The sequence below is a fragment of the Sphingorhabdus sp. Alg239-R122 genome, from assembly GCF_900537065.1.
In the GTDB taxonomy this organism is placed as follows: domain Bacteria; phylum Pseudomonadota; class Alphaproteobacteria; order Sphingomonadales; family Sphingomonadaceae; genus Alg239-R122.
In genome coordinates this window covers 172,451-227,776 of the sequence record NZ_UNRC01000004.1, presented here as the reverse complement: position 1 = coordinate 227,776, position 55,326 = coordinate 172,451, and the positions used below count along the sequence as shown (strand labels likewise).

Below are 55,326 nucleotides of genomic sequence, written 5' to 3'. Positions count from 1 at the left end.
CGGCCTGACGTTCAACGTCTATAACGGCCATAAATTCATCCCGGTATCGGTCAATGAAGACATGGTCGGGCACAAGCTGGGTGAGTTCGCTCCCACCCGTTCGTTCCCGGGTCATGCGTCAGACAAAAAGGGTAAGAAATAATGGGTAAGTCATCCTCACCCCGCCGCGTTGACGAGAAAGAGGCTTTGTCGGTCGGTACCACCATCCGTGGTAGCGCGCAGAAGCTGAACCTCGTTGCCGGCCTGATCCGTGGCAAGAAAGCCGAAGACGCGATGAACATCCTGTCTTTCTCTAACAAAGCCATGGCCGTTGAAGCGCGCAAGGTGCTGGCATCTGCCATCGCCAACGCGGAAAACAACCATAATCTCGACGTTGATTCACTCATCGTCAAGGAAGCCAGCGTGGGCAAGGCGATCACGATGAAGCGTTTCACAACGCGTGCCCGTGGCCGTTCCAGCCAGATACTGAAGCCATTCAGCCGTCTGCGCATTGTTGTCCGTGAGCAGGAGGAAGCATAATGGGTCAGAAGAGTAATCCAATCGGTCTGCGTCTTCAGATCAACCGCACATGGGACAGCCGCTGGTATGCAGAAGGCAGTGACTATGCGAAGCTTCTCAAAGAAGATATCGAGATCCGCAAATACATCATGAAAACGGTGCCGCAGGCAGCGATTTCGAAAGTGGTTATCGAGCGTCCGGCAAAACTGTGCCGCGTATCTATCTACGCAGCGCGCCCAGGCGTCATTATTGGCAAGAAAGGCGCGGATATTGAGAAACTGCGCGGCGCTCTTGCGAAAATGACCGAAAGCGAAGTGAAGCTCAACATTGTCGAGATCCGCAAGCCTGAAATCGACGCCAAGCTTGTTGCGCAGGGTATTGCCGACCAGCTTATCCGCCGTGTCGCATTCCGCCGTGCCATGAAGCGCGCAGTGCAGTCTGCACTGCGCTTGGGCGCGGAAGGTATCAAGATCACATGTGGTGGCCGTCTGGGCGGCGCTGAAATCGCACGTGTTGAATGGTACCGTGAGGGCCGTGTGCCGCTGCACACGCTGCGTGCCAACGTTGACTATGCCGAAGCTGAAGCGCTGACCGCATATGGCATCATCGGCATCAAGACATGGATTTTCAAAGGCGAAATCCTTGGACATGACCCCATGGCCCAGGACCGTCTGATGATGGAAGCGCAAACATCGGGTGTTCGTCCAGCGCGTTAAGCGTGGCGGATTACTGATAGAGGAAAGCTAAGAAAATGCTGCAACCTAAGAAAATGAAATACCGCAAGGCCTTTAAAGGCAAGATCAAGGGCAACGCGCCCGGCGGTACAACACTGAATTTCGGGTCTTATGGCCTGAAAGCCATGGAACCAGAGCGGATTACCGCACGTCAGATCGAGGCGGCTCGCCGTGCGATCACGCGCCACATCCGTCGTCAGGGCCGTTTGTGGATCCGTGTATTCCCCGATGTGCCTGTATCGAAAAAACCTGCCGAAGTGCGTCAGGGTAAAGGTAAGGGTAGTGTCGAATATTGGGCTGCGCGGGTAAAACCGGGCCGTATCCTGTTTGAACTGGACGGTGTCCCTGGTCCTATCGCGGCAGTTGCTTTTGAGCGCGCGGCGATGAAACTGCCAATCAAAACGAAAGTTGTGGCCCGCCTTGGCGATACGTCACATCTGGGAGCGTAAGCGATGAGCAAGATGGAAGATTTCAACACCAAGACAGACGATGAGCTGTCCGCTGAACTCACCGAACTGAAACGTGAGGCATTTAACCTGCGTTTTCAGGCGGCGACCAACCAGCTGGAAAAACCGGCTCGCGTCAAGATCGTCCGCCGTGACATCGCGCGTATCAAAACATTGCAGGGCGAGCGTGCACGCGCCGCCGCTGCCAAAGCTTGAGGAGGCTAAGACATGCCTAAACGCGTGCTGACAGGAACAGTGGTCTCCGACAAGACCGACAAAACGGTTGTGGTAAAAGTAGAGCGCAAGGTGAAACATCCGCTTTACGGCAAGATTATCCGCCGTTCGAAAAAATACCATGCCCATGATGAAGGCAATGCGCACAAAGAAGGTGACGTTGTCAGCATTGAGGAGACAAAGCCGTATTCAAAGCTGAAAACATGGAAAGTCATGGAAGCGGATAAAGCCGCCTCCTAAAGACAAATAGTAACGGAACTACCGGGCCAAAGAAATTTAGTGTTCCGGCAAGCCTAACGAGAAGGAATTGGGTCCATGATCCAGATGCAATCAAATCTTGAGGTCGCTGACAACAGCGGTGCCAAGCGCGTCCAGTGCATCAAGGTACTGGGTGGTTCGAAACGCCGCTTTGCCGGTGTGGGTGACACGATTGTTGTTTCCGTCAAGGAAGCAGCACCGCGCGGTAAAGTCAAAAAAGGTGATGTGCACCGCGCTGTCATCGTGCGTACCCGTAAGGATATCCGCCGTGCAGACGGCACTGTGATCCGTTTTGACGGTAATGCGGCTGTTCTCATCAACAAAAGCGATGAGCCGATTGGCACACGTATCTTTGGCCCCGTGGTCCGCGAATTGCGCGCCAAGCGGCACATGAAGATCATCAGCCTGGCTCCGGAGGTGCTCTAACCATGGCGCTAGCGAAGATCAAAAAAGGCGACGAGGTCGTTGTTCTGTCCGGCAAGGACAAGGGCAAGACCGGTAATGTCACACAGGTAATGCCAAAGGACGGTAAGGTTCTTGTTTCTGGCGTTAACATGATGACTCGTCACCGCAAACCGACACAGCAGAACCCTGAAGGCGGTATCGACCGCATTGAAGCACCTCTGCACATTTCGAAAGTAGCGATTGCTGATCCAAAAGACGGCAAGGCAACTCGCGTACGTATCGAAGAAAAAGACGGCAAGAAAGTCCGTGTGGCTGTAAAGTCCGGGGAGACGATTGATGGCTGATAAGTATGTAGCGCGGATGCGCAAGAAATATGATGACGAGATCATCAAGGCGATGACCGAGAAATTCGGTTATAAAAACCACATGGAAGTTCCGAAGGTCGAGAAGATCGTTCTGAACATGGGTGTGGGTGAAGCCAGCCAGGACAAGAAAAAAGTTGCAATTGCTGCCGCTGAAATGGAGCTGATTGCGGGTCAGAAACCTGTAATTACCAAGGCGAAAACATCAATTGCGACCTTCAAGCTGCGTGAAGGCATGCCGATTGGTTGTAAAGTGACGTTGCGCCGGGAACGTATGTACGAATTCCTGGATCGCTTCGTAACGGTTGCAATGCCACGTATCCGTGACTTTCGCGGCCTGAACCCGAAAAGCTTTGACGGCCGTGGCAACTATGCCATGGGCCTGAAAGAGCAGATCGTATTCCCCGAAATCAGCTATGACCAGATCGAAAAGGTCCGGGGCATGGATGTGATCGTAACAACGTCCGCGAAGACCGACGATGAAGCACGTGAACTGCTGCGTCTGTTCGGGTTCCCGTTCCCGGTCGAAGAAACAGAGGATAAAGCGGCTGCCTAAGTGCAGCTGCCGCATCCTCTCCCAAGAAAGGAGAGCTTAAGTCATGGCGAAACTGAGTTCTATTAATAAAAACGAAAAACGCAAACGGATGGTGAAGAAATACGCCGGCCAGTATGCGAAACTGAAAGCAATTGCAGACGACAAGTCTCTTGATGAGACGGAACGCCTGATGGCGCGTCTGAAAATGGCTGAAATCCCCCGTAACGGTAACCCGACACGTGTACGCAACCGCTGTAACACAACGGGCCGCCCTCGCGGTTACTATCGCAAATTCGGACTGTGCCGCATTGAATTGCGCGATCTGGCCAATAAAGGCCTGATCCCCGGCGTCACGAAATCGAGCTGGTAAGGATAAGATAAAATGGCAATGACAGATCCATTGGGTGATATGCTCACCCGTATCCGCAACGGCCAGCGTGCCCGCATGGACAGCGTGGTCAGCCCCGCTTCCAAATTGCGTGCCCGCGTATTGGACGTGTTGCAGCGTGAAGGCTATATTCGCGGTTACAGCGAAGAAGAGCTGGGCCGCCACGCCGGCCTGCGCATCGAACTGAAATATTTTGAAGGCCAGCCGGCCATCAAGCATGTGGCGCGCGTATCGAAACCCGGTCGCCGTGTATATTCAGCTTCCAAAGAGCTGCCACATGTACGTAACGGCCTTGGCATCACTATCGTATCGACACCCCGCGGTGTTCTTTCCGACGCAGAAGCGCGCGAAGAGAATGTCGGCGGTGAGATACTGGCAGAGGTATTCTAATCATGAGCCGTATCGGAAAGAAAGCAATAGAGATTCCTTCTGGCGTCACGGCGAGCATGGAAAGCGGTGTTCTTTCGGTCAAAGGACCAAAAGGCGAGCTGACCATGCCGATGAGCGATGAAATCTCCTACGAAGTGAACGACAATGAATTGTCGGTCAAACCCGCAAATGCGACCAAGCGTGCGCGTTCCTATTGGGGCATGCAGCGTACATTGGTGCAAAACCTGATCACTGGCGTGACCGAAGGTTTCTCCAAGGTTCTGGAAATTAGCGGCGTTGGTTACCGTGCCAATGTCCAGGGCAAAACGCTGAAATTGCAGCTTGGCTTTAGCCATGATGTCGATTTTGCAATCCCTGAAGGCATCACGATCAAGACGCCTGACCAGACCACGGTTGAAATTTCGGGCAGCGACAAGCAGCAGGTTGGCCAGGTGGCCGCAGAAATCCGCCGCTGGCGTAAGCCGGAGCCTTATAAAGGCAAGGGTATTAAATATCGCGGCGAATATATTTTCCGCAAGGAAGGGAAGAAGAAGTAAGCCATGGCGAAACTCTCTTTATTCGAAAAACGGCGCCAGCGTGTTCGCTCTGCGCTTCGTAAACGCGGCTCGGGTCGCCCACGTCTGTCGATCCATCGCACAGGCCGTCACATCTATGCACAGATCATCGACGATGCTGAGGGCAAGACTGTTGCCCAGGCATCATCGTTGAAAAAAGGCGCAAAAGGCCTGGGCACGGATTGCAAGGCTGCTGCGGAAGTCGGCACTGAAATTGCAAAAGCCGCCAAAAAGGCAGGCGTTTCTTCGGTCGTGTTCGACCGTGGTGGCTTCCTGTTCCATGGACGGGTAAAAGCGCTTGCCGATGCAGCGCGTGAAGGCGGACTGGAGTTTTAATGATGGCTGATGAAGTAAAAACAGGCGAAGCCGCTGAAAACCAGGTTGCAGCAAAAGGCGCAGAAGGCGCTCCTGCGGCAACAGAAAACAAGCGCGGCGGCCGTGGTGGTCGCGGCGGCAACGATCGTGGCCGTGGCCGCGGTGGACGCGACAATCGCCGTGGTGGCCGTAATCAGGAAGATCAGGGCGAAGAACTGATTGAGAAACTGGTTCACATCAACCGCGTATCCAAAACGGTCAAGGGCGGTAAGCGCTTCGGTTTCGCCGCTCTGGTTGTTGTTGGTGATGGCTCTGGCCGTGTTGGTTTTGGCAAGGGTAAAGCCCGCGAGGTTCCTGAGGCGATTAGCAAGGCAACTGCCGCAGCGAAGAAAAACATGATCCGTGTTGCGCTGCGCGAAGGCCGCACATTGCACCATGATGGCAATGGCCGTTTTGGCGCCGGGAAAGTGACTGTGCGTTCAGCGCCGGCAGGTACTGGTATCATAGCAGGTGGTCCGATGCGTGCTGTTTTCGAAAGCCTTGGCGTTGCAGATGTTGTGACCAAATCGGTTGGTACATCCAATCCTTACAATATGATCCGGGCAACATTTCAGGCTTTGTCTGAACAAACTAGCCCCAAATCAGTGGCACAGCGCCGCGGCAAGAAAGTTGCCGACCTGCTGGGCCGCGGTGGCGCCAGCCAGGCGGAAGCCAAGGCTGATGCCGAAGCGATTGCGGAGTAATCAAGATGGCTAAAAAAATGCTCAAGATCAGGCAGACCGGTTCTCCGATCCGCCGTCCAGCTGTTCAGCGCAAAACGCTGATCGGCCTGGGCCTCAACAAGATGCACCGTGAAGTTGAACTGGAAGATACGCCCGAAATTCGCGGCATGATCCGTTCGGTTCGCCACATGGTGGAAATTGTAGATTAAATCCTTGTCCGCCAATTCCGGCGGGCAAAATATTCAGTGCGAATTAAAGCGAAAGCGAGTGCAAGATATGAAACTCAACGAAATTAAAGACAATGCAGGTGCACGCAAAGAGCGCATGCGTATCGGACGCGGTATCGGGTCCGGCAAAGGCAAAACCGGCGGGCGTGGCCAAAAAGGCCAGAAATCCCGCTCTGGTGTGTCGATCAACGGTTTCGCCGGTGGTCAGATGCCGCTCCATATGCGTCTGCCAAAACGCGGTTTCAATAACCCGTTCGGCACCGACTATGCGATTGTGAACCTGGGCATGATCCAGAAATTCATCGATGCGAAGAAACTGGATGCCAAAGGCACGATTGACCATGCCGCACTGAAAGCAGCGGGTCTGGCGCGCGGCGGCAAGGATGGCGTACGCCTTCTGGCCAAAGGTGAGCTTAAATCGAAAATCAACCTGAGCGTAGCCGGCGCATCAAAAGGTGCAGTCGAAGCTGTTGAAAAAGCGGGCGGTAAGGTTGAAATCGTAGCGAAAAAGGTGCCTGCGCCGAAAAAAGAAACGAAGAAAAAGGACTAAGCCCTATCGCTTAGCCTTGCTATCATTGCCCCGCTTTCCAATATGTGGAGGGCGGGGCAGTTTGGTTCTCGGTCTTAGGGCTCTGAACACCGCAATATTCCACAAGTGGCCTGGCGCATCTGTCGACATGTCCCACTTGGCACGTTAAAGATTGGGTTTGCGCGCCCGTAATGGTGCGGCAGATATGATAAAGGTAATTTGGTAATGGCATCAAGAGCCGACAATATCGCGAGTAATTTCAGTTTCTCGAAATTCTCGCAGGCGACTGAACTCAAGAACCGCATCTGGTTTACCATTGGTGCGCTTGTCATATTCCGTTTTCTAAGCTTTGTACCGCTGCCGGGTATTGATCCGACAGCGCTTGCGGGCCTTGCGGATCAGACACGCGGTGGTGTGCTTGATATTTTCAATACGTTTTCCGGCGGTTCGCTGGAACGGATGAGCCTGATTGCACTCGGTGTGATGCCTTATATTACCGCCTCGATCGTCGTGCAGCTGGCGGCGGCGCTGTCGCCCACATTGGGGGCACTCAAGAAAGAGGGCGAGAGCGGACGGAAGAAACTCAATCAGTACACGCGTTATGGCACCGTCGGTCTGACCGCAGTGCAGGGTTATTTCATTGCTGTCGGACTTGAATCGCTGGCTGGCCAACAAGGCATTGCTGCGGTTGTGGCACCTGGCATCATGTTCCGTGTTGGCGCTGTTATCAGCCTTGTCGGCGGTACATTGTTCCTGATGTGGCTGGGCGAACAGATTACCAGCCGCGGTATCGGCAACGGTGTTTCGCTTATCATCATGGCCGGTATTGTCGCGCAGATGCCGACTTTTGTCGCACAGATGTTTGAGGGCGGCCGCACAGGTTCGATTTCCGGCGGCCTGATCCTGGGCCTGATCGTCATGATCCTGAGTTTGATCGTCTTTATCTGTTTCATGGAGCGCGCACAGCGCCGCGTTCTTGTCCAGTATCCCAAACGCGCGACACAGCGCGGCGTGATGCAGGCGGACCGCAGCCACTTGCCGCTCAAGGTCAACACTGCCGGTGTTATCCCGCCAATTTTCGCATCGTCGCTGCTGCTGATGCCGCTGACAGTTTCACAGTTCGCGGGAAATAGCGCCAATACTGACAGCGCTTTTGGCAGCTTCATTGTGACACTGAACCAGTATCTGCAGCATGGCCAGCCGCTTTATATGACGCTCTATGCCGTTGGCATTGTCTTCTTCTGTTTCTTCTACACGGCCGTGGTGTTCAACCCTGAAGAAACGGCTGATAACCTGAAGCGCAATAACGGCTTTATTCCGGGCATCCGTCCGGGCAAGAATACGGCGACTTATCTGGATTACGTCCTGACGCGTATCACTGTTGTTGGCGCGGCCTATCTGGCATTTGTCTGTGTACTACCCGAATATGTGATTGCGCAGACGGGCATTCCGCTCTTTTTCCTGGGTGGTACCAGCTTACTGATTGTGGTCAACGTGACGGTTGATACGGTGACACAGATCCAGAGCCATCTGCTGGCACACCAATATGGTGACCTGATCAAAAAGGCGAAATTGAAAGGTCGTTTGCGTTAAGCTTTCAGCTTTGGCACAACCAGTATTTCCAATCATGACATGAGGGATTCGGGGCGTTGGATATAATTTTATTGGGGCCACCAGGCGCAGGTAAAGGAACGCAGGCGCACAGGCTGGTCGAGAAATATTCAATGGTACAACTGTCCACGGGCGATATGCTGCGTGCGGCGGTAAAGGCGGGTACGCCCGTTGGATTGCAAGCGAAGGCAGTGATGGAAGCTGGTGAATTGGTTTCCGATGACATTGTGTCGGCGCTGATCTGTGATGCGCTAGATGCGCTGGATGAAGGCACAGGCGTTATTTTTGACGGTTATCCTCGCACGGCACCCCAGGCACATTCACTTGACACCATATTGTCTGATCGCGGTCGTGTGCTGGATCATGTGATAGAGTTAGAGGTGAATGAAGAAGCGCTGATCGACCGGATCACGGGCCGCTTCACCTGCGCCAATTGCGGCGCGGGCTATCATGACCGCTATAAACTGCCAGAGATGGAGGGCACATGTGACCGCTGTGGCTCAACCGAGTTTAAGCGGCGCAAGGATGACAATGCCGAAACCGTGCGGCAACGTATGGTTGAATATCGTGCTAAGACAGCGCCGATCCTGCCGATCTATGAAGAGCGCGATGTTGTAACCCGTGTCGATGGCATGGATGATATGGATAGCGTCACAGAATCGCTGGTCAAGGTGGTTGAAGGCTAGTCCAATCCGGCTACCCACAATGTAATGAATAAAGAAAAGCCAGCCCGGCAATAATGCGGGGCTGGCTTTTTGCTGGCCAGTGCTTTCAGGCGCCCATCATGCGGCTTCGGGGAGTTCCGACAGAGTGGGAGAGGCAGATGCCTGTACTGGCACCGACACAGGGGAAAGTTCGAATATCCTGGCCGAAACTATGCGGTGTCTTGCTGGAACCGGAGCGGGGCCAGCGACCGGAACCGGGCGTGCATAAAAATGCGCGCGTACCTTGCGTCCGGGAAGCACAGCATTTCCTTGCATATCCATATCGACATATTGATCAACCAACTGAAGCACCCGTGGAGCGTATTGCAACAGGCTCGCCACAATAGTGAAAACCGCCAATATAGCTGCGCCCGTAAAAAGTAATGAAATTGCAAATGTCATCATGGTTGTCCTTTTGCCCTGATATGCATCACGCAATGTTGAAACTTCACTGGACTGACTGTGTATATCTTGTGGATAACCTGATATTCGCCCCAATGTTCCAACAGGTTACAAATCCGCGTTTCTGCATTTAATTGTTTCTGTTATGTTCCATAATGTTCATTAAATGTTCCAGTCTGTCAAGGTATAAAATAATCCGTTAAATCAGATGCTTGGCAAGTTTTTTGCTATCTCTTTGCTATTTTTGCCTTATTTGAACCAGCGACCTTTGCTCTGCACATAAAAACCCGCACTGTTTCCAGCGCGGGTCTGCTTGTGGCTTTGCGCCTGTGGGTTATGCGGCGATCACACGACGCTGAGGCCCACATCCAGATTGCCGCGTGTCGCGTTGGAATAGGGGCACACTTCATGCGCCGCCTCGACCAGACGCTGGGCATCCTCTTTCGCCACACCGGGCATGGAGACTTCCAGATCGGCGGTAACGCCAAAGCCGCCCTCACTGCGCGGACCGAAACCGACATGTGCAGTGACCGTGGTATCATCGGGTACGGCCACGCCAACCTTGGCCGACATCGCTTTCATCGCGCCGACAAAGCATGCCGAATAGCCGGCTGCGAACAGTTTTTCGGGATTTGCGCCCGTGCCGCCCGGCCCGCCCATTTCCTTTGGCACGACCAGCGCCAGGTCAACCGAACCATCGTCGGATTTAACGGAGCCATCCCGGCCCCCGGATGCAGTCGCGCTGGTTTTATAAATAACGGTTACGGGCATGAAGAAATTCCTTTCGGGAAAATGTGGGAGCGATATGTGGACGCAGCGTAACACCCCGCCCGCACACACACCAGCCCCAAGCGGTGTGCGTGTTAAGCGGGAGGATAAAGCCCTTGTGGCAAACCGATAATCTGTGCGAGACGGGGAGGGTGAAGAGGTGAAGTTAGGGCAAACATGAATATTTCCGAATATCTGGATGAGGTTCGCGGCAAGTGGGATAGCGGGCAGGCGACCGAGCATAGCTACCGCCCTGCGCTGGAAAAACTGTTCCAATCCATCTCGCCCGAATTGCAGGTTATTAACGAACCCAAAAAATCAGAAGGCGGCATACTCGATTTTCTGTTTCAACGTGATGGTGTGGACTTTGGACTTATCCGTGGGAGAGAATTGTCCCACTTCACTTCAATAGCGAATTTCTTTGGAGAAAGCTAAGGCTGTGGCGAAAACAAAAAGCAAACCGATGAATCAGGGGCTTGGTGCTGCAAAGGTGGCCAAAAAGGACGAGTTTTACACCCAGTACGTTGACATCCAGAAGGAGGTAGAGGCATATCTGGAATTTGATCTTGATGCCTTCCGTGGCAAGATTGTCTACTGCAACTGTGATGACCCGTTCGAGAGTAATTTCTTCAAATACTTTGCCGCTAATTTTAACAGGCTTGGCCTCAAAAAGCTTATCTCTACCAGCTACGACGGCTCCCCAGTAGCAGGCGTACAACTTACCCTAGATGAGTACAACAGGACCAACGGTAAGCGCCAAAAGCCCAAGGCAATCGCCATTGAGATTGAGGAAGTAAAAGACCTTAACGGCGACGGTGCAACTGACATCGAAGATGTCAGGCTTTTTTTGGAGCAAAACCCTCACCACCGTACCAATCTTGCAGAAGGTGGCGATTTTCGAAGTTCAGAATGCGTCGAGTTGCTCAAGCAGGCAGATATAGTCGTTACTAATCCGCCGTTCTCTCTCTTTCGTGAATATGTCGCTTTGTTAGTGAGACACAAAAAAAAGCTTCTGATTATCGGCAACACCAATTCGATCACCTACAAGGAAATTTTTCCCCTCATAAAGGCAAACAAGTTGTGGCTTGGGTGCACAAATTTTAATGTAGGTATGTTCTTTGAAGTGCCTGATGATTGGGAAAATTTCCATCATATTGATGAGCAAACTGGTAAGAAAATAGCACGTGTGTCGACATCGTGTTGGTATACCAACATAGACCACGGTCGCCGTCACGAACCTTTAAGTCTTATGACTATGGCGGACAACTTACGGTACAGCAAGAATTTGAAAGGAAAGTCTGCTTATGACAGGTATGACAACTACGATGCTATCGAAATTGGTTTCTACAAAGACATTCCTAGCGACTATGATGGAATAATGGGCGTTCCGATAACGTTCATAAATAAGTACAACCCGGATCAGTTTGAGATTGTAGGCACCACCGAATCTAACGATCCAGACAATCCTTTTAGGACGCGAGTGTACACGTCTAAGGAATGCCGGGATGCGTATCAAAAGCGATTTGGGAAATCTGGCGTCTATGATCTGAACGCGTCGGGTGTCGTGAACGGCGTTAAGGTATTTAAGCGAGTACTAATCCGACGCTGTTGCCGCACCGTACAGGGAAAGAAACTATGAAGACCACGTTAAGAACGAGCATCTTGGTTGCCGACATCTGCGACGGATTTATTTACAACCAATTGGAGGGCAAAGGTCTGTTCGGGTTGGGTGGAAAGCTTACTATTCAACCGGAGTACCAGCGCAATTATATATATGCCGATGACGGTGGTAAGAAAGAGCAAGCGGTCATTCAATCGTTACTCAAAGGATATCCGCTCGGACTTATTTACTTCAACAAAGTAGCGGAGGATAAATTTGAGGTGTTGGATGGGCAACAGCGCGTCACGAGTATCGGCCGCTTCGTCACAAACAAATTCGCAATAATGGACAATGGAAATCCAAAAAATTTTGACAGCCTGCCAGCTGACCAGCAGGTTCAAATCCAGGAATCGAAATTGCTCATTTACGAGTGTGAGGGCACCGAAACTGAAATCAAGCAATGGTTTGAGACAATTAATATAGCTGGTGTGCCTCTCAACGACCAAGAACTTTTGAACGCCATCTATTCTGGACCATTTGTGACGCTGGCTAAGGCTGAGTTTAGCAATAGCCAGAATGCGAACATTCAGAAATGGAGCACTTACATAAATGCTAAAGTAAATCGGCAGGAGTATCTGGAGTGTGCATTAGGCTGGGTGAGCCAAGGCGAAATTGGCGACTACATGAGCAACCATCGTACCGACGAAAACATCGATGAACTGAAAACACACTTTAATAGCGTAATCGATTGGGTTTCGAGCGTCTTCTTGGATATCGAAAAGGAGATGAAAGGGCTGGAATGGGGACGGTTTTATGAGCAATATCACTCCAAATCGTACGACCCCACTGAAGTTTCTACCGAGGTGAGGCGGCTCTATGGTGATCCTTACGTCAAGAATCGTCGCGGCGTCTTTGAGTATATTCTTGGTGGTCGTAAAGATTCAAAACTGCTGAATGTGCGTTTATTTGACGAAGCGACTACGCAGTCAGTCTATGCAACACAGACTAAAGAGGCCGAGGCAGCTAACAAATCAAATTGTCCTCTCTGCGCAGTTGGACACTCGGCCAATCAAAGTAAAATTTGGCAGTTTAGAGAAATGGACGCTGACCATGTTTCTGCGTGGAGCAAAGGTGGCGAAAGTTCGGCTAAGAACTGCCAAATGCTGTGCGTTACCCACAATCGCGCCAAAGGCAACCGGTAAGAGCGGCTGAGGGTGTGCTCGTTTCCTGTGTGAAACTGACCGGATTATGGGTGAGATTGAGCTGCCGCTGGATTAAGGGGAGGGGGGTCTGTTTGACCTCGCGGCCAGATGCTTCGCATCGGCCTCCGGTGGGGCGGGCCAATAAGGCCCGGCGACCGGTCGGCCTTGCGGTGTTGCTGGACGCAGCACCGGACAACGTGAAACGATAGCAATCATATGGTCTCGATAAAATGAGAGGTTCCAGGTGGCGCAAGCCCGAACGGCCAACTTGCCGTTCGCCAGTAAATCTAAAGAGGGCCGCGACCGCGCGCCGGGCCTTATTGGCCTGAACCCATTTGGAGGCCAATACGAAGTATTTGGCCGCGAGATCAAAAAAGTTCTTCCATTCCCCATCAAACCTCGCTAAAGGCCCGTCCATTCCACATGGAAAGCGCACATACCGGTGCCTGGAGATGACTTAATCTCCGTTGGTTACTGCTTTCCAGAGGTATAACCGGAAGGAGAACTATTATGGCGGCCCCTGTCGTCTCGATGCAGCAATTGATTGAAGCCGGTGCCCATTTCGGACACCAGACCCACCGTTGGAACCCGCGCATGAAGCCGTATATTTTCGGCCAGCGCAACGGCATCCACATCCTTGACCTCTCACAAACTGTGCCGCTTTTCGCGCGCGCACTGGAATTCGTTGCCTCGACTGTACAGTCGGGCGGCAAGGTCCTGTTCGTGGGCACGAAACGCCAGGCGCAGCAGCCGATTGCGGACGCCGCGCGCGCTTCGGGCCAGCATTTTGTGAACCACCGCTGGCTGGGCGGCATGCTCACCAACTGGAAAACCATTTCCAACTCGATTCGCCAGCTCAAAACGCTGGAAGAAAAACTGGCCGGTGACACCACGCTGCTGACCAAGAAAGAAATCCTGCAGATGACACGCCAGCGCGACAAGCTGGAGCTGTCACTGGGCGGTATCCGCGACATGGGCGGCATTCCTGATGTCATGTTCGTGATCGATGCCAATAAAGAAGAGCTCGCGATTAAAGAAGCCAACGTACTTGGCATTCCGGTGGTCGCTGTGCTCGATTCAAACGTGAACCCGAACAATATCGCATTCCCCGTACCTGCGAATGATGACGCCGCACGCGCCATCCGCATGTATTGTGAAGCCGTGGCAGAAGCGGCTTCCAAAGGCGGCGTGAAAGCGGCTGCGGATGCAGGCGTTGATATGGGTGCGATGGCGGAGCCTCCGAAAGAGGCTGTAGTCGCAGAAGCAGCACCTGCTGCTGAAGCTGCGCCTGCCGCTGAACCTGCAACCGCTGCTGCCAAAGCTGCTGCTGCTGCACCTATGCCGCAAATGACGGCGAAAGAGGAAGCCCCGGCCAAGGAAGAAGCCAAGGCGGAAGCAGCACCTGCTGCTGAAGAGGCAAAAGCCGAAGACGCTAAGCCAGAAGCTGCCAAGGAAGAGAAAAAGCCTGCGGCCAAAAAAGCGCCTGCTAAGAAAGCTGTTGCGAAAAAGCCGGCGGCGAAAAAAGCTCCTGCTAAAAAGGCCGCGCCCAAGAAAGCGGCTGCCAAGAAAGCCGATGACGCTGAAGAAAAGCCAGCGGCAAAAAAAGCGCCTGCTAAAAAAGCAGCTGCCAAAAAGGCACCAGCCAAAAAAGCGGCTCCCAAAAAGGCTGCTGCCAAAAAGGCGGACGAAAAAGCGGCTGACTAAGGCGGCGTGACGGGCCGAATTGAAGCTGCACAGGCGGCTTCTTACATGCCTGGTAAGTGCACGAAAGTGTAACAAACATGGAATATGCCGGGGCTGCCTTTCAGGGCGTGCTCCGGCTTTCATGCAAAAGATTTAACCGATATCTCAAGACATAAGGGACGAAAAACATGGCGATTACAGCTGCAACCGTAAAAGAACTCCGGACACGTACCGGCGCGGGCATGATGGACTGCAAAAAAGCGCTGAACGAAACAAATGGTGACCTGGAAGCGGCGGTGGACCTGCTGCGCTCCAAGGGCCTGGCTGCGGCACAGAAAAAATCGAGCCGTACGGCGGCAGAAGGCCTGGTTGGCGTTGCCGTTAGCGGCACCAAAGGTACAGCGCTTGAAGTCAACAGCGAAACCGATTTCGTAGCGAAAAACGAGCAATTCCAGGATTTCGTGGTCAAAGCGACAGGTGCGGCTCTGGAACTGGGCGGCGATGATATCGACGCTGTTGCATCGGCAGCGCACCCTGATGGCGGGACGATTGCCGACACGCTGACCAACAACATTGCCACGATTGGCGAGAACCAGTCGCTGCGCCGCGTAAAAACGGTGAGTGTGAATAATGGCATTGTTGTTTCTTACATGCATAACGCGGTTGCACCGAACCTCGGTAAAATCGGCGTATTGGTGGCTCTGGAAAGCGAAGCTGCCGCAGATGTGCTCGAAGCATTGGGCAAGCAGATCGCGATGCATATTGCAGCAGCTTTCCCGCTGGCCCTGAATTCTGACGGCCTGGATCAGGACGTGATTGCACGTGAGCGCAAGATTGCGGAAGAAAAAGCCGCTGAATCGGGCAAGCCTGCCAACATTATCGAGAAAATGGTCGATGGCGCGATTGCCAAGTTCGCGAAAGAGAACGCGCTGCTCAGCCAGCTGTTCGTGATGGATAACAAGACACCGATTGCACAGGTCGTCGAAGCTGCCGGCAAGGAAGCTGGCGCGAAGATTGAGCTTGTCGATTATGTCCGCTTCCAGCTGGGTGAAGGCATCGAGAAAGAAGAAGCCGACTTTGCAGCAGAAGTTGCAGCGGCGGCAGGCGTATAAGCCACCACGTTTCTGCTTAGGCAGAATGGATATTAGAGGGCCGGGAGCAGTAGTCACTGCTTCCGGCTTTTTTGATTTCACGGCTGGCGCGGAGTTTACTGATCTCACGCTATAAATGCTTCGCATTTAGCTCCGATGGGGTTCGGCGCAATAAGCGCCGACGGCCAGTCGGCCTTGCCTTGCTGCTGATCGTAGCTGCGGAACAGCGCGAAACGATAGCAGATGCTACCGCGATTTCGCTAAGCCGTTCTGTATGGCGAAATACCGAACGGTGACTAACCGTTCGTCAATAAACGTTGAGATGGCGTGACTGCGCGCCCGGGCCTACCCACCCGGAACCCATTTGGAGGCGGATGCGCAGCATCTCACCGTGAAATCAAAAAAAGACTCAGCGGAGCTGCAAAGTCAAATAGACTCCCAAAAGAATCCTTCACACCATGGCGCGGAGTGATTATGCTCCGCGCCATTGCTTTATCTGCGCCCATGCTGCATGGCCGGTGCAACGGAATATAGATCGGAACTGCCCCCTATGACACGCCCCGTATTCAAACGTATCCTGCTGAAATTGTCAGGCGAAGCGCTGATGGGTGAGGGGGAATATGGCATTGATCCGCTGACCGTGGCACGCATGGCCGAGGAAGTGAAAGCGGCCAAGGATACAGGCCTTGAAATCTGCCTGGTGATAGGCGGCGGTAACATATTCCGCGGCATGGCGGGTGCGGCCAAGGGTATGGACCGGGCACAGGCCGATTATATGGGTATGCTGGCAACTGTCATGAACGCGCTGGCGATGCAGAATGCACTTGAACAGCTGGGCGTGCATACACGCGTGCAATCAGCGATCCAGATGGATGCCGTATGCGAACCGGTAATCCGCCGCCGCGCCGAACGGCATCTGGAAAAAGGACGCATCGTCATTTTCGCAGCTGGTGTGGGTAGCCCATATTTCACCACCGATAGCGGCGCGGCACTGCGCGCGGCTGAAATGAAATGCAACGCACTGTTTAAGGGCACGAGTGTTGACGGTGTCTATAATGCGGATCCTAAAAAAGATGCGAATGCAGTGCGCTATGATACGCTCAGCTATGACCGCGTGTTGCAGGATAACCTGAAAGTCATGGATGCCAGCGCGGTGGCGCTGTGCCGTGACAATGGCATCCCGATCGTAGTCTTCTCCATTCGCGAACAGGGCAATCTTGCCCGCGTTCTGGCCGGTGACGGCACTGCGACTATTGTACAAGAGGAAAACTGAACATGGCCAAATATGATAAATCCGACCTCACACGCCGCATGAACGGGGCGGTTGATGCCCTTAAGGGTGATCTTTCCGGCCTGCGTACGGGCCGTGCCAATGTGGCATTGCTCGATCCGGTGCAGGTGGAAGTATATGGCGCGAACATGCCGCTCAACCAGGTGGCAACGGTCTCGGTTCCCGAGCCGCGCATGATTTCGGTGCAGGTATGGGACAAAGGCAATGTCAATGCGGTTGAAAAAGCCATTCGTTCGGCTGGTTTGGGACTTAACCCCATTGCAGATGGTTCGATGCTGCGTCTGCCCATTCCCGATATGACCGAAGAGCGCCGCAAGGAGCTCGCCAAGCTGGTCGGCCAATATGCGGAAAAAGCGCGCATTTCGATCCGCAACGTTCGCCGTGATGGCATGGACGCACTGAAACAGGACGAAAATAAAAAGGAAATCAGCGAAGACGAGCGTAAGACGCTTGAAAACGAAGTGCAGAAGCTCACCGACGATATGGTAAAGGCTGTTGATGATGCCGCTGCTGCTAAAGAAAGTGAAATCCTTACTCAGTAATCCTGAAGGATAGCGTAAATTTGCCGAAGGGAATGCTGTAAATTGAGCCTGGCACCTGCCAATGATGAAAATACTGACGTACAGGCAGGTGCGCCTGGCCCGGCGCATGGTGTTCGCCATGCCGCCATCATCATGGATGGCAATGGCCGCTGGGCGAAAAAACGGCACCTGCCGCGTGCCGCAGGGCATAAGCGCGGTGTGGATGCGGTGCGCAGCACGGTGCGTGCGGCCCGCGACCTGGGGCTCGAAGCACTCACTCTTTATGCTTTTTCGTCGGAAAACTGGAAACGGCCCGAAGAAGAAGTATCCGATCTTATGGGATTGCTCCGGCATTTCATCAAAAAAGAAATTGATGAATTTATTGCCAACAATGTCCGCCTGATCGTTATCGGTAATTACCAGGCGCTGGAAAGCGACATTGTGGCGATGATCGATGACCTTATTGCCCGCACCGCGCATAATGATGGTACTACGCTCGCTATTGCGCTCAATTACGGGTCACAGGACGAAATGATCCGGGCAACACGAGCGCTTGCGGCAAAAGCCGTGGCAGGTGAAATTGCGCCTGGCGATATTACAGAAGCCGATTTTGCCGCACATCTGGACACCGCATCGCTGCCGCCATTGGATCTTTTGATCCGTACGTCCGGTGAGCAGCGGCTGTCCAATTTCCTGTTGTGGCAGACAGCCTATACAGAACTTTATTTTACCGATGTACTGTGGCCCGATTTCGGTGCAGCTGAGCTAAAAGCGGCGATAGACAGCTTTGCTGGCCGTGAAAGGCGTTTTGGTGGACGATAAGGTGCAGAAAAGCGATCTGGGCCTGCGCGTGATTAGCGGCGTTGCCATGGGCGTCATTGCGCTTACTGCGCTATATCTGGGCGGCAATGCATTCTGGCTGTTGTTGGCGATAGGTGCGGTCGCCATGCAGCATGAATGGGCGGCGCTGGTGGAACGGTCCAAAAATCGCAAGCTAGCTATGTTAGCACTGTTCGTACCTATATCAATCATGTCGCCATTGGCCGCCGGACCCAGTTTTCTGGCACTGGGCCTGATCGTAGCTGCCTTCCTGTTTGTCTGCGCCGTAGAGCGCGGCGCGGCGCTGGCATCGGGTATATTCTATGCCGGACTACCGGTGCTTGGCCTGCTTTACCTGCGCGCGAGTGAAGACGGACTTATCCTCGCTTTCTGGGCAATGGCGATTGTCTGGGCAACCGATATAGGCGCCTATTTTGCAGGACGCGCGATTGGTGGGCCCAAACTGGCTCCTTCGATCAGCCCGAACAAAACCTGGGCGGGTCTGGTCGGTGGTATGGCGGCGGCGCTCGTGACAGGCCTGCTTTTTCATATCTATGCAGGGCTTCCTGCGGTCCTGGCCTTTGCCAGCCCCATATTGGCAGCGTTGGCACAATGCGGCGATCTGCTCGAAAGCGGAATGAAACGCAAAGCGGGCCTGAAAGACAGTGGTAACCTTATCCCCGGGCATGGCGGGATACTGGACCGTGTCGATGGCCTGGTGCCTGTTGCAATTGTGGCGGCGATGATTGTCGCTGCGCTGAGATTTATCTGAGGCAGATGCGTTGGCAGGCAATTCCAAAACCATTTCCATTTTCGGCGCGACGGGATCGGTGGGTTCATCAACGCTCGACCTTGTCCGGCTGGACCCCGATGCTTACCGCGTTGCAGCACTGACGGCGCACAGCAATGTGGAAGAGCTGGCCGCTCTTGCGCGCGAGTTTCATGCAGGGCGCGCCGTCATCGGTGATGAAAACCTTTACGAAGCGCTGAAATCGGCACTGGCAGGGACGGATATAGATGTCGCGGCTGGCGATGAAGCCTTGGTCGAGGCGGCGAGTATGCCGGTAGACTGGACCATGGCGGCGATTGTCGGCTGTGCCGGACTCGCCCCGGTTATGCGTTCGCTGGAACAGGGACGTACGGTGGCGCTGGCGAACAAGGAATCGCTGGTGTCATCAGGTGCACTGATGATGGCGGCTGCACAAAAGAGCGGTGCGACATTGCTACCGGTGGATTCGGAGCACAATGCGATTTTCCAATGCCTGCAGGGCGGAAAGATCGAAGAGGTACGGCGCATCACGCTGACCGCCAGTGGTGGTCCGTTCCGGGAAAAGTCGCTGCAGGAAATGCGAGCTATGACACCTGCGCAGGCAGTGGCACATCCGAACTGGGATATGGGTGCCAAGATCTCGGTCGATAGCGCGACGATGATGAACAAGGGGCTTGAGCTGATAGAAGCCTATCACCTGTTCCCTGTCGGTTTGGACAAGATTGAAATATTGGTGCATCCGCAGTCAGTGATCCATTCGATGGTGGAGTATCGCGACTGTTCTACCTTGGCCCAGCTAGGGTCGCCGGATATGAGAATTCCAATTGCCAGTGCGCTGGCCTGGCCGGCGCGTATGACAACTAATTGTACGCCACTTGATTTGGCATCTGTTGGCAAACTTAGCTTTGAAGAAATTGATAATAAAAGATTTCCTGGACCATCAATTTGCCGCGTCGCGATATCTCAAGGCGGTGCACGCCCGGCCATACTGAATGCAGCTAATGAAGTGGCCGTGGCGGGCTTCCTGAATGGGCAGTGCGGTTTTCTGGACATTACCGCAATTGTGTCGCAGACGCTGGAGCGCTATGACCCTGGGCAGCCAGTCACTATTCAGGATATATTGGCTATCGACAGTGAAGCGCGCAGCGTTGCACAAGACATTTTAAACAATTACAGATAACTGGACGTATTTCTTGCCTGAAAATCCCGGATTTTTCCTGACTATATTGGCCTTTTTTCTCGTATTGGGGCCGCTCATTTTCATTCATGAAATGGGGCATTATCTTGTCGGCCGCTGGTTTGGCGTAAAGGCTGACACATTTTCCATCGGTTTTGGCAAGGAAATTGCCGGCTGGACCGACCGGCGTGGTACGCGCTGGAAAGTCGGCATGCTGCCGCTGGGGGGCTATGTGCAGTTTGCAGGAGACATGGACCCGTCTTCCAGCAAGTCGGAAGAATGGATAAACCTGCCGCCCGAAGAGCGTAACCAGACGTTTCAGTCGAAAACGCTCTGGCAGCGTGCATTGATCGTATTTGCGGGCCCCGCCATCAACTTCCTGTTTGCCATCCTTATCCTTGCTGGGTTTGCAATGGTTTATGGCAAAGGTGTAACGCCGCCCGTGGTGACAACCGTGATGGAAAATTCCGCAGCAGCAGGGGCAGGTATAGAAGTCGGCGACAAGATTGTTTCGGTTGACGGCGAGCAGGTCGAATATTTTCCTGATATTCCGCCTATGATTTCCCCGCATCCTGGCGAAGAGATTGCGTTGGGTATCGAGCGGGATGGTGATGTGCTTGAGCTACCGCTCACGATTGGCACGAATATCCAGAAAGACAGGTTCGGCAATGAATACCGCGTTGGCATGCTCGGTATTGGCGCGGACAAGCTGATCTATGAAGATGTTCCGTTTTATGAAGCGCCGCTGATCGGTATTGAGCGCACGGGGCAGATCGTTGATCTTATGGTTACAACCATTGGTCAGGTTATCACTGGGCGCCGCTCTGTGCGGGAAATGGGCGGGCCGCTTAAAATAGCTCAGGTGTCGGGCGAGCAACTCGCGGCGGGTGCTTCCGCCTTCATATTTTTCATCGCGCTGATTTCAATTAACTTAGGGTTCATCAACCTCCTGCCAATCCCTATGCTCGATGGAGGACATCTGATGTTTTATGCAGTTGAGGCAATCAGCAGAAAACCGGTCAATCCGCGGGTTATGGAATGGGCATTTCGTTCGGGCCTAGCGTTGGTTATGGCCTTAATGCTGTTGGTAACTGTAAATGACCTGGTTTCATTTGGGCTTTTCCGCTGATAAGCATGGTATTTGGCATATGATGTCTTGATTGATTGACGGGGATGTTGCAGGGGAGGTCGCTGTAAAGCGGCCGATATAGTAAGGCCGGTTATCCGGTGTGCATAAACCGATTTGAATTTTAAGGTGAATATCTGTGAAATCTGAAAAGACCGGCTTGAAAACCTTACGTTTTGCGACCTTTTTACTGGGGTCTTCCTGTTTGACAATGATGCCCTCCGCTGTGTTGGCACAGGATGGAGTGGCCACAGAAACGCAGGCTAACCCAGCGCCCGTGGTTCCGCAGCAGGATGTTATCCGTTCAATAACCGTGAACGGAGCGCAGCGGCTTGAGCCGGACACAATCCGTTCGTATATCCGCCTGCGCATCGGGGATGTCTACACACAGCAATCTGCCGACCAAGCACTGAAAGACCTGTTTGATACGGAACTGTTTTCTGATGTCAGTATCCGTAATAATGGCGGCGCGGTTGTTATTGAAGTGGCGGAAAACCCGGTTGTCAACCGTATCATCCTTGAGGGCAATAAACGCATCAAGAGTGACAAGATATTGCCGGAAATCCGGCTCTCCCCCCGGCAGATTTTCACACGCACCAAAGTGCGCGCTGATGTAGCCCGTATTATCGAGCTGTACAAACGCCAGGGCCGTTTCGCCGCGTCTGTTGAGCCCAAAATGGTGCAGCAGGCACAAAACCGTGTTGATATCGTGTTCGAGATTTCGGAAGGGCCTAAGTCCAAGGTCCGTCAGATCAACATTATCGGCAATGAAGTGTTTTCAGATGGAAAGCTTCGCGGCGAAATGGTTACGAAGCAGTCGCGCTTCTACCGTTTTTTCAGTTCAGGTGATTCCTATGATCCAGACAAGCTGGCCTTTGACCAGCAGAAGCTGCGTCAGTTCTACCTGACTGAAGGCTATGCCGATTTCCGTGTCGTTTCAGCGGTAGCTGAACTGACGCCCGACAAACGTGATTTTATCATCACTTATGTGGTGGAAGAAGGCGAGCGCTATAAATTTGGCGATGTCACTGTTGATAGCGAAATTCGTGACTTCGACTCAGATTCCCTGTCGGCGCAGTTGCCCATGAAAGCGGGTGATTTTTACAATGCCAAACAGGTTGAGGATACGGTCGAGCAGTTGAGCGAAACGGCTGGCTTGTTTGGCTACGCTTTTGCCGACGTCCAACCGCGTTTTGATCGCGATAAGGAAAATCTGGCGATGAACATCAATTTCCAGATCGCAGAGGCGCCGCGCGTTTATGTCGAGCGGATTGATGTTAACGGCAATACATTGACCCAGGATAAGGTGATCCGGCGCGAATTCCGCCTTAATGAAGGCGATGCCTTTAACAGTTTTCTGTTGCGTCGTTCACAAAACCGGATCAATTCACTTGGTTATTTTCAGGAAAATTTTGAGGTTGAGCAAAAACAGGGCAGTGCTCCGGATCGCATCGTCCTGGAAGCGAATGTGGAAGAAAAGCCAACTGGTGAGCTTCAGCTTTCAGCTGGTTTTTCAAGTATCGAAAACTTCATTTTGCAGGGCTCGGTCCGTCAGAATAACTTCCGCGGTAAAGGCCAGACAATTGGCGCAAGTGTAAATTACTCACGCTTTTCCAGAAGTGCGCAGCTTAGCTTTACTGAACCCTACCTTTTTGATCGGAATATTTCCATTGGCGGTGATATTTTTCGGCGTGACCTGAATTCAGGCAGCTTTAACCGTGATAGACGCTCGACTTATGAGCAGGTATCTACCGGCCTGTCTTTGCGTGTTGGCGTGCCGCTTACCGAATATCTGTCGGTGCTTGGTCGCTACAGCCTTACCTTTGACGACGTCACGCTTGATGAAGGGCAGTTCTTCAATGACTTTGACGGTGACGGCATAGAGCAGTGCGAACCGCTTCTGGCCGGCCGCTTTCTTTGTGACGCCATAGGAAAACGCACAACCTCGCTGCTGGGCTATTCGCTTATCTATGACGACCGCAATAGCCGCCTCAGGCCCTCACGGGGGCAGGCAGTGACACTGTCTCAGGACTTTGCCGGACTGGGGGGGTCGGTTAAATATCTGCGGACACGGCTGAATGCATCGAAGCATTGGAGCGTATTGGGCGGCTTTATTTTCAGCCTCAGCGCTGAGGGTGGCCATATCATTCCATTTGAAGATCGTGGAGCCTCGGCAGATGGTATAGATGATGTACGCCTGACAGACCGTTTCTTCCTAGGAGAGCCACAAATTCGCGGCTTTGATATTCGCGGTGTAGGCCCACGCGTTGTTCGCACACCCTATGATGCAGATGGCAATCTGGTCACGGACGAAAATCTGATCACTGATGATGCTATCGGTGGCAGGAGTTATTATCTGGGACGCGCAGAGCTTGAAATTCCGTTGGGCAGCGGTGCCCGCGAACTGGGTCTGCGTCCGTCTGTATTTGTTGATGTCGGCGCAGTATTCAATATCACTACGCCATCTATTATCTCAAACCCGCCGCCTGGATTTTTTGTTCCAACACGTGATAATGACAATAACCCCATTTTCTTCGAAACGGATGCAAATGGCGATCTGGTCCTGAGTGATCCGGACAATGGCAACAGCTTTGTCCAGACGATAGAGATGACCAGTAATGGAACAGATAACCAAGCAATTGGCAGCAACATCCCTGCCTTTGAAGAAGAATTTTTTGGGAATTCTGCCAGTCCGCGTGTTTCCGTCGGTATAGGCGTCAACTGGAATTCCCCATTTGGTCCGTTCCGGATCGACATCGCCAAGGCCCTGCTTAAGGAGCCCGGTGATGATACCAAACTTTTCACATTTAACGTAGGAACACAATTCTAATGAATATGATTAAAACATTCGCATGTGCATCTGCCCTGGCTCTGGCCGGTGGCAGCGTAGCTCTGGTACCCGCTGCTTCGGCCCAGTCACGTCAGGCAATGGCAACTGCGCAGGTTCAAAGCGCATTGGTACAGTCAAATGCCTATCGTGCAGCCGAACAGCAGATTAACACCGCATATGCGGCAGATATCCAGCAGACCCAGACCCGCGCTACAGCTCTGGATGCGGAGATGAAGCCATTTGTGGATGCTTATAATGCGGCAGCAAGCCAGCCTGGCGCAACGCAGGAAAGCATCCGCCCCCAGGCACAGGCGCTCCAGCAAAAACGTGCCGCGGGCCAGCAGGAACTGAGCCGACTGCAGTCACGGGTTTCACTGGCGCGGACCTATGTCATTGAACAGATTGATATGAGGTTGGCTGATGCCGTTCGTGCAGCCATGAAAGCGCAAAAGGTTGATATGCTGATATCGCCTGAAGCCATTATTGCACGTGAACCCTATGTTGACATAACGCCTGCAATCGTAGCGCAGCTCAATACGTTGGTGCCTTCGGTTAATGCCATTCCGCCGGCTGGGTATCAGCCTGGGAGCATTCGTGCCGCAGCACAGCAGCAGCAACAACAGCAACAACAGCCTGCGCCATCAGGCCGGTAATTACCGATGACAGACAGCTCTCCAGCCGATCAGCCCTATGATGTAACCAAGGTGATGGCAGCTTTGCCGCACCGCTATCCGTTGCTTCTGGTTGATCGGGTGGAGCGGCTGACCAAGGACGAATCGATTCATGCCGTGAAAGCGGTGACGATGAATGAACAGTTCTTTCAGGGCCATTTCCCGGGACGCCCGATTATGCCGGGTGTGCTCATTGTTGAAGCCTTGGCTCAGGCGGCAGGCGTGCTTGCGGTCGAATCGCTGGATCTCGCTGGTAGTGATAAACTGGTCTATTTTATGGCCATCGAAAATGCGAAATTCCGCGCACCCGTAGAGCCGGGCGTCCTGCTTGATCTGCATGTGAAGTTCGAGCAGAAACGCGCACGTGTCTGCAAATTTAGCGGGGAAGCCAAAATTGGCGATAAGACCGCATGTGAAGTAAGCTTCACCGCAATGATTGCCGACGCGCCGAATTAACGCCTAATTGCTTGCATTTCGTTTTCAGCGCGGGTATCAGCCGCGCTTTACAGATTCCTTGGCTGGTCGGAAACCAGCCGCACCGGAGATAAAGACATGAAAACCGATATTCACCCCGATTACCACATGATCACTGTCAAAATGACAGACGGCACAGAGTTCCAGACGCGCTCCACCTGGGGCAGCGAAGGTGAAACACTGGCGCTCGACATTGACCCGACATCGCACCCTGCATGGACCGGCGGCAATCAGCGCCTGATGCAGGAAGGCGGTCAGGTGGCCCGCTTTAACAAGCGTTTCGGCGGTCTTTCGCTCAAAAAATAGCTGCGTGCGTCTCGCGTAGACGCTGCCATATTAATCCAGCCGGAAGTCCGGTAGATATTGCCGCCAGAAATCCATTTTCTGGCGGTAAATCTGTTGTGCCTGTAACGGTCTTTTGCGTACCAGCTTCAGGGTGTCGCCCGGCCGTATCTGACCAATTAAATGCCGGTCGGCGCGGATTATCTGTGCAATGCATGGATAGCCGCCGCTGGTCTGCCCATCCACGCCAAGCAGGAACGGCTGTCCACTAGGTGGGCATTGGATAGTGCCGGGGAATACCGCGCCGCTGGGCAGGTTTTTCTTATCTGCAAGTGAGAGAACGGGGCCATCCAAGGCAATTCCCATGCGGTTCATGCGCGGCGAAGCCCGCCATTGCTGACTGGACAGCCAGGCGGCACTGTCGGCATCAAGATAGCCATGCTCGGCTCCCTCGACATAGCGGAGCAGGAAGCCTCCGGTAAAAACAGGGCGCAACCCTGGTGGTGTAACGTTGTCCGGGACACTGAACTGTCCGGTCCGGAGAGATAGCACATCACCATTTTCGAGTGCGCGGCCATCAAGTCCGCCAAACCCTCCGCTAAAGCAGGTGGAGCCGTTTTCGAAAGGGCGCGGAACATCTATATCATGCGAGAGGGCAAGGTAGGAACGCACACCAGTGTCTGGTGCAGAAATGATGATGGTGTCTCCGCCGTGAACAGCGTGGCTGGCATGCGGCGAGACAGACCTGTCATTGATATAAAGCCGCTGCGCCGCGCCGGTTAGCGCGATATGCATGCTCATATCAGTGCGAAAGGCGCAGGCCGTTGCCGTAATTTCAATGGCAAGCGCGCCTGAAGGTTTGCCAAGCAGGCGATTGGCCAGTGCAAGTGACAGTGGATCGGCCGCGCCGCATGCGGGGATAGCGCTGCCGCGCATGGTACGGTACGGCGCCCCCTGAATGCTGGCCTGCAGACCCGCTGTGATGACCGTGAAGCTCATGGTGCATCCAGTGCGTTAAATTCTGCGCGCGATATGGCACGGAAGCTGACTTTCTGACCGGGTGAAAGCAGTGCGGGCGGAGTTTTGCCAGTATCGAAGAGGCTGGCGGCAATACGCCCGATAACGGGCCAGCCACCGGGACCTTCCACAGGGTAAAGACCACATTGCTGTCCAAGTAACCCTACAGACCCTGCGGCAATACAGGCGCGGGGGGCGTCAAGGCGCGGAATATCGACAATTTCCGCTGCGCTTTGCAGATAGGCAAAACCAGGTAGAAAGCCGAGCATGGCGACATGGTAATCCTGTGCCATGTGCCAGTCTGGCAGGTCGGCAATTTCTATACCCAGATGTGTTGCAACGAGCGCCTGATCTGGTCCGAACTGGAGGTCATAACATATGGACAGGGTGATTGGTTTTGCGAGCTGCGGCGTGACTGTGTCGGCGCGATCATATAATTGCACAGCCAACATCCGTGCCGCCTCTAAATCCAGTACCAGCGGGTCATATTTAAGCGCCAGGCTGTCTATTCCCGGGACTATTTCCTGCCATTCTACTTGAGTGTCAGCGGCCGCTGTGAGTCGCCATATGGCGGCTGGTTCCAGATCGCGAAGCAATATCCAGTCATCGGCCAGATAGATGTCATGGCCGTTCATGGCGTGGTGACTTTCACACCTTCACGGGCAAGCGCGGTGTTTATTGCATCTGCAGTTTGCACTGCACCGGGGCTGTCGGAATGAATACACAGGCTTTGCGGGGCAATCTCTATCGGCTCACCATTATCCGCCAAAGCAATATTGTCCCGCACAAGCGACAGTGCCTGCGCTATGCGCGTTTTTTCATCCCGCAGGACTGCATCATCACATGACCTTGGCACCAGCTCCCTGTCCCTGGTGTAGCGGCGGTCGATAAAGGCCTCGCGCACAAAAACCGCCCCTGTACCATGGACCGCATGTTCAAATAGGCTGTGCGCAAGTCCAACAATCTTAAGATCGGGAAAGGCGCCATGGAGGGCAGATGCCACTGTATCTGCCAGTGCATGGTCGGCGGCCAGATCATTATACAGCGCGCCATGCGGCTTGATATGGGTAAGCGGAACAGCCATTTCGGCGGCAATGTCCGTGAGCGCCTGTATCTGGCTTATCAAGCTCTGACAGAGCGCCTCAGGTGCGATATTCATGGCGGTGCGCCCGAAACCTGCACGATCAGGATAAGAAGGGTGCGCACCCGCAGCAATGCCTGCTTTTGTAGCTTCCATCAGCATGGTGCGCATCAGTTCTGCTGATCCGGCATGGCCGCCACAGGCGATATTGCAACTGCTGATATGTTGCATCAACGCAGTATCACGGGCGATGGCCTCTGCGCTCTCATCCTCACCCAGATCGGCATTGAGGTCGATCTGCATCGTGCTCACCAATATCCTAGCGCTCGCGCGACCAAACGGAAACCGAGCAGCAACGATACGCCAATGACTATCAGGCACGCAATATTGAGCGCCGTGCCATTGCGCTTTTCGCCAAGAAGCTCAGCATTATTGGCGAGCCGGAAAAGCAGGATGGCCACCAGCGGTAGCAGCAAACCATTTGCGGCCTGTGCAATCACGATAAGCTCGACCAGTTTCATGCCTGACAGTGCCGAAAATGCGCCAATGGCAACAATGGCAATCGCAGTCCAGCGGAAGATATGTGTGTTTTCCACGAGGTCCGGCCGGAACTGGACCGCGATTTCACGGACGACAAACCCGGTCGCCATCGGGGCGGTGATGGCGGACGTAATGCCTGCTGCGAACAGGCCCATACCGATAAGTTGCCGCGCCCATGGTCCAAGCAACGGTTCGAGCTGAAGCGCCATGTCCGCACCACCCTTGATAACCAGACCTTGCCGAAACAGCGCCGCAGCCGCCGTCGCCACAATTGCCAGTGAAATGAGCCCGCCCAGCGATATGGATGTAACCGTATCGCGCCGCATTTCGTGCAGGTCGTCGCCCGATTTCCAGCGGTCCTTTGCCATTGCAGCATGCAGGAACAGGTTATAGGGCACGATGGTTGTGCCGATCAGCGCAATGGCGGTTAACTCTGCACCACCCGGGATGGAAGGCACAAACCCTGCAAACAAAGCGCTCCAGTCAGGGCGAAGCGCGAAGAAACTCGCCAGAAAGCCCAGGCTCATCAGCAGCACCAAAGCGATAAGCAGCTTTTCAAGTAGCTTGAGCCCGCCCAGCGCAATCAGGGCAATGATAATCGCCGCCATGGCGGCAATGGCGATATTCTTGTGCGCTGCTAGTGCGGGAAACATGGTTTCCAGCCCCAGATAACCGCCGCCAATATTACCGGCTTCATAAGCCGCATTGCCGATGGCCAGCGCGGCTAGTACCAGCACCGCCATGGCGATGCGCGTGATGCCGTGCGGCAATGTACCCAATATCGCCTGCGCGAGGCCCTGCTGCGTTAATATGGCGATGCGCGCCGCCAGGTATTGCAGGATGATGGTGGCAATGATCGCGAATAATAGCGCCCATAGCAGCGTATAGCCGTAATTTGCGCCTGCAAGTGTCGCAGTTGTGACAGTGCCCGGGCCGATAAAGGCCGCTGCGACGATAAGGCCGGGGCCGGTTTTGCTCATGCTCGACATGATGTGAGATTGGCGGTTTGTATGCGCGGTGGCAAGTGGGCTTTTTTTAAATTCAGCCCCAGGGTTTTTCACGGAACCATTTGGTGATGATATACTTGACGCCTTTGCGCACCTTCATGCCATGGTGGATGGTTGACGGATTGACACTACCGTCGGGTCTGCGGTTGTTCCAGCACAGCAGGCGGCCTGTTTCGGGGTGGAAGCTTTTCCCGAGTGTCCTGAAGCGCGTTGCGCCACCTGCTTCAGTGTCATTCAGGTAAATCATGAATGTCCAGGTGCGCTGCCCCGAAACGCTGCAATATTTGTCATAATCCATGCCATTCGGTTCAAAATAGTCGGTATGCGCTTTAAATTCCTGTCCCACATTATAACGCTGTCCTTGCAGCGTTTCGCCAAATTGCGGGTCAATACCCGAAAAGCGGCATATCCTGTCATCCAGTGCGGCGACAATCGGGTCATCCATATCAAGATCGCAGGTTTCACTGGTGCGGAAATAATTGTCACCATTCGGGTCGGCGATGGTGGAGGGGCGGCGATTGCTGTCAATCTGATTGATCAGCTGCGCACACATATCTTGGTTCAGGAAACTGCGAAGTGCAAAGACTTGCGCCTTGGGCGTTGGTACGCGCTGGATACGCGGTGTTGCCAGCATATGTTCGATGTCAGCCTCATTGGACATGCCGCTTCTCCATCTGCACGGGTTGTGATGGGCTTTTCTTCGTGAAAACGCCGGGTAATTGCAAGCCCTGATATTGGCAAGGGATATTGACCGAGGCGGGGCCAGGGCACATAAGGCGCGTAACAGGAACATGCCTTGATATGGCATGGCATGGAATGCGAGTGGACATGGCACTCTTGAACGCAATCAAGCGAAATAGCACGCAGCAGCTAGCTAAGCAGGGCTTTACGCTGGTCGAAATGCTGATTGTCCTGTTCATTATCGGCCTGGTCGCCGGGATTGCCATATTCACCATCCCCGATCCGCGCGGACGGCTGGTGAATGAAGCGGAAAAATTTGCCGGACGTGTTATTGCTGCACGCGACAATGCCGTACTGCAATCGCGGCCAATGGCGCTGGCACTGGATACGTCGGGATACCGGTTTGAACAGCGCCGCGCAGGCGCGTGGCAGCCGCATGCGGAAGGACCTTTTGCCTTTACGCCATGGCGCGAGGGCACAGTGGCGCAGCAAATGGGCGGCACGGATAAGCGGTTGATATTTGATCCGGTCGGCCTTGCCAGCGGGGATATGCAGGTCGTGCTCAGCCGTGAGGGAGATAGTGTCCGCGTGGAAATTTCTCGCAATGGAGATATCCGTGTCGGGCAATAGCAATATTCGCGGCAACGGCTTTACCCTGCTGGAAGTGCTGGTGGCGCTCGCGATATTCAGTCTGGCTGCACTCACCTTATTGCGCATGACCAGCGCCAGCCTGTCGCAAACGGCCGATCTTGACCAGCGGTTTGAACGTCAGATTGTGGCGCAAAACCTGGCCGCTGAAATCCTGACCGACCCGCGTGCGCCTTCGCTGGGGGAGGCGAACGGGACAGTCACGAATTTCGGGCGTGAATTCAACTGGACGCGGCGGGCGGAGCTGATTGGGGATAATGACACGCTGGTGCGCGTCGATATTGCGGTTTCCGAAGGTCGCGGTTCGGCGGTGACGCTTGATGTGGTGCGGCCGCGCTGATGGTACGGCAATCATCCCAGTCGGGCTTCACCCTTGTCGAAATGATGGTGGCGCTGTTCGTGTTTGGCCTGATCGCATCGGGTGCGGTCATGCTGCTGCGGTTCAGTGTGGATGCCGAAAATTCCTCGCGTGAACGGTTGGAGGAAATTGCCGATATGCGCCGTTTCACTGCCGTATTGAATGCTGATCTGGCGCAGGCAGTACCACGTACATCGCGCACCATCCGTGATGTCAGGCGGGGCGCATTTGAAATACGCGATGCGCAGGAACCGACCCTGTTGATGCGGCTGACGCGGGGCGGTTGGACCAATTTTGAAGAAACGCCGCGCCCGTCGCTGCAACTGGTGGAATATCATCTGGCAGGGGACAGGCTGGAGCGGCGCACCCATGCGATGCTGGATGGCAGCAGCGCGGGTGAAGGTAGCTTGCTTATGCCCGGTGTGACCAGGGTGAAGCTCCGTTTCCGCGATTCGCGCGGTGTCTGGAGCGATAATTGGGAGCCGGAGCTTCCCGAATCACTGCCCGTAGCGGTGGAAATGCTGGTCGAATCGGTGCGCAATGGCCGGGCCGCGGCACCTATCCGGCTGGTGGTGCTGGTCGGGGCAAATTACCAGTGAGTGGCCCGAAGAACATACACTTTGTACGCGGCGAACGCGGTGCGGCCTTGCTGACAGTTCTGCTGTTGGTTGCTGTGATTTCCATCATCGCCGCAATCATGCTCGACCGGGTGAGTATTGCCACCCGTCTTGCCGCCAACGGACAGTCATTGTCACAGGCACGGTTGTATTCGGTGGCTGCGGAAAACCTGGCTATTACCCAAATCAAAAGGCTGGTCGATGCGGACCCGGCACGGACCACCAATCAGAGCGGCTGGGTTGGACGCGAATTCACGTTGCCGTTTGAAAATGGCCTAGCGCGCGGGCGTGTGACCGATGGTGGTAACTGTTTCAATCTTAATTCGGTCGTCAGCGGTGCGAAGGGCAATTACCGCGTTAATGGTGTCGGGGTACAGCAGTTCAAATCGCTGATGTACGCACTCAAAATCCCGGCCAACGAAGCGGATATTGTGGCCGCAAGCCTGACCGATTGGATTGATAGCGACCAAAACCTGGAACGTGGCGGAGCTGAAGATGGTTATTACCTACAGCTTGATACGCCTTATCTTACAGCTGACCGGCTGATCGCCGATCCCACTGAATTGCGTACGATCAAAGGCGTTACGCCGGATATATATGCAGCATTGCGGCGCTGGGTATGCGCATTGCCTATGGCTGAGCTTTCGCCCATTAATATTAATACATTGGGTGGGGATCAGGCAGTTTTGCTCACCATGATGGCGCCGAGCTATCTGCCGCCCGAACGGGCGCAACGTGCGCTGGCCGCGCGTCCTGCGGGTGGGTTTGCAGAAGCAAGGCAATTCTGGCAGGCTGCGGTTTCCAACCTGGAAAACCTGCCGCGTCCGGTGCAGCGCCAGGTACAGGTGCGCACCCGCTGGTTCATGCTCGACATGACAATTGAACTGGGTGAAGCCGAGCTTATTGAGCGTGCGCTTATCGACGCCAGCCTGACTCCGGCACGGTTGGTGCACCGGCAGTGGGGAGAGGATCTGTGAGTCTGCGGAGTTAAGCAGATATTCTCTTGGAAGTCTGTCGAGGATGGGCAGGCGGACTTTATAATATTACAAAATACAAGTCTATTGGCGATTTTTCTTTCTTCAGGATAACCATTGTGCAAGATGATTACTGAGGCCAATCACCGCTTGACGGTTTGGTGCTTGCAACCCTAAAGAGCCCGCTCATGGGTGTGCACTTAGTGTGGCGATCGTAGCTCAGTTGGTTAGAGCGCCGGTTTGTGGTACCGGAGGTCGGGGGTTCGAGACCCCTCGATCGCCCCATTTTAAGGACATATAGCCCATTTCCTCTGCCAGAAGGAGTGCGCGGCGTGACGTCAATGTGGGACCTGCCCGATTTCGATGAACATGAAGCCGTACATTTTGTGCACGACCGTACATCGGGGCTGTCCGCGATTATTGCCATGCATTCGGCGCATCTCGGCCCTGCGGCGGGTGGCACGCGCTTCTGGCATTATGCCGACCGGCAGACAGCGGTGACCGATGCGCTGCGGCTGTCCCGTGGTATGAGTTATAAAAACGCCATGGCGGGCCTGCCTATGGGCGGCGGCAAGGCTGTAATCCTGGCCGATGCAAAATACCGCAAGACTCCTGATATGCTGGCCGCGTTTGGGGATGCGATTGAAAGCCTGGGTGGCCGTTATGTCACCGCAGAAGATGTCGGCATGAGTGATGCGGACATGGTCGCCATATCGAAACGCACCAAATACGTGTCTGGGCTGCCGGTGGAAAAAGAAGGTTCTGCGGGCGGTGATCCGGGGCCATTTACCGCTATGGGCATTTATCTGGGCCTGAAAGCCGCAGTGCAGCACAAGCTTAAAACTGACAAGTTGGATGGTGTCCGCGTGGCGGTGCAGGGCGTGGGCAGTGTAGGCGGCGGTCTGGCGCGGCTGCTGGCCAAGGACGGTGCAGTACTGACGCTTGCGGACGTCAATCATGACCGCGCTGTGCAGCTTGCCGAAGAACTTGGCGGCAAGGCAGTAACTGCTGAGCAGATTATGGGTGTAGAAGCCGATGTCTTCAGCCCGAACGCACTGGGCGCGATTCTGGATGATGAAGGTATTGCCCGGCTGGACACAGGGATTGTCGCGGGTGGCGCCAATAACCAGCTCGCAAAGCCCGGTCATGCCGAAATGCTGTATGACCGCGGCATATTATACGCGCCGGATTATGTCATCAACGCCGGCGGTATTATAAGCGTTGCGCTCGAATATCTGTCGGAACAGGACGGCAGTTTCTGCGACGTCAATGAAGTGCGTAAACGGCTCAGGCAGATTCCTGAACGCCTGATGGAGATCTGGCAGAAAAGCGACAATGAAGGTGTTTCTTCCGCGATTGTTGCCGACCGTATGGCGCAGGAGCTGATTGGGCGCGGCTGAAGCCCACAAAGACTTGCGAAAATCCTTGCCGTGTGACCTACGTCATGGCAACAGGAGCGCATGATTGTGAAGGTCGCCCATAACGGTTCCAGACCCTACAAGATGGTATGATATTCGATGCATGGCTTTGCCAATCCGACGCGTTTCCTTTCCATAGCTCGCCCGCTTACGCCGATACTGTTGTGGCTGGGTGTCGCATTGGTGGCGATATCATTCTACATGGGGCTGTTCACGACGCCTGCTGACCGGCTCATGGGGGAAACGGTGCGCATCCTTTATGTGCATGTGCCTGCCGCATGGCTGGGCATGGCGGGCTGGACCAGCATTGCCATAGCTTCTATCGTTGAACTCGTCTGGCGACACCCGCTAGCGGCCATTGCGGCACGTGCATCGGCACTGCCCGGCGCATTTTTTACCACATTGTGCCTGATCACCGGTGCCATCTGGGCCAAGCCGACATGGGGCGCCTGGTGGGTGTGGGATGGGCGCCTTACATCCATGCTGGTGCTGTTTTTTCTCTATCTCGCCTATATGGCGCTGGCGCGTGAAAGCCAGGCAGAGGCTGCGGCCGGGCGCAGCGGCATGTCACGCATTGCGGCCATTTTCGGTATAGTAGGTGCGGTCAATATCCCGATCATCAACCGCTCGGTAGTGTGGTGGAACAGCCAACATCAACCGCCCAGCATTACCATGGGACAATCGTCGATTGATCCGGTATTCCTGTGGCCAATGGCGATCGCTGTTCTGGGTTTCAGCCTGATTTTTGGTGCGCTCGTGCTGATGCGCATGCGCACGATGCTGGCTGAAATCCGTATTGAGGGGCGGCTGCGCCGCAAAGCTATGGGAGCATCCGTATCATGAACCAGTGGGATTATGTCATGGTGGTATATGCCATAGCCATTTTGGGCACGTTGGCGTTGATAGGTTTTTGCCATATCAGCCTTAAAGGGACCGAAAAACGTCTCGAAGACATTAAACGCAAATAGGAAGAAGCAAGTGGCGGTAAAAGCAAAACATCAGCGTCTCACGCTTATATTACTTGCTCTTGCGGCGCTGATTGGTGCGGCCTTGCTTGCGGCCTATGCACTGCGGGATCAGGCATCCTATTTTTATGCGCCATCGGATATTGAGGCCAAAGGTGTCGAGGCGGGCCGTGCAATCCGGCTGGGCGGCATGGTGCGACGCGGATCGATTGAACAGGCCGCGGATGGTGTCACGGTCAATTTCATTGTCGAGGATGGCAAGGCCAGCGTGCCGGTAACCTATCGCGGCATTACCCCGGACCTGTTTATCGAAGGATCGGGCGTAGTGGCGGAAGGCCGGATGGATGCAGGCGGCACATTTGTCGCCGATAACCTGCTCGCCAAACATGATGAAAATTACATGCCGCGCGAACTGGAAGATATGAAGCTGGACGAGATCAAGCAACAAGCCGAAGCGACGGTTACCAAATGATTGCAGAAGCAGGTCTTGCCTGTCTGTGGTTGGCGGCGGCATTGTCGTTGCTGCAGCTGCTTGCCGGCGGGTTTTCGCTGGCGGGCAAAGGAGAGCAGCTTGCCTCCATCATCCGGCCCGTAGCGATAGTGCAAGGCATATTGGTCGCGATTGCGTTCGTGATGCTGATCTGGCTGTTCCTGCGTACTGATCTGTCGGTCAAGCTGGTGGCGATGAACAGCCACAGCGCAAAACCCTTCCTGTATAAATTTGCTGGTACATGGGGTAATCATGAAGGCTCCATGCTGCTTTGGGTTACGATTATGGGTCTTTCCGGTAGTTGTATCGCACTGCTCGAAAAAAGGCTGCGCAGCGATACGATGATCGCCACACTTGCGGCGCAGGCCTTTGTCAGTATCGGTTTTTATGCTTTCCTGCTTTTTTCTTCGAACCCGTTCGAGCGACTGCCATCTCCGGCACCCGAAGGGCAAGGACTTAACCCGCTGTTGCAAGACCCCGGGCTCGCTTTTCATCCACCGACGCTCTACATCGGCTATGTCGGTCTGTCGGTGGCGTTTTCCTTTGCCGTGGGCGCGCTTATCACCCGCAATGTCGGGCCGGTTTTCGCACGGGCGATGCGGCCATGGGTGCTGGGCGCGTGGATATTCCTGACATTGGGCATCACGGCGGGCAGTTACTGGGCCTATTACGAACTCGGCTGGGGTGGCTGGTGGTTCTGGGATCCGGTCGAAAACGCTTCACTCATGCCGTGGCTGGCGGCGACTGCGTTGCTGCATTCGGTCAGTGTGCTGGCGACGCGCGGTGCGCTCAGAACCTGGACAATCATGCTGGCGGTTGTCGCTTTTTCCATGTCGATGGTTGGCACGTTCCTGGTACGCTCTGGCATTTTGACCAGTGTGCATGCCTTTGCCGTGGACCCGGAGCGCGGCAGTTTCATCTTGGCGTTGCTGGCCATTTATATTGGCGGCGCGCTGGCTTTATTCGCTATCCGCGCCGTAACGATACGCGAAGGCACGCGGTTCAGTTTCTTCAGCCGTGAAGGTGCACTGGTGCTCAACAATGTGCTGCTCACCGCGATACTGGGCATCGTGTTGATCGGGACGCTCTATCCGCTGCTGACAGAGGCGATGGGAACGAAAGTGTCGGTGGGCCCGCCCTATTTCAATCCGGTGGGCGCAGCGTTTGCGCTGCCCATGCTGGTCGTGATGGCGGCGGGACCGTTGCTGCGGTGGCGCGGTGATAGCGGCCGCAAGCTGCTAAACATGATGGCGCTGCCGGCGCTGGTCGCGGCGGTGACACTGCTCCTTGTGGTTCTGTTTGGCGGGCAAATCGGCATATTGCCGTTACTGGGACTGATACTCGCTACCGGCCTTGCCATAGCCAGCATCATCCCGCTCTGGCGGCGCAACCTGCTGCGTACGCCGCTTAATATCTGGGGCATGGTGATCGCGCATATGGGTATCGCCGTCGCATTGTTCGGAATGGCGTCGGAATCGGCGTTTAACCAGGAAGTACTGGTGGCATCACAGCCTGGTGAAAGCCATGAGGTCGGGCCCTACACGCTCACTTTCAACACGATTGAACCGGTGGCAGGTCCCAACTGGACTGCACTTGAAGCCAATATCACAGCCAAAGTAACTGCTTCGGGCAAGTTGGACACGCTGAACCCGCAATCGCGCAATTTCTCCTCACCGCCCACACAGACTAGCGAAGCGGCACTGCTTACCCGCTGGAATGGACAGCTTTACGTTGTGCTGGGTGAGGAAAATGTTGATGGCCGCTGGCAGCTGCGTCTTTGGTGGAAGCCGTTTGTGACCTTTATCTGGTATGGCGGTCTGCTTATTGGTCTGGGCGGGCTGCTGGCGCTGATCGGCCGCACTGTGCGTGATATCAAGCGGCGCAGGCATGATATGCAGGATGCACAGAATGCACAGGCAGAGGAGGCAGCGGCATGACAAACTGGAAGCTATGGCTGCCATTCGGCTTGTTTGCGCTGTTTTTCATTGTGGTGGCGGGTGGCCTCATTTCTCCGTCCGATCGCACTATTACGTCAAAAATGATCGGCAAGCCGTTGCCTGAGTTTAACTTGCCGCAGGCGGTCCAGGATCGTCCGGCACTCTCCACGACCGATTTTACAACCGGAAAACCCAAGTTGCTCAATATTTTTGCAAGCTGGTGCGTGCCGTGCATTGCCGAGGCGCCGCATTTACAGGCACTGACCAATGCAGGCGCGGAAATAAATGGTGTCGCGATCCGTGACAAGCCGGCGGATGTAGCTGCATTCCTGGCCCGCAATGGCAATCCCTATGCGAAAATCGGAGCGGATAACCTGAGCTCCGTGCAGCTGGAAATCGGCTCATCCGGTGTGCCAGAAACATTTGTGGTCGATGGCCAGGGCAGGATTACATATCAGCATATCGGCGATATCCGTGCCAGCGATGTGCCGATGCTGCTGGAAAAACTGGAGGAAGCACGGTGATGCGGCTTTTAGTTATCATAACCATGTTCCTTGGCATGGTGGGTATGGCAGTGGCCCAGCAATCCATGCCGCCTGCGCCTTATGCCTATCAGCAGCTTGATGATCCGGCGCAGGAGGCCGAAGCCAAAGCATTAATGGAAACACTGCGCTGCCTGAAATGCCAGAGCCAGTCGATTGCAGATAGCGATGCCCCTATGGCGGGTGATATGCGCCACCAGGTGCGTACGCGCATCGCGGCGGGTGAAGACCCCGAAGCGATCCGTGCATGGCTGGTGGAACGTTATGGCGACTGGGTAAGCTATGCGCCGACAGTCAGCGCTGTGACCTGGCCGCTTTGGGCAGCGCCGGTCATATTGCTATTGTTGGCTTTGTTTTTGATGCGTGGCCGATTTCGCCGCGCGCATACAGATGACGGGAAGGACAGCTGATGGGCTGGCTTATTATTGCTCTGATCGCGGTTATCACGCTTGCCATTCTGGTATTCTGGGCGCGGATACCGCGTGGGTCATGGGAATTTGTTGCAGCAGCCGTGATATTGGGCATCGCCGGATATGCATGGCAAGGCAATCCTAGTTACGCAGGCGCGCCCAAGGCCGCGGCAGAAGACTTTTCCGAAGCGGATAACGAAGCACAGCGCGCCATGTTACAGCAGCGCAAGGGCATGGATTATGAATTTAGCGGTGCGCGCAGCTGGCTGGTTATGGCCGATGCACAAAGCCAGCAAGGCAAATTTGCAAGCGCAACCGTCATCCTGAAAAATGCCATCGAAAAACAGCCTGAAAACCCTGACTTATGGGTTGCGCTTGGCAATGCGCTTGTCGGGCATAGCGACGGGTTTATTTCCCCGGCAGCGCAATATACCTTTCAAAAGGCTGCGAACATTGCGCCGGATAGCCCTGCGCCCCCCTATTTTCTGGGCCTTGCACTTGCGCAATCCGGGCGGTTAGAGGAAGCCCGCTCGCTGTGGCAATCGTTGCTGGACCGTGCACCCGAAGATGCGCCCATCCGTGCGCAGCTCGAAAGCCTGATCGCGCGGGTTGATGCCAGCCTGGGTGCGAATGCACAACTCACCGTGCCGCAACAGCCCGGCGATGATACGCAGCAAACCACGCCTGCCAACTAGCCGATTGTTGCGCCGCAATATGACTCGTGATAGGTGCGCGGGTCTTGTCCGTTTTTCCCGAGTCTCTGCAGGCTCGCGCTGATCAGGGCAGGCCTAAAACGAAAGGCAACACGCCCTATGGTTACAGACAGCGAATTGGCAGCCGCGGCTGAAAATGCGGATGACGAAACCGCAGGCGCAGGCGGTCATAGCGATGGCCCGATGCTTAAACTGGCCGTGGGTGCCATCGGTATCGTGTTTGGCGATATTGGTACCAGTCCGCTTTATGCTTTTCGCGAGACATTTGTGGGCGCACATCATCTCGCACTCGACAAATTACACATTTACGGTGTTGTCAGCCTGATTTTCTGGTCGATGACACTGGTCGTCTCTATTCAGTATGTTTCCATCCTGATGCGTGCGGATAACAAGGGGCAGGGGGGTAGCCTTGCCTTGGTTGCGCTGATTTCACGCAGTGTGAGCCGCACCAAATATGGCGGACTTATGGTGTTGCTAGGCGTTTTTGCAACGGCTTTGTTCTACGGCGATAGTATGATTACGCCTGCTATTTCAGTGCTTTCCGCCGTGGAAGGCCTGACCGTGGTGGAAAGCGGATTGCAGCCGCTGGTCCTGCCTATCGCAGTGGGTTTGCTGGTGTTCCTATTTTTTCTGCAATCGCGCGGAACCGCTAAAATCGGGGCGTTGTTCGCCCCGGTGATGATCGTCTATTTCAGCGCAATTGCGACCTTGGGCGCAATTCAGATATTCAATCATCCCGAAATCCTTTTGGCACTCAACCCCTGGTACGCTGTGCAATTCTTTATCAGCGACGGCATGCTCGCGTTTCTGGCACTGGGTTCGGTGGTGCTGGCCGTGACTGGGTCAGAGGCGCTGTATTCCGACATGGGTCATTTTGGCCGTGGGCCGATGCGGCTGAGCTGGTTTTATTTTGTCATGCCTGCACTGCTGATCAATTATTTCGGGCAGGGCGCGATGATCGCATCGCTCGACCCTGCCACGGCGCAGGAAGTCATCCAAAACCCTTTCTTCCTGCTGGCTTCAGAGGCTTTTCGCCTGCCGCTGGTGCTGCTCGCCACTGTGGCGACATTCATCGCCAGTCAGGCTGTTATTTCAGGTGCTTTTTCTATCACGCACCAGGCGATACAGCTTGGCTTTATCCCGCGCCTTTCCATCAAGCATACCAGCGCGTCGGAAGCAGGGCAGATATATATTCCGGTAATCAACTGGATGCTGATGGCGGCGGTGCTTATACTTGTGCTGACCTTCCAGTCGTCCAGCAAGCTGGCATCTGCTTACGGGATTGCCGTGACAGGGGCGATGCTGATCGACACCTGTCTGCTGGCAGTGCTCGTGATTACGCTGTGGAAATGGAAGCTCTGGTATGCGCTACCACTTATCGCACTCTTCTTTATCGTTGATGGCGCTTATTTCGTGGCGAACATGACCAAGGTTCCTGATGGTGGCTGGTTCCCGCTATTGATCGGTGCGATTGCCTTTACGCTGCTCACCACGTGGGCGCGGGGGCGTAAACTAATGAAAGAGCGGATGGACGAGACTGGCCTGCCGATGGAAATATTCGTCAAATCCGCCAATAACAGTGCCTCGCGGGTGCCGGGCACTGCTATTTTCCTGTCGTCCAGCACGGCGGGCGTCCCTTCTGCGCTGCTCCATAACATGAAGCATAACCGAGTGATCCATGAACGCGTCGTTATTCTCACTGTTCAGATTGAGGAAGTGCCTTATGTAGCTGCTGAAGACTGTCAGAAGATTGAGGATCTGGGCCATGGTTTCTATCGGCTGGTGCTGCGATACGGTTTTATGCAGGATCCCAATATTCCGGAGAAACTCAAAGCTGTCGAACATTGCGGCGGTGAATTTGATATGATGCAGACCAGCTTCTTCCTGTCGCGTCAGACGCTGCTTGCATCAAAAACACCGGGCATGCCGCTTTGGCGGGAAAAGATATTCGCCTGGATGCTTCGCAATTCGGCAACCGCCATGGAATTTTTCCGCCTGCCGACCAATCGTGTCGTGGAACTGGGCAGCCAGGTGGAGATTTAATATCCCGACCGCTGCGCCAGCGACTCCCGCGCAGCCACATATTCACGCTCAAGCCGTGCCACCAGGTCTTCGACACTGTCTACGGCATCGACCGCGCCAATGCCCTGGCCGCTGCCCCAGATGTCTTTCCATGCCTTTTTATCGGTATTGCCACCGGATCCGAAATCCATGGTCTTATAATCGCCTTCGGGCAGGTTGTCGGGATCAAGCCCGGCAGCTTCAATCGAACCGCGCAGATAATTGCCGCTGACACCGGTAAACAGGTCGGAATAGATGATGTCAGACGCCTTACCATCAACAATGCCCTGTTTATATTCCGTATCGGCATTGGCTTCCTTTGTGGCGATAAATGCGGAGCCGATATAGCCAAAATCCGCGCCCATCGCCTGTGCAGCGAGCACCGAAGCGCCATGTGCGATAGAACCGGACAGCGCGACAGGGCCGTCAAACCATTGCCGGATTTCCTGCATCAGCGCGAAAGGTGAGGTTACGCCCGCATGGCCGCCCGCACCCGCCGCAACAGGAATCAGGCCATCTGCGCCCTTCTCAATCGCCTTGCGCGCAAACCGGTCGTTAATCACGTCATGCATGGTGATGCCTCCCCAGCTATGCACGGCCTTGTTCAGGTCCGCAATCGCGCCGAGAGAAGTGATAACCATCGGCACCTGCCATTTGGCGCAAGTCGCCATGTCCGCCTCGAGCCGGTCGTTCGATTTATGCACGATCTGATTCACTGCATAGGGCGCAGCAGGGCGGTCAGGGTTTTCGCGGTTATGTTTGGCGAGTTCCTCGGTAATCTGGTGCAGCCATTCATCAAGCAGGCTTTGCGGCCGTGCGTTGAGCGCGGGAAAAGAGCCGATAATACCGGCTTTGCACTGGGCAATAACAAGCTCGGGACCAGAAACTATGAAAAGCGGCGACCCGATGACGGGCAGGCGCAGATTATCGCAGAGCGGAGAGGGTAAAGTCATGGGGTGTACCCTAACGTTTACGTAAAACTTGTCCAGCAAGATTTAAGTGTTCAGTTAAAACCTTGCATGCTGTTTCAATCAGTGACTTTTGGCACATGATTTCGATTATAACGCGCTTATGCTATATCAAAAAATATAACAGGGTCGCACCGGTCAATAATGAGAGGTGCAAAACATGAAAAAATTCCTTAAAATTGCCGCTGGCGTAGCTGCAGTCATTGCTCTTTTTGTCGGAGCCATATTCTATTTCACTGCTGGTATGTCCGATGCAGCGGACAGCTTCTTTGCCGCGGCCAGCGAAGGCGACACCGCATCTGCCCATAGCTATCTGTCGAGTGATTTTAAGGCTGGAACAGATGAAAGTGAACTTGCCGGGTATCTTGCCGCCAATTCGTTGGACAAGGTGCGCGATATGAGCTGGTCGACACGCAAGATTGAAGGTGGCAAGGGCATATTGAGCGGTACTGTCACAACGCAGTCCGGTACTGTGGTCCCAGTTGATATCAGCTTTGTCAAAGAGGATGGCGACTGGAAAATTTACGGAATAGACAGAAGCTCATCCGGACTTCAGCGTGGGGATCCTGCGGCACGCCTGCCGGACAATGAGGCGCAGGCGAAGCTTGTGCATGATACAATGGGATATTTCGCGCAGTCAGTGGAAAACAGGTCGATGGAAATCCTGTATGCAAACGTTTCAGATACGTGGCAAAGGCAAACCGATGTTGCGGAACTTGACCGTATATTCAATGAGTTTTACGGTAATATCAGTCTGATAGGTCTACGTGAGCTTAAGCCAGTCATAACCCGGCCCGCCACCATGGAAGATGATGGCAGCATGTCTATCAAGGGCCATTATAATGGCCCTGAACATAGAGTTGAATATGATTTCAGCTATGTTCTGGAAGGCGCGCAGTGGGAAATACTGGGCGTTACCATCAACGTCAGATAGCTATCAGACCCTGTTTGCCGCGCTGAGTATTGCGCGCACGCTTGCGCTGGCGACATCGGGATCTATGGCTGCGCCAAATACACTTTTGCCGTCCGCTGCACGGCATTCTACATAAGCGGCAGCTTTCACGTCACTGCCCTGGCCAATGGCATGCTCGCTATAGTTCATTATGTCGAGAGCGGGCGCTCCTGCATCGGCCAGCGCATTGACCACGCTGGACATCAGGCCATTGCCGCGTCCGCTGACACTATGCACTTCGCCATCAATGCGGATTTTGCCCGCAAAAATGCGCTCGATGCCACTTTTCGTTTCGGTATAATCAAGCAGCTCGACACGGCGATTTGTGCGCTTCAGATATTGCCGCTCAAATTCCTGCCATATATCTTCACTCGATAGCTCCTGACTGGTTTTATCAGCCAGTTCCTGCACTGCTCGACTGAAATCGGCTTGCAGCTTCTTGGGCAGTTTCAAGCCCTTGTCCTGTTCGAGGACCCAGGCAACCCCGCCTTTGCCGCTTTGCGAATTGACGCGGATCACGGCTTCATAGCTGCAATCAATATCGGCTGGATCAATGGGCAGATAAGGCACATTCCAGAGCTCGTCATTGCGCGCATCCTGCGCGGTAAAGCCTTTTTTGATTGCGTCCTGGTGGCTGCCGGAAAAGGCAGTGAACACCAGTTCGCCCGCATAGGGATGGCGCGGATGCACGGGAATCTGGTTGCAATATTCAACCGTTTTCACAACTTCTTCCAGATTGGAAAAATCAAGATTTGGCGTCACCCCCTGCGTATACATATTGAGCGCGAGCGTCACCAGATCGACATTGCCGGTGCGTTCACCATTGCCGAACAGACAGCCTTCAACACGGTCCGCACCTGCCATTACGCCTAACTCCGCTGCCGCAATACCACTGCCACGGTCATTATGCGGGTGAAGTGAGACTACAACGCTGTCGCGGCGTGAGATATGGCGGCACATCCATTCGACTTGATCGGCATAGATATTGGGCGTGGCTGCCTCGACTGTCGCGGGCAAGTTCAGGATGAGCGGTTTTTCGGGCGTGGGTTCAATGATTTCCATCACCGCTTCACACACTTCCAGGCTGAAATCGAGTTCGGCGGTGGAGAATGTCTCGGGTGAATATTCAAAATGCCAGTCAGTGTCCGAATATTTCTCCGCCTGTTCGCGCAATATGGTCGCGCCGGAACGGGCAATATCCTTCACGCCTTGTTTATCCAGTTTGAACACCACTTCGCGCCAGGCGGGACTAACCGCATTATACAGATGCGCGATGGCCTGCTTTGCCCCGGCCAGACTTTCAAAACTGCGTTCGATCAGGTCACGGCGCGATTGGGTGAGGACCTGCACCATCACGTCATCGGGAATCGAGCCCGATTTCACCAGCCCGCTGATGAAGTTGAACTCGGTGGCCCCTGCAGAAGGAAAGCCGACCTCAATCTCTTTGACACCAATGCGTACCAGCATATCGAAAAACCGCTGTTTCTTGGCAGCATCCATTGGGTCAATCAGCGCTTGATTACCGTCACGCAGGTCGGTGGAGAGCCACCGCGGTGCGCGTGTGATCTGCGCATCGGGCCAGGTACGATCGGGCAGGTCGACCTGGGGGAAAGGTCGGTATTTTCGGGACGGGTCTTGCAGCATCGCCATTTTGCATCTCGCTTTAATCAGGCTTTGGACATGTCGCGCAGAGGCCACTGTGTCCAGTAAAATCAGTTTGGTGGGAAAGTGCCCTTAGGCGGGGTGCGGCGCGGATATGCGCCAGCGGTTACACGCCTAAGGGCGTGTAAGTCGTAGCAGTAGAAGAGATGCTGAAATCCGCATAAATCCTGTGTGCACAAGCCCTATGGAGAAATCAATCAAAAAATTTTGTAACCAAAAATGCTGCACATGCGAACTCCCGGTCAAACCAGTGGCGATCATGCCTGTCTGGAAATTTGGAGACTCAACATGAAAATTATCACTTCTGCCGTGGCAGCTTTTTTTGCACTTGCGGCAACCAGCGTTGCGTTCGCACCCGCAGTCAGCGCTGCTGTTATTTAATTATTTTGGGCGCTGTAACCAATCAGGATATTACAGCGAACCCTTAATGCATACTGGGGTTGGCAAATACCTGATTTCTACCGGGGCCAAATGTAAAGGAATTACCAATGAAAAAGACGTTTTTATTCGCCGCGCTTGCAAGCGTATCTCTTGCTGCATGTGGGGCATCTGAAGCACCTGCACCTGCAGCTGAAACCACGGAAACCGTGCAGTCCGTTGTCACCGTCAATGATGACGCGAGCGGGCCTGTATATACCGGTGAAACCGGCAATCTGGCCGTAAGCGGCTATGATGCCGTTTCCTATTTTACCGGCGAAGGCGTACCGGTGGAAGGCAGCGAAGACCATGTCGTTATCTATAATGACAAGGAATATCGCTTTGCTTCTGCTGAAAATGCCGAAAAATTCGCAGCGGAACCGGCAGCATTCGCACCGCAATATGGCGGGCATTGTGCATGGGCACTGGCGCGCGGTTATCTGGCACCGGGTGATGCAACCAAATACAAGATTGTCGATGGCAAGCTATACCTGAACTTCAACGAGGAAGTGCAGCAGAAATGGCTGAAAGACATTCCGGGTTTCCTGGTGAAATCGGAAGAAGCATGGCCGGGCTTTACCAAAGACCAGCGCTATGATGATGCTGATTAAACCATAAACTCTCCCCCAAGTTCGGCATGTCCTTCCTCATCATTGCCGGACAAAGAAAGGCGGCGCCTTCCAGTACCTTGGGCGCCGCCTTTTTCTTATGGCCTGCGAAGAATCTTTTCCATTTCCTTGCCTTTGGCAAGTTCATCAATAAGTTTGTCAAGATAGCGGATTTCGCGCATGAGAGGTTCTTCGACTTCCTCCACCCGTATCCCGCAAACCACGCCTTTTATCAGCTCCCGTGCAGGGTTCATCATGGGCGCGCGGGCAAAAAGTGTCTCGAAATCCGTTTCGCGCTCAATCTCGACCTTAAGGGCGGACTGGCTGTAACCGGTCAGCCAGTATATGATTTCATCAACTTCCGATCTGGTGCGCCCCTTTTTTTCTGCCTTGGTGACATAATGGGGGTAAACGCTGGCAAAGCTCATTGTGTAGATTCTATGCTTACCCACGATTTGTACTCCCACAGTTATGTCTATGACCTTGTGTATCAGTTAGTTCTTGTCCTTATCCACCAGTTTGTTGGCCCCGATCCAGGGCATCATGGCACGTAGCTCTGACCCTGTTTTCTCGATCGGGTGCGCCTGTGCGCGTTTGCGGGCGGCTTTCAGTTCGGGTTGGCCGGCGCGATTGTCGAGCACGAAGTCCTTCACGAAACGGCCCGATTGAATGTCGTCCAGCACGCGTTTCATTTCAGCCTTCGTTTCTTCTGTGATGATGCGGGGACCCGTTGTGATATCGCCATATTCCGCGGTATTTGAAATCGAATAGCGCATATTGGCAATGCCGCCTTCATAGAGCAGATCGACGATCAGCTTGGTTTCGTGCAGGCATTCAAAATAGGCCATTTCCGGCGCATATCCCGCTTCGGTCAGCGTTTCGAAACCCGCCTGGATCAGGTGTGTGATACCGCCGCACAGCACAGCCTGCTCACCGAACAGGTCGGTTTCGCACTCTTCGCGAAAATTGGTCTCGATAATGCCGCTGCGGCCGCCGCCAACGCCGCTCGCATAAGCGAGAGCGAGCTGTTTGGCATAACCGTTGGATTTCTGGCTGGCGCTGCTGCCTTCCTGCTCAACGGCGATCAGGCAAGGGACACCGCCACCGCGCTGATATTCGCTACGTACGGTGTGACCGGGACCCTTGGGTGCGATCATGATGACGTCCAGGTCGCTGCGCGCCTCGATCAGGCCGAAATGCACGTTCAGACCATGGGCAAAGGCAAGCGCGGCCCCTTTTTTCATATTGTCATGATAGTCGGCGGCATAGATCGCGGCCTGATGTTCATCGGGTGCCAAAAACATGACGATATCGGCCCAGGCGGCGGCTTCGGCATTGTTCATGACCTTGAAACCGGCATCTTCAGCCTTTTTGCGCGTCGATGATCCTTCACGAAGGGCAATGGCGATTTCGCTGACACCGCTGTCACGCAGGTTTTGCGCATGGGCATGGCCCTGGCTACCATAGCCGACAATCGCGACTTTCTTGTCCGTGATCAGGCTCATGTCGCAATCTTTATCGTAATAGACGTTCATTTTATTCGCTTTCCTTGGTCAGTTCGCCCGAAACATGGGGCTGGGATACGGTATATTGTGAAACTTGCATCAACTTGCCTCTTTTCCGCGCACGATGGCGACGACGCCAGTGCGGCCGACTTCGACCAGGCCGACTTGCCGCATCAGGTCGATAAACGACTGGATCTTGTCTGGCGCACCGGTGAGTTCGAAAATAAAGCTTTCAGTGGTCGCATCAACCACACTCGCGCGGTAAACTTCGGCCAGGCGGAGCGCCTCGATCCGGTGTTCGCCCACGCCCGCCACTTTCACCAGTGCCAGTTCGCGCTGCACATGTGGGCCGATATCGGTCAGGTCGGCGACTTTATGCACGGGCACGAGTCGGTCGAGCTGTGCGATAATCTGCTCGATCACATGTGGTGGACCATTTGTGACGATGGTGATGCGGCTGATCGCATGGTCTTCAGTGACATCAGCCACGGTCAGGCTTTCGATATTATAGCCGCGCGCGGTAAACATACCCGCAATACGCGCCAATATACCCGCTTCGTTATCGACCGTGACGGTCAGGACATGACGTTCGGGATCAGTTTCCTTGATATGCATTATACAAGCGCCTTTGCTTCATCATCCATTTTGCCTGAAACCTCATCCGCCTGTAGCAGCATTTCGGTATGCGCCGCACCTGACGGGATCATCGGGAAACAATTGGCGAGTTTCGCCACGCGGCAATCGACGATTACGGGGCCGTCCGTATTAATCATGGTTTCTATGCCGCTGTCGAGTTCTTCAGGCTTATCAATGCGGATACCGGTCCAGCCATAGGCTTCGCCCAGCTTCACGAAATCGGGCAGGGCATCGCTATAGCTGCTGGAATAACGGCTTTCATACGTCAGTTCCTGCCACTGCCGGACCATGCCCATATATTCGTTGTTGAGGATGAAAATCTTGACTGGCAGGCGATATTGCGTCGCGGTGGCAAGTTCCTGAATATTCATCTGGATTGAGGCTTCACCGGCTATATCGATGACCAGCGCATCGGGAAAGGCTATCTGCGCGCCAATAGCGGCGGGCAGGCCGTATCCCATGGTGCCAAGGCCGCCGCTGGTCAGCCATTTATTCGGATCATCAAAATGGAAATGCTGCGCCGCCCACATCTGGTGCTGGCCAACTTCGGTGGTGATGATCGGATTATGGTCACGGGTTGCCTTGAACAGGTTTTCAATCGCGCGCTGCGGCATGATGAGCTTGTCATGTTCGGGATAGGCAAGGCATTCAGTTGCGCGCCACCCCTTGATGCGAGCCCACCATTCGGAAAGGTCACGGCCTTCAAGTTTGCGTTCTTCCCAGCGCGCGCAAAGCGCATCAAGGAAATCACCTACATCGGCCACAATCGGCAAGTCCACAGCCACGGTCTTGTTGATCGAGCTGCGGTCAATATCGACGTGAATTTTTGTCGAGTCAGGTGAAAATGCATCCAGCCGTCCAGTGACACGGTCATCAAACCGCGCGCCAAGGCAGATGACCAGGTCAGCGCGGTTCATCGCCATATTGGCTTCATAAGTGCCATGCATGCCGAGCATGCCCATCCATTGCGGTGAGGTGGCGGGGAACGCGCCAAGCCCCATTAGTGTTGATGTGACAGGAGCGCCAGTGAGCTCAGCGATACGGCGCAGTGATGCGGATGCTTCGGGGCCACTATTGATGATACCGCCGCCGGTATAGAATATCGGCGCGTCAGCTTTTGCGATGAGGTCGAGCGCGGCATCAACTTCTGCGGTGTTGGCAGAGGTTTTCGGGCGGTAACTCTTATGACTGCTAACAGGTGCAGCGGAAGGGCTGCCTTTGGCCACCTGCACATCCTTGGGAATATCAACCACAACCGGGCCGGGGCGGCCATGCGTGGCGATAAAGAAGGCTTCGTGCATCACCGCACCGAGCTTCGCTGGATCCTTGACCAGGTAGTTATGCTTGCAGCAATGCCGGGTGATGCCGACTGTGTCGGCTTCCTGAAAAGCGTCAGAGCCGATGAGGGGGGTGGGGACTTGCCCTGTGATAACCACCATCGGGATCGAATCCATAAACGCATCGGTAATACCGGTGACCGCATTGGTGGCACCAGGACCTGACGTGACGAGCACAACGCCCGGTTTACCCGTGGCACGGGCATAGCCTTCGGCGGCATGGGTGGCGGCCTGTTCATGACGGACAAGGATATGGCGGATTTTGGGATGTTCGAAAATGGCGTCGTAAATGGGCAGCACCGCACCGCCCGGATAGCCGAAAATCACTTCGACGCCCTGTTCGACAAGCGTGTCTACCAATATGTCTGCGCCGCTTTTTTCGGCCACTGTCCCGGTCCTCCCAGTTATTTTTACCATACGGATCGCGCCGATATGACGCGTTCGCATTGCCCTCAATGTTGCACTGCAACCATAAAGGCAAGACAAGCCTGTTATGGATATTAAAATGCCATGTCAACGGATTTTATTGAAATAAAATTTCAATATCACAGATATTTTTATCATTTATTTCTTCTTGCCAGTACGGCCACTCTGCGGATGACTGGTTGCGGAACCATGTATACTGACGCTTTGCATATTGACGGGTTGCTGTTTGGGCCGCTTCCACAGCTTCGGCACGTGTCATGTCGCCGTGCAGATAAGCGGCAATTTCCGGCACGCCGATGGCGCGCATGACGGGGCAGTCATCGGGCAGGTTGCGACCTACCAGCGCGCGCACTTCCGCCGCAGCGCCATTGTCGAACATCATCTCGAACCGTTGGTCGCACCGCGCATATAGCCATTCGCGCGGGGGTAGCAAGATAAGCGGCTTGAGCGTGATGTTACCGGCTATCCCGCCCTCTTTAACTGATTGCCAATAAGAGAGATTTTTGCCCGTAGAGCGCACCACTTCCAGTGCGCGTGATATCCGGTTCGTGTCATTGGGTGAAAGTAGCACCGCTCTTTCCGGATCTTCGGACCGGAGCGCGGCATAGCTTTCTGTGAGCGGCAGGGCGCGCACTTCCGCACGCACTTTTTCATCAATATCGGGAATGGGCGATATGCCGTCCAGCAACGTGCGCATGTAAAGACCGGTGCCGCCAACCAATATCGGTATACTGCCACCCGCATGGGCCAGTGCGATCTGTTTTTTCGCATCATCCGCCCAGCGCGCGGCGCTGCAGGTCTCGCTACCGTCAATATATCCGTAGAGCCTGTGCTCTACGTCCTGCATTTCGTCCACTGTGGGCCGTGCGCTCAATATATCGAGATCGGCATAGACCTGCGCGCTGTCCATGTTGATGATGACGGCCTGTTTACCGGTCCGGGTATAATGTTTTGCAAGGGCAACGCCCAATCCGCTCTTGCCGCTGGCCGTTGGTCCGGCAATAAGCGCAACAGGAGGTTTATCTTCCTGTGTGCTCCCCGATTCTGAAGGTTTATCCATGTTCATTGCCACCCTGATAGCAGCAAACCCCCATGAAGATGGAGCGGAAAATGCTGCATGCGATTTGCTGGCCGCTGCAGGTTGCACGCCGCAGGATACGCGCATATTTGGTAACGGACGAGCTATCGACATCCATTTTGAAAATGAGCTGGACGCCGCAAAAACTGCACTTGCGCCCTGTCTGGACAGCTGCGACCTGTTCGTGCAGCCAGCAGCGCACCGCGTTAAAAAACTGTTATGCTCCGACATGGACAGCACGATGATTGCTGCCGAATGCATCGATGAACTTGCCGATTATGCGGACCTGAGGTCAGAAGTGACGGCCATCACCGAAAGCGCGATGCGCGGTGAATTCGACTTTGCCGAGTCGCTCACAAAACGTGTTGCATTGCTTGAGGGCTTGCCGGAAAATACGATTGAGGAATGCCTGCATGAACGTATCCGGGCAATGCCGGGCGCAGGTACATTGATCGCGACTATGCATGGCCTGGGCTGTTTTAATGTGCTTGTATCGGGCGGCTTTCATGCTTTTGCTGATCCGGTGGCGGCAGGGCTTGGCTTTAATCAGGTTTTTGCCAACCGTCTGGAAATGCATGATGGTAAGCTGACGGGCAGGTTATTGGGTGATATCGTCGATGCGAAGGCCAAGGCTGATTTTCTTGAACAGGCTCTTAAGGCCCGCAATATTGATGCCGCGGATAGTCTCGCCATTGGTGACGGGGCAAATGATATTGCGATGCTGCAAGCGGCTGGATACGGCATCGCCCATCATGCGAAACCCGCGGCGCGTGATGCTGCGGATGCATATGTCACACATGGTGATCTGACGACGATACTGCTGGCCCAAGGTATCGATGAAGATCAATGGCTCATTATCCCCGAGCGATAGTATCAGTCAGATTTGACGACAAAACAGGCCTGGTTTTTAAGGTTTCTGCACAACAGCGCTGCGTCTGCGCGATTTGTGAATGGTCCCACCTGCAAGCGCTTAAACTCGCCAGCATCCTGTACATATAATTCCAGCCCCGCGAGTGTTTCGTGACGCGCTTGTAAACCCTGCCATGCCGATTCCACCTTTTCGCTTGTGCGGAACGCACCAAGCTGAATGCGCCAGTTATCCTGCTGCACCTCTTGCGAGGTTGTGACTGTGGGAACGGGTTCCTCCGTATCTGCTGGCGGCGTTATTTCATCTGCATCGGCCATGTTTTCCTCAGCCAAAGAAGCAGGTTTTGACTCTTCTGTCACGGTAACCGGCTGGAGCTCTTCGTTATCTGTTTCAACAGAATCAGTATCGGGTATGACAGGTACAGATGCATCAGCATCCGACAGAGTAACGTCCTGCTGCTCTTCCGCAGGGGTTCCTGCATCACTGTCGTTTACTGTAGCCTCTGGTTCTCTTTCGGCTGTCGCAATATCCTGTGTCAGGATATCGTCTTGCGAGGCGTCAATATGTTTGTCATCAGCTTGTGCCTGAACAAGCTCCTGTTCTTCTGTGTCTATGGCTTGCGTTTGCGCAGGTTCGTCTGCGGGCACGATATCCACCTGTGATATATCCATGTCCGCGACCTGCGACGGGGGCAGCTCTGTTGTAGTAATGCCGGTGTCCGCAGGCTCATCCGGAAGTGGTTGCACAACCTCCTGCGGTGATGCCTGCGCTATTTGCTGGTCTGTCCCGGCCATTTCGGTATCTGCAGGCATTTCCGGCATGGCATCACCCGCATTGGCCACGTCACTTTGTCGTACGTCGTTTTCAGTTGCGGCTTCTTGATTGGCGGACGGGGAGGGTGTTTCAGGTGATATAACGGCTATAATCTGTTCACCATTTATAGACTTTGCATCACGCTCAATTTTTCTCGCGAGCCGGATACCTTCCTGACGTTCTTCTATCGGGACATGCCGGTCCATAGTGGCCAGGTTGAGATCGGCCTGCGGCAGGCCAGCTTCCGCTGCGAGCAGCATATAGGCATAGGCAAGCACCCAATCCTGTTTGGCAAGGTCTCCGTTAAAATGCGCTATGCCCAGTATATATTGGGCGCGGGGTTCTCCGCGTGCGGCAGCCGCCTGGATGTAGGGCATTGCCTCTGCCTGGCGGTTATTGCGAAACAGGATAAGGCCATAACTTTCAATTGCGCGCGCATGTCCCTGTTTCGCCGCTTTGGCAAGCCATTGCTCAGCCACGGCCAGATCGCGGTCGACGTCTTGGCCGATAGTATATGCCTGGCCCAGATTATATTGGGCGTCTGCGTCCCCCTTTTCGGCAAGGGCGCGCCATTCGGTAATCGCTTCATCATCACGGGACGTTAATGTGGGAACATCATCCTGCATGAACCCATATGCAGTCGCAGGCAGCGTAAGAGGCATAAGGCATAAGGAAAATAGCAAGAATCGAGATGGGTTATAGTCTGGTATTACGCTGATCATCCTCTCCCTCTCTTCCATATGATGAAAAATCCTGCCGGGATTTGCCATTTATCATAATTGCCGTGCGCGCATTAACACTCCTATAATGAAAACACATATTTGCAACGCCTCTTTGTCTGAATGCGCGCGTATATAATGCTCAAATTTTATGGATAATGGGCAGTTAGGAACAGCTGCTATCCCGCCATTATCGACATTGCGAGGCAAGTTTGTTTCACGCAAACTTCCAGCTGTTAACCAGATATTAGTCCTGTTCTGCGATTTCGTGTGTTCAGGAAATTTTCGCGAACCTAAGGGGATTAATGTGCGCGTTCTCGCAATGGCATCACAAAAAGGCGGTTCCGGCAAGACGACTTTGTCTGGCCATATCGCCGTTCAGGCCCAGCTGGCAGGTGCCGGCCCGGTTGTTCTTATCGATATTGATCCGCAGGGGTCACTCGCTGACTGGTGGAATGAGCGTGAGGCGGAATTACCCGCATTTGCGCAGACGACAGTTGCACGGCTCGCATCTGACCTTGCCATTTTGCGGCAACAGGGTTTCAAGCTGGCGGTCATTGATACGCCGCCTGCCATTACCATGGCTATCCAAAGCGTCATTTCGGTTGCCGAACTGATTGTTGTACCGACGCGGCCAAGTCCGCATGACTTGCGCGCAGTCGGTGCTACGGTTGATTTGTGTGAACGTGCAGGCAAGCCTTTGATATTTGTTGTAAATGGTGCAACGCCAAAAGCCAAAATCACGTCAGAAGCTGCGGTGGCATTGTCACAGCATGGTACGGTAGCACCAACAACATTGCATCACCGCACTGATTTTGCTGCGTCCATGATCGATGGCCGCACAGTTATGGAAATTGATCCTGAAGGGCGCTCTGCACAGGAAGTGACAGCGCTTTGGGAATATATGTCCGACCGACTGGAAAAGAATTTCCGGCGCACCGTTTTCTCTGCTCCCGCCGCGGCTCAGCCGGTTGGTGGTGCACCGCGTCCCATGGGTGGTTTCGGCCGCCGGGTCGCCGGATCTTGAATGAGGAGCAGGAGAAAGAATGATGGATATATCTGAATCCAAACCAACGGCATCATTGTCGTCCAGCCTGCTTGCACGCAAGGGTGACGCCAAGCCGGCAATGCGCCGTCAGGGACTGACTGGCCTTACTACAGCGCCCAAAAAGGATAACGGCGAGGGTCTTGAAGACCTTGGCTGGAACGATATGGGCTATGATGTCGATCCGCAGCCTGAGGATGATGTGGCTGTGCCGACATCCATGGCAAACGGCAAGGCGGTTAACCCGCTAGCGGCCGCTGTGCCAGAAGTGGTAAAGCAGCGCGATGACCTGGAAGAGCGCCTTAAGGCAGATGATAGCCTGGGACTACAGGATACGCATGAAATAGAAGGCCGGGATGCTGAAGAGGCAGAGGTGAGCGAAGAGCTTTCCAGCGAAGCTGAATCTGCTGATCCGATTGCTGAAAATCCTGAAAATGCAGTATCAGGCGCACCAGTTGAAATGGCGAACAGTCCATTGTCAGTGAAGAAACCAGCTCCAAATGCTGAACAAGAGAAAACGGAAAAAGTTGCTGATTTGGGCACAATGCCTTCGCCGCAAATGGTTGAAGTCAAGGCAGTACGCACACCCGTGATACAGGCGAGCAAACCCAAAAAGCCCGCGATCAAATCTGGAAAGCGCGCTGCATTTACGTTGCGTGTTGATCCAGAACGGCATTTACGGCTTCGTCTGGCCTGCGCGCTCAGTAATATTTCCGCGCAGCAGCTGGTGACACAGGCGCTGGATGAATTTTTGGAAAAAATGCCTGAAATTGATGAGCTTGCAGGCAAGGCGGCAAGCGGCGGCAGGACTTAACCTATTACAGGCATGGCTGCGCAAGCCATGAAGAATACAATAAGGCGAACAAGGACAAACGCTATGATACACAGAACTGCATTATTGAAAGTGACGGCATCGGCTTTGATAATCGGAGCTACACTGGCGGGTTGTTCATCCACGGGCAGCGACCGTCCATCAGCATATTCCTCCAAAACTGAAAAAGCACTGGCAAAGGGCAAGTTGGGCAAAGCACTAAGCAATGCCGAAAACGCCGTTTCCGCCGAGCCGCGCAATGCCGCCTACCGCACGTCGCTTGCCAAGGCTTATCTTGCAAATGGTCGCTTCATGTCTGCTGCGCGAACATTTCACGATGCGATTGAATTGGGTGATGTGAACGCGCGCAATGTTATCAGTCTGGCACTCTCACAAATCGGCAT

The 55,326-nt window shown here is 54.2% G+C and carries 66 protein-coding genes, 1 tRNA gene and 1 pseudogene (2 of these 68 only partly in view); 53 read left to right on the top strand and 15 right to left on the bottom strand.

Annotation, left to right across the window (positions count from 1 at the left end):
• The 18 genes from rpsS to G6Q15_RS06580 all read left to right on the top strand — a co-directional run.
• Positions 1-142, top strand: partial view of a 30S ribosomal protein S19 gene (gene rpsS, locus G6Q15_RS06665; protein WP_164116935.1) — the 3' portion only. Its footprint begins 134 nt before the window's first position; the window shows 142 of its 276 coding nt (coding positions 135-276); the start codon falls outside the window, past its left edge; the stop codon is at positions 140-142.
• Entirely contained in the window at positions 142-519 is a 378-nt protein-coding gene (rplV, locus tag G6Q15_RS06660) for a 50S ribosomal protein L22 (protein ID WP_164116933.1), read from the top strand. The genes rpsS and rplV overlap by 1 nt, the downstream gene beginning before the upstream one ends.
• A complete protein-coding gene (gene rpsC, locus G6Q15_RS06655; protein ID WP_164116931.1) occupies positions 519-1,214 on the top strand; it encodes a 30S ribosomal protein S3 in 696 nt (231 codons plus the stop codon). Before rplV ends, rpsC begins: the two co-directional genes overlap by 1 nt.
• 35 nt (positions 1,215-1,249) lie before the next feature.
• Entirely contained in the window at positions 1,250-1,681 is a 432-nt protein-coding gene (gene rplP / locus G6Q15_RS06650) for a 50S ribosomal protein L16 (protein ID WP_164116929.1), read from the top strand.
• A 3-nt stretch (positions 1,682-1,684) separates the two neighbouring features.
• Positions 1,685-1,894 carry a 50S ribosomal protein L29 gene (gene rpmC / locus G6Q15_RS06645; RefSeq protein WP_164116927.1) on the top strand — a complete coding sequence of 70 codons (210 nt, stop codon included), beginning with the start codon at positions 1,685-1,687 and terminating at the stop codon, positions 1,892-1,894.
• A 12-nt stretch (positions 1,895-1,906) separates the two neighbouring features.
• Positions 1,907-2,152, top strand: a complete 246-nt coding sequence (gene rpsQ / locus G6Q15_RS06640) for a 30S ribosomal protein S17 (protein WP_164116924.1) — start codon at positions 1,907-1,909, stop codon at positions 2,150-2,152.
• Between the two features lie 75 nt (positions 2,153-2,227).
• Positions 2,228-2,596, top strand: a complete 369-nt coding sequence (gene rplN, locus G6Q15_RS06635) for a 50S ribosomal protein L14 (protein ID WP_164116922.1) — start codon at positions 2,228-2,230, stop codon at positions 2,594-2,596.
• 2 nt (positions 2,597-2,598) lie between these two features.
• Positions 2,599-2,919: a 50S ribosomal protein L24 gene (rplX, locus tag G6Q15_RS06630; RefSeq protein WP_164116920.1), complete on the top strand. Its 321-nt coding sequence runs from the start codon at positions 2,599-2,601 to the stop codon at positions 2,917-2,919.
• Positions 2,912-3,493, top strand: a complete 582-nt coding sequence (gene rplE / locus G6Q15_RS06625; RefSeq protein ID WP_164116918.1) for a 50S ribosomal protein L5 — start codon at positions 2,912-2,914, stop codon at positions 3,491-3,493. Before rplX ends, rplE begins: the two co-directional genes overlap by 8 nt.
• Before the next feature lie 43 nt (positions 3,494-3,536).
• Positions 3,537-3,842 carry a 30S ribosomal protein S14 gene (rpsN, locus tag G6Q15_RS06620; RefSeq protein ID WP_164116916.1) on the top strand — a complete coding sequence of 102 codons (306 nt, stop codon included), beginning with the start codon at positions 3,537-3,539 and terminating at the stop codon, positions 3,840-3,842.
• A 12-nt stretch (positions 3,843-3,854) separates the two neighbouring features.
• On the top strand, positions 3,855-4,250 hold the full coding sequence (gene rpsH / locus G6Q15_RS06615; protein WP_164116914.1) for a 30S ribosomal protein S8: 396 nt from the start codon (positions 3,855-3,857) through the stop codon (positions 4,248-4,250).
• A 2-nt stretch (positions 4,251-4,252) separates the two neighbouring features.
• Positions 4,253-4,786 (top strand): 50S ribosomal protein L6, encoded by a 534-nt coding sequence (gene rplF / locus G6Q15_RS06610; protein WP_164116912.1) that lies wholly within the window; start codon positions 4,253-4,255, stop codon positions 4,784-4,786.
• A gap of 3 nt (positions 4,787-4,789) precedes the next feature.
• On the top strand, positions 4,790-5,140 hold the full coding sequence (gene rplR, locus G6Q15_RS06605; RefSeq protein ID WP_164116910.1) for a 50S ribosomal protein L18: 351 nt from the start codon (positions 4,790-4,792) through the stop codon (positions 5,138-5,140).
• On the top strand, positions 5,140-5,862 hold the full coding sequence (rpsE, locus tag G6Q15_RS06600; RefSeq protein WP_164116909.1) for a 30S ribosomal protein S5: 723 nt from the start codon (positions 5,140-5,142) through the stop codon (positions 5,860-5,862). Before rplR ends, rpsE begins: the two co-directional genes overlap by 1 nt.
• Before the next feature lie 5 nt (positions 5,863-5,867).
• Entirely contained in the window at positions 5,868-6,050 is a 183-nt protein-coding gene (rpmD, locus tag G6Q15_RS06595) for a 50S ribosomal protein L30 (RefSeq protein ID WP_164116907.1), read from the top strand.
• Between the two features lie 67 nt (positions 6,051-6,117).
• Complete coding sequence (gene rplO, locus G6Q15_RS06590) at positions 6,118-6,618, top strand: 50S ribosomal protein L15 (RefSeq protein WP_164116906.1); 501 nt, start codon at positions 6,118-6,120, stop codon at positions 6,616-6,618.
• 204 nt (positions 6,619-6,822) lie between these two features.
• Positions 6,823-8,190 (top strand): preprotein translocase subunit SecY, encoded by a 1,368-nt coding sequence (secY, locus tag G6Q15_RS06585; protein ID WP_164116904.1) that lies wholly within the window; start codon positions 6,823-6,825, stop codon positions 8,188-8,190.
• 56 nt (positions 8,191-8,246) lie between these two features.
• Entirely contained in the window at positions 8,247-8,894 is a 648-nt protein-coding gene (locus G6Q15_RS06580) for an adenylate kinase (RefSeq protein WP_164116902.1), read from the top strand.
• Between the two features lie 96 nt (positions 8,895-8,990).
• Here G6Q15_RS06580 and G6Q15_RS06575 read toward each other — a convergent pair whose 3' ends face one another.
• Positions 8,991-9,317: a hypothetical protein gene (locus G6Q15_RS06575; RefSeq protein ID WP_164116900.1), complete on the bottom strand. Its 327-nt coding sequence runs from the start codon at positions 9,315-9,317 to the stop codon at positions 8,991-8,993.
• Between the two features lie 342 nt (positions 9,318-9,659).
• The gene (locus G6Q15_RS06570; RefSeq protein WP_164116898.1) at positions 9,660-10,085 is read right to left on the bottom strand and encodes an organic hydroperoxide resistance protein; all 426 of its coding nucleotides are present in this window, start codon (positions 10,083-10,085) and stop codon (positions 9,660-9,662) included.
• A 174-nt stretch (positions 10,086-10,259) separates the two neighbouring features.
• Here G6Q15_RS06570 and G6Q15_RS06565 point away from each other — a divergent pair, with 174 nt between their 5' ends.
• The 15 genes and pseudogenes from G6Q15_RS06565 (at position 10,260) to rpmE (ending at position 25,642) form a co-directional block, all read left to right on the top strand.
• A complete protein-coding gene (locus G6Q15_RS06565; RefSeq protein WP_164116896.1) occupies positions 10,260-10,517 on the top strand; it encodes a hypothetical protein in 258 nt (85 codons plus the stop codon).
• Between the two features lie 4 nt (positions 10,518-10,521).
• Entirely contained in the window at positions 10,522-11,721 is a 1,200-nt protein-coding gene (locus tag G6Q15_RS06560; RefSeq protein WP_205518112.1) for an adenine-specific methyltransferase EcoRI family protein, read from the top strand.
• Positions 11,718-12,884, top strand: a complete 1,167-nt coding sequence (locus tag G6Q15_RS06555) for a DUF262 domain-containing protein (protein WP_164116894.1) — start codon at positions 11,718-11,720, stop codon at positions 12,882-12,884. Before G6Q15_RS06560 ends, G6Q15_RS06555 begins: the two co-directional genes overlap by 4 nt.
• Before the next feature lie 510 nt (positions 12,885-13,394).
• Positions 13,395-14,150 (top strand): annotated as a pseudogene (rpsB, locus tag G6Q15_RS06550) (30S ribosomal protein S2); the annotation flags it as partial.
• 605 nt (positions 14,151-14,755) lie between these two features.
• Complete coding sequence (gene tsf, locus G6Q15_RS06545; protein ID WP_164116892.1) at positions 14,756-15,679, top strand: translation elongation factor Ts; 924 nt, start codon at positions 14,756-14,758, stop codon at positions 15,677-15,679.
• Positions 15,680-16,208: 529 nt separating this feature from the next.
• Complete coding sequence (pyrH, locus tag G6Q15_RS06540; RefSeq protein ID WP_164116890.1) at positions 16,209-16,931, top strand: UMP kinase; 723 nt, start codon at positions 16,209-16,211, stop codon at positions 16,929-16,931.
• A gap of 2 nt (positions 16,932-16,933) precedes the next feature.
• A complete protein-coding gene (gene frr, locus G6Q15_RS06535; RefSeq protein WP_164116888.1) occupies positions 16,934-17,491 on the top strand; it encodes a ribosome recycling factor in 558 nt (185 codons plus the stop codon).
• Positions 17,492-17,623: 132 nt separating this feature from the next.
• Positions 17,624-18,292: a polyprenyl diphosphate synthase gene (gene uppS, locus G6Q15_RS06530; protein ID WP_164117010.1), complete on the top strand. Its 669-nt coding sequence runs from the start codon at positions 17,624-17,626 to the stop codon at positions 18,290-18,292.
• Positions 18,282-19,061: a phosphatidate cytidylyltransferase gene (locus G6Q15_RS06525; RefSeq protein WP_164116886.1), complete on the top strand. Its 780-nt coding sequence runs from the start codon at positions 18,282-18,284 to the stop codon at positions 19,059-19,061. Before uppS ends, G6Q15_RS06525 begins: the two co-directional genes overlap by 11 nt.
• A 10-nt stretch (positions 19,062-19,071) precedes the next feature.
• Positions 19,072-20,238 (top strand): 1-deoxy-D-xylulose-5-phosphate reductoisomerase, encoded by a 1,167-nt coding sequence (dxr, locus tag G6Q15_RS06520; RefSeq protein WP_240330789.1) that lies wholly within the window; start codon positions 19,072-19,074, stop codon positions 20,236-20,238.
• A 13-nt stretch (positions 20,239-20,251) separates the two neighbouring features.
• Entirely contained in the window at positions 20,252-21,364 is a 1,113-nt protein-coding gene (gene rseP / locus G6Q15_RS06515; RefSeq protein ID WP_205518111.1) for an RIP metalloprotease RseP, read from the top strand.
• 208 nt (positions 21,365-21,572) lie between these two features.
• The gene (gene bamA / locus G6Q15_RS06510; protein WP_164116884.1) at positions 21,573-24,191 is read left to right on the top strand and encodes an outer membrane protein assembly factor BamA; all 2,619 of its coding nucleotides are present in this window, start codon (positions 21,573-21,575) and stop codon (positions 24,189-24,191) included.
• A 5-nt stretch (positions 24,192-24,196) separates the two neighbouring features.
• Positions 24,197-24,844 (top strand): OmpH family outer membrane protein, encoded by a 648-nt coding sequence (locus tag G6Q15_RS06505; RefSeq protein ID WP_205518110.1) that lies wholly within the window; start codon positions 24,197-24,199, stop codon positions 24,842-24,844.
• 6 nt (positions 24,845-24,850) lie between these two features.
• A complete protein-coding gene (gene fabZ / locus G6Q15_RS06500; RefSeq protein ID WP_164116880.1) occupies positions 24,851-25,318 on the top strand; it encodes a 3-hydroxyacyl-ACP dehydratase FabZ in 468 nt (155 codons plus the stop codon).
• 96 nt (positions 25,319-25,414) lie between these two features.
• A complete protein-coding gene (gene rpmE, locus G6Q15_RS06495) occupies positions 25,415-25,642 on the top strand; it encodes a 50S ribosomal protein L31 (protein ID WP_164116877.1) in 228 nt (75 codons plus the stop codon).
• Positions 25,643-25,672: 30 nt separating this feature from the next.
• Here rpmE and G6Q15_RS06490 read toward each other — a convergent pair whose 3' ends face one another.
• From G6Q15_RS06490 to G6Q15_RS06470, 5 genes are read right to left on the bottom strand one after another with little or no spacing between them, the layout of a single operon-like run.
• Positions 25,673-26,617: a biotin-dependent carboxyltransferase family protein gene (locus G6Q15_RS06490; RefSeq protein WP_164116875.1), complete on the bottom strand. Its 945-nt coding sequence runs from the start codon at positions 26,615-26,617 to the stop codon at positions 25,673-25,675.
• Positions 26,614-27,270 (bottom strand): carboxyltransferase domain-containing protein, encoded by a 657-nt coding sequence (locus G6Q15_RS06485; protein WP_164116873.1) that lies wholly within the window; start codon positions 27,268-27,270, stop codon positions 26,614-26,616. Before G6Q15_RS06485 ends, G6Q15_RS06490 begins: the two co-directional genes overlap by 4 nt.
• A complete protein-coding gene (locus G6Q15_RS06480; RefSeq protein ID WP_240330792.1) occupies positions 27,267-28,019 on the bottom strand; it encodes a 5-oxoprolinase subunit PxpA in 753 nt (250 codons plus the stop codon). The genes G6Q15_RS06485 and G6Q15_RS06480 overlap by 4 nt, the downstream gene beginning before the upstream one ends.
• Positions 28,020-28,024: 5 nt before the next feature.
• Positions 28,025-29,245, bottom strand: a complete 1,221-nt coding sequence (locus G6Q15_RS06475; protein ID WP_240330788.1) for an Nramp family divalent metal transporter — start codon at positions 29,243-29,245, stop codon at positions 28,025-28,027.
• Positions 29,246-29,297: 52 nt separating this feature from the next.
• Complete coding sequence (locus tag G6Q15_RS06470; RefSeq protein ID WP_164116869.1) at positions 29,298-29,924, bottom strand: 2OG-Fe(II) oxygenase; 627 nt, start codon at positions 29,922-29,924, stop codon at positions 29,298-29,300.
• Positions 29,925-30,091: 167 nt separating this feature from the next.
• Here G6Q15_RS06470 and G6Q15_RS06465 point away from each other — a divergent pair, with 167 nt between their 5' ends.
• The 14 genes from G6Q15_RS06465 (at position 30,092) to G6Q15_RS06405 (ending at position 41,059) form a co-directional block, all read left to right on the top strand.
• Entirely contained in the window at positions 30,092-30,574 is a 483-nt protein-coding gene (locus tag G6Q15_RS06465) for a GspH/FimT family pseudopilin (RefSeq protein WP_164117001.1), read from the top strand.
• Entirely contained in the window at positions 30,561-30,932 is a 372-nt protein-coding gene (gene gspI / locus G6Q15_RS06460) for a type II secretion system minor pseudopilin GspI (protein WP_240330787.1), read from the top strand. The genes G6Q15_RS06465 and gspI overlap by 14 nt, the downstream gene beginning before the upstream one ends.
• Positions 30,932-31,549 (top strand): type II secretion system minor pseudopilin GspJ, encoded by a 618-nt coding sequence (gene gspJ, locus G6Q15_RS06455; protein WP_164116865.1) that lies wholly within the window; start codon positions 30,932-30,934, stop codon positions 31,547-31,549. Before gspI ends, gspJ begins: the two co-directional genes overlap by 1 nt.
• A complete protein-coding gene (gspK, locus tag G6Q15_RS06450; RefSeq protein ID WP_164116863.1) occupies positions 31,546-32,544 on the top strand; it encodes a type II secretion system minor pseudopilin GspK in 999 nt (332 codons plus the stop codon). Before gspJ ends, gspK begins: the two co-directional genes overlap by 4 nt.
• 205 nt (positions 32,545-32,749) lie before the next feature.
• Positions 32,750-32,826, top strand: a tRNA-His gene (locus tag G6Q15_RS06445).
• 47 nt (positions 32,827-32,873) lie between these two features.
• A complete protein-coding gene (locus G6Q15_RS06440) occupies positions 32,874-33,941 on the top strand; it encodes a Glu/Leu/Phe/Val dehydrogenase (RefSeq protein ID WP_164116861.1) in 1,068 nt (355 codons plus the stop codon).
• 117 nt (positions 33,942-34,058) lie between these two features.
• Positions 34,059-34,802, top strand: a complete 744-nt coding sequence (gene ccmC, locus G6Q15_RS06435; protein ID WP_164116859.1) for a heme ABC transporter permease CcmC — start codon at positions 34,059-34,061, stop codon at positions 34,800-34,802.
• Complete coding sequence (locus G6Q15_RS12285; protein ID WP_275897591.1) at positions 34,799-34,927, top strand: hypothetical protein; 129 nt, start codon at positions 34,799-34,801, stop codon at positions 34,925-34,927. Before ccmC ends, G6Q15_RS12285 begins: the two co-directional genes overlap by 4 nt.
• A gap of 10 nt (positions 34,928-34,937) precedes the next feature.
• A complete protein-coding gene (ccmE, locus tag G6Q15_RS06430) occupies positions 34,938-35,396 on the top strand; it encodes a cytochrome c maturation protein CcmE (RefSeq protein ID WP_164116857.1) in 459 nt (152 codons plus the stop codon).
• A complete protein-coding gene (locus G6Q15_RS06425) occupies positions 35,393-37,351 on the top strand; it encodes a heme lyase CcmF/NrfE family subunit (RefSeq protein ID WP_164116855.1) in 1,959 nt (652 codons plus the stop codon). The genes ccmE and G6Q15_RS06425 overlap by 4 nt, the downstream gene beginning before the upstream one ends.
• Positions 37,348-37,875 carry a redoxin family protein gene (locus G6Q15_RS06420; RefSeq protein WP_164116853.1) on the top strand — a complete coding sequence of 176 codons (528 nt, stop codon included), beginning with the start codon at positions 37,348-37,350 and terminating at the stop codon, positions 37,873-37,875. The genes G6Q15_RS06425 and G6Q15_RS06420 overlap by 4 nt, the downstream gene beginning before the upstream one ends.
• Positions 37,875-38,303: a cytochrome c-type biogenesis protein gene (locus tag G6Q15_RS06415; RefSeq protein WP_164116851.1), complete on the top strand. Its 429-nt coding sequence runs from the start codon at positions 37,875-37,877 to the stop codon at positions 38,301-38,303. Before G6Q15_RS06420 ends, G6Q15_RS06415 begins: the two co-directional genes overlap by 1 nt.
• Complete coding sequence (locus G6Q15_RS06410) at positions 38,303-38,998, top strand: tetratricopeptide repeat protein (protein WP_164116849.1); 696 nt, start codon at positions 38,303-38,305, stop codon at positions 38,996-38,998. Before G6Q15_RS06415 ends, G6Q15_RS06410 begins: the two co-directional genes overlap by 1 nt.
• A 117-nt stretch (positions 38,999-39,115) precedes the next feature.
• Positions 39,116-41,059: a potassium transporter Kup gene (locus tag G6Q15_RS06405; protein WP_164116847.1), complete on the top strand. Its 1,944-nt coding sequence runs from the start codon at positions 39,116-39,118 to the stop codon at positions 41,057-41,059.
• Here G6Q15_RS06405 and G6Q15_RS06400 read toward each other — a convergent pair.
• Entirely contained in the window at positions 41,056-42,030 is a 975-nt protein-coding gene (locus G6Q15_RS06400) for a nitronate monooxygenase family protein (protein WP_164116845.1), read from the bottom strand. The two genes, G6Q15_RS06405 and G6Q15_RS06400, sit on opposite strands and share 4 nt — an antisense overlap.
• A gap of 175 nt (positions 42,031-42,205) precedes the next feature.
• On the opposite strand from G6Q15_RS06400, the gene G6Q15_RS06395 reads away from it, so the two are divergent.
• A complete protein-coding gene (locus tag G6Q15_RS06395; RefSeq protein ID WP_164116842.1) occupies positions 42,206-42,979 on the top strand; it encodes a hypothetical protein in 774 nt (257 codons plus the stop codon).
• 3 nt (positions 42,980-42,982) lie between these two features.
• Here G6Q15_RS06395 and leuA read toward each other — a convergent pair whose 3' ends face one another.
• The gene (gene leuA, locus G6Q15_RS06390; protein WP_164116999.1) at positions 42,983-44,641 is read right to left on the bottom strand and encodes a 2-isopropylmalate synthase; all 1,659 of its coding nucleotides are present in this window, start codon (positions 44,639-44,641) and stop codon (positions 42,983-42,985) included.
• A 506-nt stretch (positions 44,642-45,147) separates the two neighbouring features.
• Here leuA and G6Q15_RS06385 point away from each other — a divergent pair.
• Complete coding sequence (locus tag G6Q15_RS06385) at positions 45,148-45,687, top strand: YHS domain-containing (seleno)protein (RefSeq protein WP_205518109.1); 540 nt, start codon at positions 45,148-45,150, stop codon at positions 45,685-45,687.
• Positions 45,688-45,782: 95 nt separating this feature from the next.
• Here the strand turns inward: G6Q15_RS06385 and G6Q15_RS06380 are convergent, their stop codons facing one another.
• The 5 genes from G6Q15_RS06380 to miaA form a co-directional block, all read right to left on the bottom strand.
• Positions 45,783-46,136, bottom strand: a complete 354-nt coding sequence (locus G6Q15_RS06380; protein WP_164116840.1) for a DUF2200 domain-containing protein — start codon at positions 46,134-46,136, stop codon at positions 45,783-45,785.
• 42 nt (positions 46,137-46,178) lie between these two features.
• Positions 46,179-47,219, bottom strand: a complete 1,041-nt coding sequence (gene ilvC, locus G6Q15_RS06375) for a ketol-acid reductoisomerase (protein WP_164116838.1) — start codon at positions 47,217-47,219, stop codon at positions 46,179-46,181.
• A 69-nt stretch (positions 47,220-47,288) separates the two neighbouring features.
• Complete coding sequence (ilvN, locus tag G6Q15_RS06370; RefSeq protein ID WP_164116836.1) at positions 47,289-47,804, bottom strand: acetolactate synthase small subunit; 516 nt, start codon at positions 47,802-47,804, stop codon at positions 47,289-47,291.
• Positions 47,804-49,549 (bottom strand): acetolactate synthase 3 large subunit, encoded by a 1,746-nt coding sequence (locus tag G6Q15_RS06365; protein ID WP_164116834.1) that lies wholly within the window; start codon positions 49,547-49,549, stop codon positions 47,804-47,806. The genes ilvN and G6Q15_RS06365 overlap by 1 nt, the downstream gene beginning before the upstream one ends.
• 136 nt (positions 49,550-49,685) lie before the next feature.
• The gene (gene miaA, locus G6Q15_RS06360) at positions 49,686-50,648 is read right to left on the bottom strand and encodes a tRNA (adenosine(37)-N6)-dimethylallyltransferase MiaA (protein ID WP_164116832.1); all 963 of its coding nucleotides are present in this window, start codon (positions 50,646-50,648) and stop codon (positions 49,686-49,688) included.
• Here miaA and serB point away from each other — a divergent pair.
• The gene (serB, locus tag G6Q15_RS06355; protein ID WP_164116830.1) at positions 50,647-51,537 is read left to right on the top strand and encodes a phosphoserine phosphatase SerB; all 891 of its coding nucleotides are present in this window, start codon (positions 50,647-50,649) and stop codon (positions 51,535-51,537) included. The two genes, miaA and serB, sit on opposite strands and share 2 nt — an antisense overlap.
• A 2-nt stretch (positions 51,538-51,539) precedes the next feature.
• Here serB and G6Q15_RS06350 read toward each other — a convergent pair whose 3' ends face one another.
• A complete protein-coding gene (locus tag G6Q15_RS06350; RefSeq protein WP_205518108.1) occupies positions 51,540-53,009 on the bottom strand; it encodes an SPOR domain-containing protein in 1,470 nt (489 codons plus the stop codon).
• 364 nt (positions 53,010-53,373) lie between these two features.
• Between G6Q15_RS06350 and G6Q15_RS06345 the strand changes: the two genes are divergently transcribed.
• The 3 genes from G6Q15_RS06345 to G6Q15_RS06335 all read left to right on the top strand — a co-directional run.
• The gene (locus tag G6Q15_RS06345; RefSeq protein ID WP_240330786.1) at positions 53,374-54,093 is read left to right on the top strand and encodes a ParA family protein; all 720 of its coding nucleotides are present in this window, start codon (positions 53,374-53,376) and stop codon (positions 54,091-54,093) included.
• 19 nt (positions 54,094-54,112) lie between these two features.
• Entirely contained in the window at positions 54,113-54,925 is an 813-nt protein-coding gene (locus tag G6Q15_RS06340; protein WP_164116825.1) for a hypothetical protein, read from the top strand.
• Between the two features lie 63 nt (positions 54,926-54,988).
• Positions 54,989-55,326, top strand: partial view of an SPOR domain-containing protein gene (locus tag G6Q15_RS06335; RefSeq protein ID WP_164116823.1) — the 5' end (the start) only. Its footprint extends 1,006 nt past the window's final position; only the first 338 of its 1,344 coding nucleotides appear in the window; the start codon lies at positions 54,989-54,991; the stop codon falls past the right edge of the window.

Excerpts from the sequence above, each read along its gene's own strand:
- rplV (WP_164116933.1), top strand. The coding sequence starts at position 142 with ATGGGTAAGTCATCCTCACCCCGCCGCGTTGACGAGAAAGAGGCTTTG.
- rpsC (WP_164116931.1), top strand. The coding sequence starts at position 519 with ATGGGTCAGAAGAGTAATCCAATCGGTCTGCGTCTTCAGATCAACCGC.
- rplP (WP_164116929.1), top strand. The coding sequence starts at position 1,250 with ATGCTGCAACCTAAGAAAATGAAATACCGCAAGGCCTTTAAAGGCAAG.
- rpmC (WP_164116927.1), top strand. The coding sequence starts at position 1,685 with ATGAGCAAGATGGAAGATTTCAACACCAAGACAGACGATGAGCTGTCC.
- rpsQ (WP_164116924.1), top strand. The coding sequence starts at position 1,907 with ATGCCTAAACGCGTGCTGACAGGAACAGTGGTCTCCGACAAGACCGAC.
- rplN (WP_164116922.1), top strand. The coding sequence starts at position 2,228 with ATGATCCAGATGCAATCAAATCTTGAGGTCGCTGACAACAGCGGTGCC.
- rplX (WP_164116920.1), top strand. The coding sequence starts at position 2,599 with ATGGCGCTAGCGAAGATCAAAAAAGGCGACGAGGTCGTTGTTCTGTCC.
- rplE (WP_164116918.1), top strand. The coding sequence starts at position 2,912 with ATGGCTGATAAGTATGTAGCGCGGATGCGCAAGAAATATGATGACGAG.
- rpsN (WP_164116916.1), top strand. The coding sequence starts at position 3,537 with ATGGCGAAACTGAGTTCTATTAATAAAAACGAAAAACGCAAACGGATG.
- rpsH (WP_164116914.1), top strand. The coding sequence starts at position 3,855 with ATGGCAATGACAGATCCATTGGGTGATATGCTCACCCGTATCCGCAAC.
- rplF (WP_164116912.1), top strand. The coding sequence starts at position 4,253 with ATGAGCCGTATCGGAAAGAAAGCAATAGAGATTCCTTCTGGCGTCACG.
- rplR (WP_164116910.1), top strand. The coding sequence starts at position 4,790 with ATGGCGAAACTCTCTTTATTCGAAAAACGGCGCCAGCGTGTTCGCTCT.
- rpsE (WP_164116909.1), top strand. The coding sequence starts at position 5,140 with ATGATGGCTGATGAAGTAAAAACAGGCGAAGCCGCTGAAAACCAGGTT.
- rpmD (WP_164116907.1), top strand. The coding sequence starts at position 5,868 with ATGGCTAAAAAAATGCTCAAGATCAGGCAGACCGGTTCTCCGATCCGC.
- rplO (WP_164116906.1), top strand. The coding sequence starts at position 6,118 with ATGAAACTCAACGAAATTAAAGACAATGCAGGTGCACGCAAAGAGCGC.
- secY (WP_164116904.1), top strand. The coding sequence starts at position 6,823 with ATGGCATCAAGAGCCGACAATATCGCGAGTAATTTCAGTTTCTCGAAA.
- G6Q15_RS06575 (WP_164116900.1), bottom strand. The coding sequence starts at position 9,317 with ATGATGACATTTGCAATTTCATTACTTTTTACGGGCGCAGCTATATTG.
- G6Q15_RS06570 (WP_164116898.1), bottom strand. The coding sequence starts at position 10,085 with ATGCCCGTAACCGTTATTTATAAAACCAGCGCGACTGCATCCGGGGGC.
- G6Q15_RS06565 (WP_164116896.1), top strand. The coding sequence starts at position 10,260 with ATGAATATTTCCGAATATCTGGATGAGGTTCGCGGCAAGTGGGATAGC.
- G6Q15_RS06555 (WP_164116894.1), top strand. The coding sequence starts at position 11,718 with ATGAAGACCACGTTAAGAACGAGCATCTTGGTTGCCGACATCTGCGAC.
- tsf (WP_164116892.1), top strand. The coding sequence starts at position 14,756 with ATGGCGATTACAGCTGCAACCGTAAAAGAACTCCGGACACGTACCGGC.
- pyrH (WP_164116890.1), top strand. The coding sequence starts at position 16,209 with ATGACACGCCCCGTATTCAAACGTATCCTGCTGAAATTGTCAGGCGAA.
- frr (WP_164116888.1), top strand. The coding sequence starts at position 16,934 with ATGGCCAAATATGATAAATCCGACCTCACACGCCGCATGAACGGGGCG.
- uppS (WP_164117010.1), top strand. The coding sequence starts at position 17,624 with ATGGATGGCAATGGCCGCTGGGCGAAAAAACGGCACCTGCCGCGTGCC.
- bamA (WP_164116884.1), top strand. The coding sequence starts at position 21,573 with ATGATGCCCTCCGCTGTGTTGGCACAGGATGGAGTGGCCACAGAAACG.
- G6Q15_RS06505 (WP_205518110.1), top strand. The coding sequence starts at position 24,197 with ATGATTAAAACATTCGCATGTGCATCTGCCCTGGCTCTGGCCGGTGGC.
- fabZ (WP_164116880.1), top strand. The coding sequence starts at position 24,851 with ATGACAGACAGCTCTCCAGCCGATCAGCCCTATGATGTAACCAAGGTG.
- rpmE (WP_164116877.1), top strand. The coding sequence starts at position 25,415 with ATGAAAACCGATATTCACCCCGATTACCACATGATCACTGTCAAAATG.
- G6Q15_RS06490 (WP_164116875.1), bottom strand. The coding sequence starts at position 26,617 with ATGAGCTTCACGGTCATCACAGCGGGTCTGCAGGCCAGCATTCAGGGG.
- G6Q15_RS06485 (WP_164116873.1), bottom strand. The coding sequence starts at position 27,270 with ATGAACGGCCATGACATCTATCTGGCCGATGACTGGATATTGCTTCGC.
- G6Q15_RS06480 (WP_240330792.1), bottom strand. The coding sequence starts at position 28,019 with ATGCAGATCGACCTCAATGCCGATCTGGGTGAGGATGAGAGCGCAGAG.
- G6Q15_RS06475 (WP_240330788.1), bottom strand. The coding sequence starts at position 29,245 with ATGTCGAGCATGAGCAAAACCGGCCCCGGCCTTATCGTCGCAGCGGCC.
- G6Q15_RS06470 (WP_164116869.1), bottom strand. The coding sequence starts at position 29,924 with ATGTCCAATGAGGCTGACATCGAACATATGCTGGCAACACCGCGTATC.
- G6Q15_RS06465 (WP_164117001.1), top strand. The coding sequence starts at position 30,092 with ATGGCACTCTTGAACGCAATCAAGCGAAATAGCACGCAGCAGCTAGCT.
- gspJ (WP_164116865.1), top strand. The coding sequence starts at position 30,932 with ATGGTACGGCAATCATCCCAGTCGGGCTTCACCCTTGTCGAAATGATG.
- ccmC (WP_164116859.1), top strand. The coding sequence starts at position 34,059 with ATGCATGGCTTTGCCAATCCGACGCGTTTCCTTTCCATAGCTCGCCCG.
- G6Q15_RS12285 (WP_275897591.1), top strand. The coding sequence starts at position 34,799 with ATGAACCAGTGGGATTATGTCATGGTGGTATATGCCATAGCCATTTTG.
- G6Q15_RS06425 (WP_164116855.1), top strand. The coding sequence starts at position 35,393 with ATGATTGCAGAAGCAGGTCTTGCCTGTCTGTGGTTGGCGGCGGCATTG.
- G6Q15_RS06420 (WP_164116853.1), top strand. The coding sequence starts at position 37,348 with ATGACAAACTGGAAGCTATGGCTGCCATTCGGCTTGTTTGCGCTGTTT.
- G6Q15_RS06415 (WP_164116851.1), top strand. The coding sequence starts at position 37,875 with ATGCGGCTTTTAGTTATCATAACCATGTTCCTTGGCATGGTGGGTATG.
- G6Q15_RS06410 (WP_164116849.1), top strand. The coding sequence starts at position 38,303 with ATGGGCTGGCTTATTATTGCTCTGATCGCGGTTATCACGCTTGCCATT.
- G6Q15_RS06405 (WP_164116847.1), top strand. The coding sequence starts at position 39,116 with ATGGTTACAGACAGCGAATTGGCAGCCGCGGCTGAAAATGCGGATGAC.
- G6Q15_RS06400 (WP_164116845.1), bottom strand. The coding sequence starts at position 42,030 with ATGACTTTACCCTCTCCGCTCTGCGATAATCTGCGCCTGCCCGTCATC.
- G6Q15_RS06395 (WP_164116842.1), top strand. The coding sequence starts at position 42,206 with ATGAAAAAATTCCTTAAAATTGCCGCTGGCGTAGCTGCAGTCATTGCT.
- leuA (WP_164116999.1), bottom strand. The coding sequence starts at position 44,641 with ATGCTGCAAGACCCGTCCCGAAAATACCGACCTTTCCCCCAGGTCGAC.
- G6Q15_RS06385 (WP_205518109.1), top strand. The coding sequence starts at position 45,148 with ATGAAAAAGACGTTTTTATTCGCCGCGCTTGCAAGCGTATCTCTTGCT.
- ilvC (WP_164116838.1), bottom strand. The coding sequence starts at position 47,219 with ATGAACGTCTATTACGATAAAGATTGCGACATGAGCCTGATCACGGAC.
- ilvN (WP_164116836.1), bottom strand. The coding sequence starts at position 47,804 with ATGCATATCAAGGAAACTGATCCCGAACGTCATGTCCTGACCGTCACG.
- serB (WP_164116830.1), top strand. The coding sequence starts at position 50,647 with ATGTTCATTGCCACCCTGATAGCAGCAAACCCCCATGAAGATGGAGCG.
- miaA (WP_164116832.1), bottom strand. The coding sequence starts at position 50,648 with ATGGATAAACCTTCAGAATCGGGGAGCACACAGGAAGATAAACCTCCT.
- G6Q15_RS06350 (WP_205518108.1), bottom strand. The coding sequence starts at position 53,009 with ATGCCTCTTACGCTGCCTGCGACTGCATATGGGTTCATGCAGGATGAT.
- G6Q15_RS06340 (WP_164116825.1), top strand. The coding sequence starts at position 54,113 with ATGATGGATATATCTGAATCCAAACCAACGGCATCATTGTCGTCCAGC.